Raw genomic sequence first — 57671 nt, 5'->3', positions numbered from 1 at the left:
ACAACATTACGCACACGACTTACGATAAGCAAATAGTAAGGATCTCAATTGAGACAGTCAACAGAAGATTTCACTAAGCGTAAGGCAATCAAACTGCCTGATGGTGGCAAGGAACCGATAGAGCGCATCATGGCGGCTTACGGTTACACTTCAAGACTAGCCCTGTGTAAGCACCTAGATGTGTCTCAAAGCACATTGGCAAACCGCGTATCTAGGGGGAATTTCCCCGCAGATTGGGTTTTAATCTGTTCCATGGAAACAGGTGCAACATTGGAATGGCTCATCTATGGTAAAGGGCCAGTGTACTCTGATAACACCTCCCCCCAAAACCTCATATTGGAACGAAAAACCATTTCGAATGGTAACTTCACTGATACTGATTGGGTCAGTATTGATGCCAGCATCATGCCAACCGACCTCACATCCCCATTTCTAGTTACATTTGAGAAGCAGCTGTATGTGGTGGATAGCTTTAACGGAAAAATTAATGATGGATTGTGGCTAATAGAATTCGATGGTTTTGTTAGTGTACGCGAACTATATCGAATCCCTTCGGAACGAGTTCGGGTTGAAAACGGAAAAGCATCATTTGAATGTCAAACAGATGAAATAAAAATTTTGGGACAAATTATCAGCAAAACAGAATTTTTCGACCGCTAAATTAAAATAGGCTGAATGGAAAACGCACTCAGTTTTTTATGCTTCGAGATATTTTGAGCACGAAAATATAATGCCACAGATAAAAGAATCAAATGGATACGCTCACTCCTCTGTTCAAGATGTTATGTTTCAAAACAGAGGCGGGAAAGAAGTCATTGACAGGATCATGTCAGCCTATGGTTTTAGTACAAAAACCTCTCTTTGTAGCCATCTTGGTGTAACTCAAAGCACAATGGCCAACAGATATGCCCGAGATACGTTCCCTGCTGATTGGGTAATCCTTTGCCATCTAGAAACAAATGCGTCGCTGATTTGGCTTAGTACTGGGGTTGGAAATGCTTTTGTTGGCTCAAGAGATGAAAGAATCACATCGATAAGGCAAATGAGCCTGATTAATGGGAAAATCACGTATCTATACGATATTTTTGTAGATAAAAGCACCCTTCCAAACGGTCTATCTAACCCGTATTTTGTCATCGCAGAACGGACATCTTACCTAGTTGATACCTACGAAGGTGAAATTGTTGACGGCTTCTGGTTAGTTGAAATTGATAGCTTAACCAGCATCAGAGAAATTTACCGGTTTCCCGGCGGACAGTTACGAATAGAGAACGGAAAAGCATCTTTTGAGTGCGCAGCGTCAGAGATAAAAGTTCTTGGTAAGATAATAAGCAAAACAGAGTTTATAGGATAAGGAGATCAGATATGAGTCAGTTCAGCGCGTTTAACTACTCGAAAAATAGAGACAAAGCCATTGCGAACCTGATTAACATCATAGAGGGAATGACTTGTGATGGAAAAGTCAGTGAAAAGGAAATGCTTTTCCTTGATACATGGCTTCTGGAGTCAGAAATACTCTCACAAAACTATTATGTAAATTGCATCAGAGAAAAAATTTCTGACATCCTGTCTGATGGGGTTGTGGAGCAATTCGAACTCAGTGAATTAAAAGAATTGCTACTCGAAATGCAACGAGGCCTGATGGATACACCGAACATAGACCTCTATTCGACTGATTCAGACAAGCATCTACTGGAAGGTCTATGTAAAGGAGTGGCCTCTGATTACCATCTGAGTGACAAGGAAATTAACTATCTTAACTGGTTCCTTTCCTCAAACATTGCCCTTAAGCGCAATTATCCCGGCAAGCACTTATATTCATTAGTTCAGGCAATCCTCAGTGATGGAGTTATAACGGAGGATGAGCGAACTTTACTATTACAAGAAATCACCGCGCTCACCGGTTCTAACATTTCAGAGGGTATCGTAGATGGATACTCTACAACATCACCAGTAGACATCATTGACATTGACGAATTTTATCCAGAAGACAGTAAAGTATGCCTCACTGGTAAGTTTCTATGTGGTTCACGCCGTCAATGTGAAGCAGACCTAATAAAACTCGGATGTAAAATATCTGATCGCGTTACACAAGATTTAGATTATCTAATTATTGGTGCGCTTAGCTCGAAAGATTGGAAATTTCAGAGCTTTGGACGAAAAATCGAACAAGCCATTGATTATAGGGACAATAAAGGCATACCTCTTAAAATCCTTAGCGAGGAGCATTGGCAAGAACTGATGCAAGCAATCGAACAAGGCTGAGTCATGGCTGTAAGTAAATTAAGCAATGGTAAGTGGCAAGCCCAAGTATTCCCGAATGGCAGAGATGGAAAACGCATCCGTCGGCAGTTTGCAACCAAAGCCGAAGCTATGGCTTTTGAACGATATGTCAAAGAGCAAGCGCAGGACAAACCATGGTTAGGCGAAAAGTCAGATAAACGCCGTCTGATAGATCTAGTTTACACATGGTTTAACGCCCACGGCATCACTTTGTCTGATGGTCTGAAACGCAAAACCACCATGGAGTTTGCCTGTGAAGCTATGGGCAACCCATTAGCAACTGAGTTTTCAGCAAAAATGTTTTCCGCTTATAGAGAGCAAAGACTATCCGGAAAAATCACCCGTTCAAACAGGGTCAAGACCGTTACACCACGAACAGTAAATCTTGAACTGGCCTATTTCAGAGCTGTTTTCAACGAGCTAAAACGCTTGGATGAATGGGCTGCCGCGAACCCATTAGAAAACGTACGCGAGTTTAAAATTGCTGAGTCTGAAATGTCTTATCTGACAACAGATGACATTCGTGCTTTATTGGCCGAATGCGAAAACAGCCGCTCTCCAGATTTGCTCTCTGTCGTAAAAATTTGTCTCGCTACTGGGGCGCGATGGGGAGAAGCCGAAAGCCTCAAAGGCAATCAGATTCGGGGCGGCAAGATTATTTTTGTCAAAACCAAAGGCAAGAAAAACAGGGCAGTTCCAGTTGTTGAATCACTACTCGACGAGCTACCTACCACACGACGGGCCAAGCCGCTATTTTCATCGTGCTACGCAGCATTCCGTTCCGCATTAAAACGCGCTGGCATTGAAACCCCTGCCGGACAACTCACACATGTGCTGCGCCATACGTTTGCATCTCACTTTATGATGAACGGCGGCAACATCTTGGTACTGCAAAGAATTCTCGGGCATACCGACATAAAAGTAACAATGCGCTATGCTCACTTTGCCCCCGATCACTTATCCGAAGCTAAGACTCTCAACCCGCTAGCGCACCTGTAAAAATTGGCAGCAAAGTGGCAGCACAACTAAACGCTATGCTGTAGTATTCAACTCTATTCCGCATTGGCGGGTGTTTATAAATCAGTAACTTACTGTTTTATAAGAATAAAAAATCGGACTCATAATCGCTTGGTCCCCCGTTCAAGCCGGGGTGGGGCCACCAAATCCAACAAAAAAGCCAGCAGATTGCTGGCTTTTTTGTTTTGTGCGTCTTGCCGTTAGCGCGTTAGCGACAACTGATTACTCCGCCGCCGCTGACGCATCCTGTGCGTGCAAACGGCTCAGGGTGCCACGCCACGTCAGCTGACGCTGCATACGGGTCATCCCCGGTTGCGGCTTCTCGGTACCGTCCAAGCTATCCAATACCAGCTTCAGCACTGTCTCCGCCACATCGCGGTGACGCTGCGACAGCGACATCACTTTACAGCCGAGAAAATCCAGCAACTCGTGGTCACCGAACGTGGCAATGGTCAGCGAAGGAGGGATCTTGCCAAAACGGGCAATAATCTCATCCAACACCCCCTGCAACAGGGCAAACGAAGTGGTAAACAGCGCATCTGGCAGCGGGTTCTCTTTCAGCCACGCCGCAAAACGGCTTGCCGCCGCTTCCCGCTCATAGCTAGCCGCATGCAAGAAGGTGACCTGACGCTTATCCCCTTCACAGGCCTGACGGAAGCCCTGCTCACGCAGCTGACTCACCGACAGCTCCGGCAATGCGCCGACATACACAATCGACTTCACGTCTGGCTGACTGAGCAGCTCATGGCACAACACTTCCGCATCGGCGCGGTCAGCACCGACCACGCTAATAAAGTGCTGCGGATCGAGCGCACGGTCGAGAGCGATGATCGGCAGATCGCGCCCGGCCCACTGCTGATAAAACTCATGTGTCGACGACAACGCAGTCGACACAATCAGTGCATCTACCTGACGCTGCAGCAAGTGACTGACGCAGCGCATTTCGTTTTCCGGTTTATCCTCGGAGCAGGCAATCAATAACTGATAGCCATGCTGACGCGCACGACGCTCCAGATGATTGGCGATACGGGTATAACTGGTGTTCTCCAAATCTGGGATCACCAGGCCAATAGAGCGAGTCCGACCGGCACGCAGACCCGCAGCAACGGCATTTGGCTGGTAGTTGTGCTCACGCACCACTGCCATCACCTTCTCGACCGTTTTATCGCTGACACGATACTGTTTTGCCTTGCCGTTAATGACATAACTTGCTGTAGTGCGTGACACGCCAGCCAGTCTGGCTATCTCATCCAGCTTCACTACCATCCCCTTCTGATGAGATCGATGAATAATCAAGATCTAACCGTATAACATAGGCCGGATGCAATACCTTTTTCCGGCGAGAAACTGCCTTAGATCATGCTTTATGGGTATCGTAATAACAGCGGTTCACACGGCAGAAAATTAATTATTCGTTGCTCACATTTTTTATGTAATTTTTTGATATACCCGCGCCCCCCTGCTATAAGACAGGGAAGTTATGCTTGTCGTACAAAGTAAAGCAGTATTTTATCACACAAGTATTGCTTTCAGGGGGGAAGAGTGTCAAGTCCAACAATTACGGATCAAATTTTTCAGGTCATCAAAAAAGATATTCTCTTAGGAATATTAAAGCCAGGTCAAAAACTGGTTGTCGCGGAATTAAAAGAACGTTATGGCGTCGGCGCTTCACCAATTCGTGAAGCCTTAATTAAATTATCGTGGAATAAATTCGTTTATATTGAGCCACAAAAAGGCTGCTGGGTAGCCCCAGTTTCGATTGCCGAATTGGAAGATATTCTGGATACCCGCTACACCCTCGAACGCATCCTACTGACCAAGTCCATCGAACAAGGGGATGAGGAGTGGGAGCTCAATGTAATCACCAGTCACCACAAACTGGCACGCATTGATGATCCGGCCAACCCGGACATCGACTATGATGAGTGGGAAGAGCGACACAACCACTTTCACCTTTCTTTGCTCTCCGGTTGTAACAGCCCCAAGATGCTGGAATTTATGGAGAATATATTGGAGCAGATGGCGCGTTATCGTCATATCTGGGTCAATATTCGTCTCGATTACGCTCAGCGCTATCACGACAATGGCGAACATGAAAAATTAATGCAGGCCGTACTGGATCGCAATATCCCTCTAGCGATTGAATTAACGGAACGACACTCACAGCGCGCACTCGAATTAATGAAAGAATCTATTCATTATTTGGAAAAAATAAACGCACTGGCCTAACAGAATAAATGAATAAAGGGGAATGATTTCCCCTTTATTGTTTGCGCTACCGCATAAAACGACAGCCAATGTTATGACAATACGTATTAATTATGTACTGACCGCTCACCGCGTGATATTCCTACCACCCCAGAACGCGCCACTTCCACAATATCGGTATGCTCTTTAACCGCCGCTAAAAAAGCATCCAGTTTGTCACTGGTTCCGGCTAATTGCACCGTATACAACGTACCGGTCACATCCACAATCTGGCCGCGGAAAATATCACTCATCCGTTTAAGCTCATCACGCACGCTCGCGGGCGCTTGCATTTTAACCAGCATCAACTCACGCTCGACATGTGCGCCCTGACTTAAGTCACTGACTTTCAACACATCGATCAGCTTGTGTAGCTGCTTTTCGATCTGCTCCAGCACGCTTTGATCGCCCGCGGTCACGATAGTGATCCGCGATAAGGTCGCATCCTCGGTCGGCGCGACGGTCAGAGTTTCAATGTTATAACCACGCTGAGAAAACAGCCCAACCACCCGTGACAACGCCCCGGACTCGTTCTCCAGTAATACAGACAAGATTCGGCGCATCAGGTTCTCTCCGTTTTACTTAACCACATTTCATCCATGGCACCGCCACGCACCTGCATCGGATAGACATGCTCGGTCTCATCCACGGTGATATCCACAAACACCAGACGATCTTTGATTGCCAGCGCCTGAGCCAGTTTGCTTTCCAGCTCATCAGGCGTGCGGATCGCAATCCCCACATGGCCATAGGCTTCGGCGATTTTGACAAAGTCCGGCAACGACTCCATATACGAGTGCGAATGACGACCGCTGTAGATCATGTCCTGCCACTGCTTCACCATACCTAAGAAGCGGTTATTCAAGTTGATGATCTTAACCGGCACGTCATATTGCAGCGCGGTGGACAGCTCCTGAATATTCATCTGAATACTGCCATCGCCGGTCACACACACCACTTGCTCTTCCGGCAGCGCCATCTTGACGCCAATCGCAGCGGGGAAGCCAAAGCCCATGGTGCCAAGGCCGCCGGAGTTGATCCAACGGCGCGGTTTGGCAAACGGGTAATACAGAGCGGCAAACATCTGGTGTTGACCAACGTCAGAAGCCACGTAGGCATCGCCGCCAGTCAGTTTATGCAGCGCAGCTATCACCGCCTGCGGCTTGATTTTTGGCCCACTGGTATCAAAGTTCAGACACTCACGAGCGCGCCACGTAGCAATCTGATGCCACCAGTCACTGCGCGCCTGCGCTTGCTGGGCGACCGCATCATCGCTCTCATCCAGCAACGCCAGCATTTTGTTCAGTACGTTGTCGGCACTACCGACGATCGGAATATCGGCACCGACCGTTTTCGAGATCGAGGTCGGATCGATATCGATGTGCAAGATGGTGGCCTGTGGGCAGTACTTGGTTAAATTGTTGGTGGTGCGATCGTCAAAGCGCACGCCGATACCAAAGATCAGATCCGCATGATGCATCGCCATATTGGCTTCGTAGGTACCGTGCATACCCAGCATCCCTAAACACTGCGGATCGTCGCCCGGAAACGCCCCCAGCCCCATCAAAGAGGTGGTGACCGGCAAGTTCAAACGCTTAGCCAACGCCGTCAATTGGGTGTGACAGTTGGCGCTGATCACCCCGCCACCGGCGTAGATCACTGGCTGACGAGCAGCCAGCAATGCCTGCAGCCCTTTTTTAATCTGCCCAGTATGCCCCTTAACGTTCGGGTGATAAGAGCGCAGCTCGACGCTCTGTGGATATTCATACGGCAACTTGTTGGCGGGGTTGAGAATGTCTTTCGGCAAATCCACCACCACCGGCCCCGGGCGGCCGGAGCTGGCCAGATAAAAGGCCTTTTTCATCACTACTGGGATATCTTCGGTGCGCTTGACCAGAAAACTGTGTTTAACCACCGGACGGGAGATCCCGACCATATCGCACTCTTGGAAGGCGTCATTACCAATCAGGCTGGTCGCCACCTGACCGGACAGCACGACCATCGGCACAGAATCCATATACGCAGTCGCAATACCGGTGATGGCATTGGTGGCACCGGGTCCGGACGTGACTAGCACTACCCCCACTTCGCCGGTGGCGCGGGCATAACCATCGGCCATGTGCACGGCAGCTTGCTCGTGCCGGACCAGCACGTGCTGGATCCCACCAAGGGTATGCAGTGCATCATAAATATCGAGCACCGCACCACCCGGATAGCCGAAAACATGTTTGATCCCCTGATCGTGCAATGCGCGCACGACCATTTCGGCCCCTGACAACATCTCCATACGTCTGCCTCCCGGTTGGATTTTTTGTGTCGTAAGTCCCTCTGACGAATGACTTGTCGCTGTATTCCCTGTTCCGCCTGATAACGAAGACGGATCCGTATCCACTTTAACGTTGATTTTGTAACAAAGTCCATCATCACAACCAATTAATCCAAAACAAAACGCTCACCAAGGCAATATTTACGATTAACAATTGCGATAAGAGTAATTAGCAGTGAAATACACTAACAAAGGTGAAAATTGCGGCAGGTTTAATGGGGGAAGGCGCAGAGAAAAGACAATCGAAAAACAGGCACAAAAAAACCACCGCGCGAAAGCGGTGGTTTTTAGTCAGCCGCGCGCCACTCATTCTTGAGTGCCGCCGACATAGGCAAATTAGCGACGTAATTTAAACGTGGTTTAGTCGTACATCGCCTCAATTTCACGCTCATAGCGCTGCGTGATGATCTTACGGCGCAACTTCAGCGTTGGTGTTAACTCACCGCGCTCCATCGTGAAGGCTTCTGGCAGCAGCGTAAAACGCTTCACTTGCTCAAAACGAGCCAGCTCTTTTTGCATCGCTTTCAGGCGCTGTTCAAACATCTCCATCACTTGACTATGGCGCAATAGCTCCATGCGATCTTGATACTTGATGTTGACGCTACGCGCGTAATCTTCCAGCGATTCAAAGCATGGCACGATCAGCGCCGACACGAACTTACGTGTATCGGCGATCACCGCGATCTGCTCGATGAAGCGATCTTGGCCCAAGGTGCCTTCGATCATCTGCGGCGCAATGTACTTGCCACCGGAGGTTTTCATCAAATCTTTGATGCGCTCGGTAATGAACAGGTTGCCCTGCGCATCCAGCTGACCGGCATCACCGGTTTTCAGCCAGCCGTCTTCGGTAAAGGTACGAGCGGTTTCTTCTGGCTTGTTGAAGTAACCACGCATCACAGTTGGACCGCGCACCTGAATCTCGTTTTCCTCACCAATGCGCACTTCAACGCCCGGCAACGGTGTACCAATTGAGCCAAAGCGGTATTCGTCATCTTCCCAGCACGAAACGGTGGCACAAGTTTCGGTCATGCCATAGCCGTACTTGATGTTGATGCCGATGGATTGGAAGAACAGGTTAATCTTGTCATCCAACTTGGCGCCAGAGGTTGGCATAAAGCGGGTACGACCGCCCAGAGCGCCGCGCAGTTTGCTCAGTACCAGCTTGTCCGCCATACGGAAACTGGCCGCCAGCAATGCCGACGGTTGACGATTTTCACGCTGACACCAGTAATGACGTTCACCGGTTTTCACCGCCCAGCGGAACATCAGACGACGCAGCAGCGGCGCTTTGGCCACTTTGTCTTGGATCGCGCTGAACACTTTCTCGTAAAAACGCGGTACGGCACACATCACGGTCGGCTTAACAGCGCCAATGGCGGCCTGCACTTTGTGCGGATCACGCAAGAACACGTTCACCGCGCCACGGTGCAGCACGTAGAAACACCACGCCCGCTCAAACACGTGTGACAGCGGCAGGAAGCTCATGGAGACATCCTCTTCGCTCAAGCTTAAACGCTCATCGTGCAAATGCAGCTGAGTCGCGATGCTGCGGTAATCCAGCATTACGCCTTTTGGCTCGCCGGTGGTACCGGAGGTGTAGATCAGGGTGAACAGATCGTCTAACGAACGCTCGGCCATCCGCTGCTCCAACACGCTGTCCCACTCTGGGCAGCCTTGCTGGCGGAAATCGGCCAGATGGCAGGCGATGCTGCAACCTTTAAGATCGACTTTCGGATCCAGCGCGATAATGTGCGCCAGTTGTGGACACAGCGCCTGCAGTTCGATGGCGGCATCCATTTGCGCCTGCTCGCCCACAAACAAAATTCGGATTTCAGCATCATCCAACACATAAGCCGTTTGGGCGGCAGTGTTGGTGGCATAAATAGGTACCGTGATTGCACGCAGGTGCAAGATGGCCATGTCAGTGATGGTCCACTCGGCCATGTTCTGGGAAAAAATTGCGACGCGCTCTTGCACGCCAACACCGAGGCTCAGTAACGCTCGGGCGGTGGCGCGCAGACGCTGATTGACATCCTGCCAGCAGATATCAACCCAGCTCTTGCCCTGCTGATCACGCATGGCAACCTTGGCTGGGTTACGGGTAATCTGATCCTGAATTCGCTCGATCAGGTGATAACCTTGCATTTTCCACCTTATTCAGTTCTTAGGATTTCAGCGTACAAGTGTACGCTTAGCTGACAACAAGTGTAACTGAACTTATCTGTGGAAGAAAAGGATTTAAACGTCTGTTTATGCCTTATCCCTCACAATATGAGGGATATGCAGGATAAGATTTTGTCATCCAGCTGATTTGTATGGCTTTTTAAGTAGAAGATAGCGGTGAAGTCATCACTGCCGACGAGTCTGGCAGCCAACTCTGTACGTTTTCCGCTACACCACATGGAAAGCGCACCGCTTGCCATAACTGCTGACTCAGTCGGGTGGGAAAATCCCAATGCCCTTCCGCCACCCAAGCGGCGACCGCCTGCGCGACATCGGGAAAGCACACCCGCCCTGCAGCGGGGCTGGCTAGCCAGCGCAGTAACGACGGCGTATTCAGTGTAAACAGACGCGTAGCCAAACCGAGTAATTCCAATGCCAGCACATTGCTTTGCTGCTCAAACTGACCGTATAGCGGCTTTAACAGCAACTTCTTTCCCAGCACCATCGCTTCCGACGGCAGCTCAAAGCCGGCATTGGCGATCACGCCGTAGCACGCCGTTAAGGCGCGGCGAAATCCATGTAAAGAAAGCGGGTTTAACTTGATGTTTTTTATTACAATTTCACTCTTTACCTCAGGGTGAAAACAGTCAAAGCCCGTCTGCGGACACTGCTGTAACCACGCGCTGATTTCGCTCAAGGATTCAAAAGGCAGATACACCAGAACGCGGCCATTGTCTGTCACCGTATCGGTACAGCGCGTGGCGATAATCGGCGGTAAAATGGGGTGATTGTAGTGAAACCAGTGCAGGCCGACACTATGCTGCACCGGAGCAAACTGCCGCATCAATAGGCGATTGAACGCGTTATCGCCTTCGGTGGGAATCGGCGCTAAAAAGGCGGCCTGATGGCTGACGCTCAAACTCGGCACCCCAGCACGGCGCGCAGCCCAAGCACTTACCGGTTCAAAATCACTGAGTACCGCATCGTAACTGCCGACATCCAGCGCACGAACATCGCGCATAAACTCGCGCAGCCGATTATGTTGCCAAGTCTGCAGCATATCCACGCGCCCGGCGCGGGTGATGAAACTGAGCCCTCGCCGCACCTGATACGTACCAAACACCTGCATATCAAAATAGGCGTCGGCAGCGCGCCCAGAGCACAACACATCCACCCGAATCCCCTGTGCGCGCAGCGCCGGCACCAACTCACGCGCCCGCGACAAATGCCCATTGCCGGTGCCCTGAATTCCATATAACAGTTTCATAACCACTCCAGCGCCAGTTTGGCGCAGCTCAAGCCGAGCAGTGCGCCGGCCACAATATCGGTCAGGTAATGCACGCCCAGTAACACCCGCGATAGCCCAATCAACGCTGCCCAGCACAAGGCCGGTAACAGCCACTGCGGGTAGTACGCCGCAATCAAACCGCAAACTAAAAAGGCGGCCGCAGTGTGACCGGAGGGCAAACTGTATTTATCGGAAGGGACAATAAAACAAGGCAAATCCAATGGCCGATGACGGCGAATGGCATTTTTCAGCAGCCAGTACAGCGGCAGCTCGATGGCAAATGCCAGCAGCAGCGCGGTAAAAAACGCCGTGCCATGCACGGGCTCCCAGCGCAGCAAAACCAGCGCCAACAGCAGATACCAAGGGCCATCGCCGGTACGGGAAATCAGGCGACACACCCGTGCAACCTGGTGATTAAAGCGGTGACACAGACAAAACGTGGAGAGCGCCAGATCCAACTGTTGCAGACGCCAGCGCGGCGACAAGCGTGACAAGGCCATATTCAGCTCCCGGATAATCAATGCGGCACCGCGCGCAATACGCAGTTTCAGCCTGTGTTCACCCTATAAAGTGGACATGACATTTGTTTGATGTTTTTGCAGCAGTTTAATTTCCGCTGCAGCAAACGGTTGACACGGATACAACATCTGAAGTATCACATAACACAAGCGATTAAATTTCCGCCGTTTGCATGCCCGTGCCAGCGTTACCCGAAACGATGTAACCTGAGCACGACAGCCACGGCCACGATATAGACCGAGATACGTTAATAATGATGAACATCCGCGCCCTGTTTCTAAACCTACTGCTACTCGCTGCCCACCAGCGCGGGTCCGCTCGAGGTTTGTCTTAACGTTACAGTGCCGCAAGTTCAGACATCCACCTCCAAGCCCGCGCCGTCTGCGCGGGCTTTTTTTTCCGCGTGACGACAGGGATTGAACGCAACTTAAGGAAGGAGAGCGCCACCATGAGCAATCAGGTGATCATATTCGATACCACGCTGCGCGACGGCGAGCAGGCTCTGCGAGCCAGCCTGAGCGTGAAAGAAAAACTGCAGATCGCCTATGCCCTTGAGCGCCTTGGGGTTGATGTGATGGAGGTCGGTTTTCCGGTCTCATCGCCAGGCGATTTTGAATCGGTGCAAACCATCGCTCGGCATATCAAGCACAGCCGCGTCTGCGCCTTGGCCCGCGCGGTAGACAAAGATATCGATGTCGCTGCCGAAGCCCTGAAAGTGGCTGAGGCCTTTCGTATCCACACCTTTATTGCCACTTCGACGCTGCATATCGAGTCGAAACTGCGCCGCAGTTTTGATGATGTGTTGGCGATGGCGGTGCACGCGGTAACCCGCGCGCGTCGCTATACCGATGATGTGGAGTTTTCCTGCGAAGACGCTGGCCGCACCCCGATTGATAATCTGTGCCGCGTAGTGGAAGCCGCAATTAAAGCCGGTGCTCGCACCATCAATATTCCTGACACGGTCGGCTACACCATCCCCAGCCAGTTTGGTGGCATCATCGACACTCTGTTTAATCGGGTGCCGAATATCGATCAAGCGGTGATTTCGGTGCACTGCCATAACGATCTGGGGCTGTCGGTGGCGAACTCGATTGCGGCGGTGCAAGCGGGCGCGCGCCAAATTGAATGTACCGTCAACGGCATTGGTGAGCGCGCCGGTAACTGCTCGCTGGAAGAGATCGCCATGATCATCCGCACCCGCGCCGATCTGCTGAATGTGCACACCAACATCCATCACCAAGATATCTACCGCACCAGTCAGCTGGTCAGTCAGCTGTGCAACATGCCGATTCAACCGAACAAAGCGATTGTCGGTGCCAATGCCTTCGCCCACTCCTCCGGTATTCACCAAGATGGCGTGCTGAAGAACAAATCGACCTACGAGATCATCACGCCAGAGTCGATTGGCCTGAACCAAAATCAACTGAACCTGACGTCCCGCTCCGGCCGCGCTGCGGTGAAACACCGCATGGATGCCATGGGCTACAGCGACGGAAGCTACGATCTGGACAGCTTGTACGCCGCGTTCTTGAAGCTAGCCGACAAAAAAGGTCAGGTGTTTGACTACGACTTGGAAGCCTTGGCCTTCATCAATATGCAGCAAGAAGACCCGGAGCATTTCCGCTTGGATTACCTGAGCGTGCAATCGGGCGGCAGCGTGATGGCCACCGCGTCGGTGCGTCTGCGCTGTGGTGAAGAGGCCGTGTCTGAGGCGGCCACCGGCAACGGGCCGGTGGATGCAGTGTATCAGTGCATCACCCGCCTGACCGGTTACGAAATCCAAATCGTCAATTATCAGCTGTCGGCCAAAGGCCAAGGCAAAGATGCCCTCGGACAAGTCGACATCGTGGCCGATTATCAAGGACGGCGCTTCCACGGCGTGGGTCTGGCCACCGATATCATTGAATCCTCGGCGCAAGCGTTGGTGCATGTGTTGAATGCCATCCACCGCGCCGGTCGGGTTTCAGAAGAAAAACAACGAATTCAGCAACGTAATATTGAGGCCTCACAACCATGACAGGGACTATGACTGAAACGAAAGGGAATTACCGGATCGCCGTTTTGCCAGGCGATGGGATTGGCCCCGAAGTGATGCAAGAAGCGCGTAAAGTACTGGCCGCAGTGGCGCAGCGCTTTGCGCTGCAATTTGAGCTGCAAGAATTCGATGTCGGCGGCATTGCCATTGATCGCCACGGCACGCCACTGCCAGCGGCCACCATCGCCGGTTGTGAAGCGGCACAGGCTATTTTGTTTGGCTCAGTAGGCGGCCCGAAGTGGGAGCACCTGCCACCGGCCGAGCAACCCGAGCGTGGCGCGCTGCTGCCGCTGCGTAAGCACTTCCAGCTGTTTTGTAACTTGCGCCCCGCTACTTTATACCGCGGTTTGGAAAGCTTTTGCCCGCTGCGTGCCGATATCTCTGCCCGCGGCTTTGACATCCTGTGTGTGCGCGAGCTGACCGGTGGCATTTATTTTGGCCAACCGAAAGGCCGTACTGGCAGCGGCGCACAAGAGCACGCTTTTGATACCGAAATTTACTACCGCCCCGAAATTGAGCGCATCGCTCGCATGGCCTTTGAAGCGGCGCGCGTCCGTCGCCATAAAGTGACCTCGGTGGATAAAGCCAACGTGCTGCAAAGCTCATTGCTGTGGCGCGAAGTGGTCTGCCAAGTGGTCCGCGAGTATCCAGATGTACAACTCGAACACATCTATATTGATAACGCCACGATGCAACTGATCAAAGCGCCGGATCAATTCGATGTACTGCTGTGCTCTAACTTGTTCGGCGACATTCTGTCGGACGAATGCGCCATGATTACCGGCTCCATGGGCATGCTGCCATCAGCCAGCCTCAACGCCAGCCGTTTTGGTCTGTATGAGCCCGCCGGTGGCTCGGCACCGGATATCGCCGGAAAAAATATTGCCAACCCGATTGCTCAAATCCTGTCGGCCGCCTTGATGCTGCGTTACAGCTTGGGCGAAGAAGCGGCGGCGCAAGCCATCGAGCACGCGGTGACCCAAACGTTGGCCAGTGGGATCCGCACCGCCGATCTAGCCGGTAACGGCCCTGCGGTGAGTACCGCTGAAATGGGTAGCTGCATTGCCGCTGCCATCACCAATGCCTAAGGAGTGCTGAGATGGCTAAAACCTTATACCAAAAACTGTATGACGCCCATGTCGTCCACGCCGCCGAAGGCGAAACGCCACTGTTGTACATTGACCGTCATCTGGTGCATGAAGTGACCTCGCCGCAAGCCTTCGATGGCCTGCGCGCAATGCAGCGTCCGGTACGCCAACCGAGCAAAACCTTCGCCACCATGGATCACAACGTCTCCACCCAGACGCGGGATATTGCCGCCTCTGGCGAGATGGCACGTATTCAGATGCAAGAGCTGGCGAAAAACTGCGCCGAATTTGGCATCACTCTGTACGATTTGGATCACCCGAATCAAGGGATCGTGCATGTGATGGGCCCGGAGCAAGGGCTGACCCTGCCGGGAATGACCATTGTGTGTGGCGACTCCCATACCGCCACCCACGGTGCGTTTGGCGCGCTGGCGTTCGGCATTGGCACCTCGGAAGTCGAGCATGTGTTGGCCACCCAAACCCTGAAGCAGGGCCGTGCCAAGACCATGAAAATCGAGGTGCAAGGCCACACCGCACCGGGGATCACGGCGAAAGATATCGTGCTGGCGATCATTGGCCGCATCGGTCATGCCGGCGGAACTGGTTATGTGGTGGAATTTTGTGGTGAGGCGATTCAAGCCCTGAGCATGGAAGGCCGCATGACGGTGTGCAACATGGCCATCGAGCTGGGCGCTAAAGCTGGCCTGATTGCGCCGGATGCCACTACCTTGGCCTATCTGCAAGGGCGTCCGTTTGCGCCGCAAGGCAGCGATTGGAACGCTGCCGTCGCGTACTGGAACACCCTGCACTCCGATGCCGATGCCCACTTTGATGCCATCATTACCTTGCAAGCGGCTGAGATTGCCCCACAAGTGACCTGGGGGACAAATCCGGGGCAAGTGATCGCTATCGACCAGCCGGTACCAACGCCAGAGAGTTTTGCCGATGCCAATGAGCGCAGCTCGGCGGAAAAAGCCCTGCGCTATATGGGATTGCAGGCCGGTGAAAAGCTGTCTGAGGTACGCATCGACAAAGTCTTTATCGGCTCGTGCACCAACTCGCGCATTGAAGATTTACGCGCCGCAGCCGCCATTGCCAAAGGGCGTAAAGTGGCCGACGGCGTGCAGGCGCTGGTCGTACCCGGCTCCGGCATTGTGAAAGCGCAAGCGGAAGCCGAAGGCTTAGATCAGATCTTTATCGATGCCGGTTTTGAGTGGCGTTTACCGGGCTGCTCAATGTGTCTGGCAATGAATAATGACCGACTGGCCGCCGGTGAGCGCTGCGCTTCCACCAGTAACCGTAACTTCGAAGGCCGACAAGGGCGCGGTGGCCGAACCCATTTGGTCAGCCCAGCGATGGCAGCCGCTGCAGCGGTGACCGGTCGCTTTGCCGATATTCGCACTTTGAACGAGTCACACTGAAGCGGAGAGTCAAGATGACAGGATTTACTCAACATTGCGGCTATGTGGCTCCGCTGGATACCGCCAATATCGATACCGATGCCATCATCCCTAAGCAATTTTTGCAAAAGGTCACCCGCGTCGGCTTTGGTCGCCACCTGTTCCATGATTGGCGTTTTCTGGATGATGCCGGCGAACAACCCAATCCTGACTTTGTGCTTAATCAAGCGGAGTTTGCCGATGCCACTATTTTGCTGACCCGCGAAAATTTCGGTTGCGGCTCCTCACGCGAGCATGCGCCGTGGGCGCTGGCCGACTACGGCTTTCAAGTGATCATCGCGCCGAGTTTTGCCGATATTTTCTATGGCAACGCCATCAACAATCAGCTGTTACCGGTGCGACTGCCGGAGGCCGCCATTGAGCAGTTGTTTGCCCTGCAGCGCGCCCATACCCGCTTGCAGCTGTGCGTGGACCTGGCCTCGCAAACGGTACGCGTCAGCGGCGCGGCCGAAGAGTTTAGTGTCCACTTTCCGATTGATCCGTTCCATCGCCACTGCTTATTAAATGGGTTGGACAGCATCGGGCTGACGTTGCAACATGCGGACGCGATCACACGTTATGAACAGGCTCAACCGGCGTTTTTACGCTAATGGATGATGGATGATGGATGATGGGTGAGTCAGGCCGAATAGTGGCAGATAGCCCATGCCCTGGATAATAAAAAAGGTAACCGCAGGGTTACCTTTTTTATCGCCATCATGAGCATTGAAATCATGCGGTATGCATAATCACCACGGCCGACGCAATCACGGCAATACCAGCCCAGCCAATTGGCTTTAATTTTTCTTTGAAGATCAGCCAACTACCAATGGCAGTACCCAGAATACCGATCGCGCCCCATGAAGCATAGGCGACCGCCAAATCCATCCCACGTACCGCTTCGGTCAGCAGAGTAAAGGCACTCATCACCAATACCAGCGACAACACGCCCCAGCGTTTACGCTTAAAGCCACGTGATTTATTCAGCGCCATATTGGCGGCCACATCCAGCAGCGCCGCCGCGAGTACAAATCCGATATGTACCATTATGCGCCCTCCTCTGCCTGCTCTGGATGACTCTCACCGGCATTCACCATCACGATCCCCGTAACGGCCAGCCCCAGACCTACCATCTCTTGCAGCGACAGGTCGTAGCCAAAATAAAAGACAGAGACCAGTGTAATCAGGGTGACACCGACACCTTCCCACAGCGCATAGGCAATGCCAATTGGGATGCGCTTAATGGCTTTAGACAGGAAGAAATACGACACCGAAATGCCCAGCCACATTGGGAGATAACTTGCTAATGAACCGTTTTCGATAATTTTGTTGATAGACGATGTTCCCGCCACTTCGGTCATGATGGCCAGTAGTAAAAACATCCACGCGAATAACATGATAGTACCCTTTGATTTCCTTAGCGCCTTACTCTCGTCACTGAGATGTTCCGGCACAGGAATTACTCTACCGGTGCCACCACGCAAATTCCAATCGCTCAGCGTCGATTTTTCCGACGCTAACATTTGACACATTATTTACATTCTCTACTATCAGCGGGAAGCTCCCGGAGACACATATGAAACTCTCGCAGTTAGAAATGTTTGTAGAAGCGGCAAATAGCGGTTCGATCACCGAAGCGGCGCGCCGTCTGAACAAAAGTCGTAGCACCGTCAGTACCGCCATCAGCGCGCTGGAAGACAGCTTGGGCGTCAGTCTTTTTGAACGCGGCTCCAACCTCACCGAGCTCACGGTGATCGGCGAACAAATTTTGGATGACAGCGAGCGCATCCTGCAGATTGCCTACATCATCGAACAAAAATGCCAGCACTACGCCTCGGGAGCAGAAGCGGTGCTGCGTATTGCTCGTGATGATGCGCTATCGGAAGTCTTTTGGCGGCGTCTGCTGGGGGATCTGAAACACACCTTCTCCGGTACCAGTGTCTCTTTGGTGTTGGCCTCTCCGCCGGAGCTACCGCAATTGGTGGAAGATGGCATTGTGGATGCAGCCTTTGGCCTGTTGACCGAAGAGCAAGAGAGTACCTCGCTCAAAATCGAGGTATTACACCCGCTGCGCACCATGATGGTGGTAGAAAAGCAGCACCCACTGGCACTGCTCAAGCGCGTGCAACACAGCGATCTGGAATCGCATACCCAAATCACCTTGTCGTATGCCGACCATGAATCGGTGAAAACCTTACTGCCAGTCAGTGGCGATCACATTGGTTTATCGTGCTTTGAGATGATGCGTGATGCGGTAATGGATAAGCTCGGCTGGGCGATTTTGCCCATCCCACTGATTAAAACGCAGCTACGCCAAGATCAGTTGCGGGTGCTAAAACACAAATTCAGCATGCAGTGGCGTGACTACGCGGCCTATGCCTCACCGGCCGCGTATCACGGTAAGGTACTCTCGTGGATCCAGCAAGAGATCCAAAAAGAGCTCGAATCATACGACTGACGAACCGGTTTTCGTTTGGTTACGCCGCCAGAAGAAAAAGTGCAGTAACGCCATGCCACCGTGACCGACCAAATAAGCTTCAATCAAACCGGTCAGTGCTTTATGCACGGATTTCAGATCCGGCGCCCACACGGAGCCAGTGCGCCACAGTAAAAACCATGTAAATCCAGAGCCGGCCACCAGCAAAATCGCGCCTAAGCCTAAGCCTTGAATACAAGGCGCTAAGCCACCCGCGGCGCTTTCGGGCAGTCGACGTTGCCATAAGGTGCGCAAATCTGCTTTCAGCTGAGAAACATCCCCCCACAAGTAGGGAAAGAAATAGCGCAAGCCGCGCGAAAACAGGCAATGTAAGGTCAGTAACAGCCCCAGCACTAACGCGGTACAGCCCATGCCGATGTGCATCCAAACAAACAGCGGAGCGACTACCCCTGCGCTAATCGCGCCTTCGGCGGTAAATTGCATCCCGTTGCTGTTGAGGATTTGCAGAATGACCAGCGCCGCCAGTGTCAGGTGCAAAACGCGCAGAAACCGATGCTGGTATTGCCCCAGATAGCGCCAAAAATCAGAAAATAGCCGCATGAGAGTTCATCCTTAATCCGGCCAGGCCGGTCTGTATTTCTTGTTTTGAATTGCTCGAAAACGCCGTGTCATCTATCCGTGATTATGACCTAATCCGTTCGAATTAGTCGCTAAGAAAAGTTGAGATCCTGACGAGCAAAGATGTTGCATGCTGTTAGCGTGATAAGCGCGAACAAATAAATAAGCGCAGACAACAAAACGCCGGGACGCACAAGCGTTCCGGCGTAATCGCGTTGATGAGCGATACAAGGTAGTCAGTCAAACGATGCCGATTACTCTTCCAGCATGCTACGCAGCATCCACGCCATTTTTTCATGGGCGCTGCAACGGTCATCCAGCAAAGAGCCGGTAGCCCCATCGTTCACTTCACCGGTCAGTGGATAAATCCCACGAATACGTTCGATCACTTGGCCGTGACCTTTGACCAAGAATTCCAGCATTTCGGCGTTGTTCATGCCGCTACGAGCCTCTGGCAAGGTGCTCATTTTGCTGTACACACTCAGTGAGCCGGGAGCTTCAAAGCCCAGTTCACGGATACGTTCAGCGATTTCATCCAGCGCATTCCAGATTTCGTTATATTGTTCTTCCAGCATCTGGTGCATTGGGCGGAAACGCATGCCTTTCACGTTCCAGTGGAAATAGTGGGTGGTCAGATACAGGCTGAAAGTATCGGCCAGCAGATGGGATAAGCTGTCAGCAATTTTTTCTCGGCTGGCATCGGGCAGTGAAATATCAACTTTCATAACCAATCTCCATGTTCAAATAACTTAACGGTAATGCCGTTCGTTGCTAATAAACATAGACCTGTTACGCATGTTTATCTGTCAGCAAATGCCGCCAATTGCCTCGTTGTGCAAGCAAATATGTCCTGCTATATGCACACATTTGCACCGTTAATAAAAAAAGTGCGGTTTATAGCGAGACTCGAGAAAACATGAAGAAAATCATATCGATTAGTACTTAATAAAAGCCCAACTATCTCGTGCGACAACCTCGTGCGACAGCGCGGTTGCGCCAATAAAAAGGCAGCCCGTAGGCTGCCTTAAACCGAAGTGACGATGGCTATACAGTCACGCTATAGAGTCACTCGATACTGGTCACTCGATACAATCACGCAATGCGATCAGGCCAGAACCTGCTGCAGCCACGGCCAACCTTGCTTTTTACGGCTCAGGGTGTTTTGCATCATCAGCACGCCGTTGTCGGCATGCGCATCCAGCTTGGCAGACCATTCGCCTTTGTACAGCAGACGGGTGGTCGCAGTGGTGATGTCAGTCAGCATTAGCGCGGCCAGTGCCAGACCTTCGTTATCACAACGCGCTTGCAGATCCGCATTCAGCGCATCCAGCATGCCGTCCACTTGCTCCAGTGTCGCCAACTCAATCTGACCAACAACCACGTCACGGCCGTTCAGTGGGTAGCCTTTCAGATCTTTTTCTACCAGCTCCGCCGCAGACAGACCTTCGATGTCAGTCTTAGCAATCAGCAGGTCTTTGATGAACAGATCCAGATCAGCGATATCAGCCAGTTTAGCCAACGCATACACCGCTTCTTTGTCTTTCTCGGTGCAAGTTGGTGACGCAAAGCCCACGGTGTCGCTGATAATGGCAGACATCATCAGGATCGCCAGCGGACGGGTGATCTCAGCCTGCTCCATACGGAACAGATTGAACAGGATGGTGTTGGTGCAGCCTACCGGCCAGATCCACGCTTCCAGCGGCTGCGCCGTGGTCACGTCGCCCAGACGGTGGTGGTCAACGATACCCAGAATTTCTGCCTGCGCCAGATCGTCCGGACCTTGCGCCAGATCGGAGTAGTCCACCAGCCACACTTGCTGACCGGCAACACCGGTGCACATCTCTGGCTGCTCAACCCCGGCACGCTCCAGAATAAAGCGGGTTTCGCGGTTGATATCACCCTGACGCACGGCTTTCGCCTGCAGGCCACGGGCTTTCAGCAGTTCAGCAGCTACCAGTGCAGAACAGATACTATCGCTATCAGGGTTTTTATGACCAACTACTTGAATCATCATCTTTCCTTTCAGTACGTCTGGCCTGCACTTAAAAGTCAGGCTCACAGCAAAAGTGCATCGGCTCGCCGGTTTTCGGATGCGTGATCGACAGCTCACGCGCGTGCAGTTGCAAACGCGGCGCCATCGCTAAGGCATCGGGATGCGCGTAGAAGCGATCGCCCAAGATAGGGTGTCCCAACGCCAGCATGTGCACCCGTAACTGGTGCGAGCGTCCGGTTACGGGGGTCAGTTTAACACGGCTCGCGCCATCCGGATCGCGACTGAGCACCTGATACAAGGTCAGCGCCCGCTTACCGGTTTCATGGCAGACTTTCTGTTTCGGCCGGTTCGGCCAGTCACAGATCAGCGGCAGGTCGATTTCGCCGTCATCTTGTGCCAGATGTCCCCACACGCGCGCCACATAGGCTTTTTTCGGCTCGCGCTCACGAAACTGGCGCTTAAGCTCGCGCTCGGCTTGCTTGGTCAGCGCCACCACCATCACGCCACTGGTGGCCATATCCAGCCGGTGCACCGATTCGGCCAACGGGAAGTCGGCCTGAATGCGCTGCATGATGCTATCGCGGTGCTCTTCGGCGCGCCCTTGCACCGACAGCAACCCACTCGGCTTATTCACCACCATGATGCTCGTGTCCTGATACAGGATCTGCAGCCACGGATCAGTCGGTGGGTTATAGGCCTCCAGCGGTGGCGCGCCACTTGGAATGGCCCGCTCTTCGGCGGTCGGCTTGCGCACTTTACGCGGCGCCGTATCGGTTGGTTTCACAGGCTCATTCCTCATAATGTGCTCCGCTCGCAGCACTTACTGATGCGTCACTACGACCACGCGCAGGGAATCCAGACGCCAGTTGGCTTCGTCCAGATGCTGCAGAACATGCTTACGACCCAGCTCCAGCATGCTGATTTCATCCTCACGGATGTTCGGGTTGACCGCTTTCAGGGCCAACATCCGATCCAGCTCGGCGGTCATCACGTCGTCCGCCAGCTTACGCGCGGCATCAATTTCCACCCGCGCCAGCTCATTAGCCTTCGGCTCGGCCATGGTCAGCATCGCGTGGATCTCTTTTTGCACTGCGTTCACCAGCTTACTGCCGGTATGACGGTTCACAGGGCTCAGCTGGCGGTTCAATGCTTCAAAACCAATCGATTTTGAGAGATCGTTACCACTGACATCCATCAGCAAACGCACCGGTGTTGGCGGCAGGAAGCGCGTCAGTTGCAGGTGCTTCGGCGCCTGCGCTTCCACCACATACACCAGCTCCAGCAGCAGTGTACCGGCTGGCAAGGCTTTATTTTTCAGCAGCGACATCGCCGTCATACCGGTATCACCGGACAGGATCAGATCGATACCGTTACGCAAAATCGGGTGTTCCCACGTCAGGAACTGCGCATCTTCACGCGACAACGCCACTTCACGATCGAAGGTCACCGTACAGCCATCGGATGGCAGACCCGGGAAGTCCGGCACCAGCATGTGACCGGTTGGCTCCAGCACCAAGGTATTCTCGCCGCGATCTTCTTGATGCACGCCGATAATATCGAACAGGTTCAGGGCAAAGCTCACCAGCTTGGTATCACCATCTTGCTCGGCAATTTCGCTGGCTAATGTCTGCGCTTCCTCGCCACCGTTGGAGTGCATCTCCAGCAGGCGATCGCGGCCGCTTTCCAGCTGCGCTTTGAGCTTATCGTGCATCGCGCGGCTATCGGCCAACAGCTCATCAAAGCCTTCTTGATTATCCGGCTCCGCCAAATACGGGATCAGGCGCTCGACAAACGCATCGTAAACCGGACGACCGGTCGGGCAGGTATGCTCGAACGCATCCAAACCTTCGTGGAACCAGCGCGACAGCAGAGCCTGCGAGGTGCCTTCCAAGCACGGCACATGGATCTGGATATCCTGACGCTGGCCGATACGATCCAGACGGCCAATACGCTGCTCCAGCAGATCTGGATTCATTGGCAAATCGAACATCACCAGATTGCTGGCGAACTGGAAGTTACGGCCTTCGGAGCCAATTTCCGAGCACAGCAGTACCTGCGCGCCCTCTTCCACCTGCGCAAAATAAGCCGAAGCCTTGTCGCGCTCGATGATAGACAAGCCTTCGTGGAAGACTGCCGCGCGAATCGCTTCACGCTCACGCAGCGCTTGCTCCAGATGCACGGCCGTTTGTGCCTTGGCACAGATCACCAGCACTTTGGCATCGCGGTTGTTCTTCAAGAAGGTCAGCAACCACTCCACGCGCGGGTCAAAGTTCCACCAAGTGGCATTTTCGCCTTCAAACGCTTGGTAGATTTGCTCTGGGTACAGCATCTGCTGGGCGCGATCATCCACCTTCGACGCGCCCATCAGGCGTGCCACACGGATCGCGGTTTGGTACTGGCTTGGCAGCGGTAACGTGATCTGGTTTAAGCTGCGCTGCGGGAAGCCTTTCACGCCCTGACGGGTGTTACGGAACAGCACGCGGCCAGTGCCGTGGCGATCCATCAGGTTATTGATCAGAGTTTGCCGCGCCAGCAGGCGCTCGGTTTCATCCACGTCGGCCGCGTTGATCACTTTCAGCAGCGGCTCCACATCCTGCTCACTGAGCAGTTCAGTCAGCAGATTTTGCGCTTCCACGCTCAGCGGCTTACCGGCGGTGATATCGGCAACCGCATCGGCCACCGGCTGGTATTGCTGTTGCTCGGCCACGAACTCTTCGTAATCGTGGAAACGATCAGGATCCAGCAAACGCAAGCGCGCAAAGTGGCTTTCTTGACCCAACTGCTCCGGGGTGGCGGTCAGCAGCAGCACGCCCGGGATATTTTCAGTCAGAGTTTCCACCACTTGATATTCGCGGCTTGGTTTATCTTCGCTCCACACCAGATGGTGGGCTTCGTCGACCACCAACAGATCCCATTCCGCTTCCGCCGCCTGTTCACAGCGCTGGCGCTTTTTACGAATGAAATCCAAGGAGCAGATCACCAGCTGTTCGGTCTCGAACGGGTTCTCCGCATCCAAACCGGCTTCGGCGCAGCGCTCTTCGTCAAACAGCGCAAAGCGCAGGTTAAAGCGACGCAGCATCTCCACCAGCCACTGGTGTTGCAAGGTTTCTGGCACGATCACCAGCACGCGCTGAGCACGGCCAGACAGCAGTTGCTGATGAATGATCATGCCCGCTTCAATGGTCTTACCCAAACCCACTTCATCGGCCAGCAATACGCGCGGCGCATAACGGCAACCCACTTCATGGGCGATGTACAGCTGGTGCGGGATCAGGCTGGCACGAGCGCCACGCAGACCGCGCAGCGGCGAGCGGAATTGTTCACGCTGATGGTTCAGCGCGCGATAACGCAGGGCAAAACGATCCATACGGTCGATTTGACCGGCAAACAGGCGATCCTGAGGTTTGCTGAAGGTCAGCTTGTTATCCAGCATCACTTCGCGCAGGCTGATGCCCTCTTCCTCAGTATCCAGACGGGTACCGACATAAGTCAGGACACCGTGTGCTTCCAGCACTTCATCGACACGCATCTGCCAACCTTCGTGGCTGGTGATGGTATCGCCTTGGTTGAACATGACGCGAGTCACCGGGGCGTCCACTCGTGAATAAACACGGTTTTCACCGGAAACAGGGAACAGAATGGTGATGGTACGGGCCTCAATAGCGACAACCGTACCTAGACCTAACTCACTCTCAGTATCACTGATCCAACGTTGACCAAGTGCAAAAGGCATAGTGCTGACTCAACTCTCTTCTTTGTTTGGCGTGGGTGCGGGAAAGGGCGTTATGGTAATTCAAGGTGTGTTCCTCGTCACGGATTTATCCGTCCCTCATCGCGTTAAATCTCTGTAGTTGTCACAAGCTTGTCATCAAGGATGCGTTTGATTGTAAAAGTGTTGCTACACTCGGATTAAGGCGCAACACCGGTGCCAACCAGGCACAGTTTTTACGCTTACAAGGAGGTCCGTATGGGCTCAACCGAACGAAAAATCTTCGTCCTCGATACCAACATCCTACTGCATGAACCTCAGTCCATCTTTTCCTTTCAAGAACACAATGTCATCGTGCCGATGACGGTCCTCGAAGAGCTCGACCGCATTAAGGATAGTAAACGCGACGTTTCACGCGAGGCGCGTATCGCTATCCGCATGCTCGAAAGTGTGTTTCTCGATGCCAGTGCCGAAGAGATTGCCGCGGGCGTTCCGCTCAGTAAACACGGGGCGCAAGCGTCCGGCACGCTGGCGATTTTCGCCGACTACCTGTTAGCCGAAGAGGTGCATGCCTTCCCCAGCAAAGAGGGCGATAACCGCATTCTGAACGCGGTGCTGTACTTGCAAAAATTGCATGCCCCTGTGCCCGTGGTGTTGGTCACCAAAGACATCAACATGCGCCTGCGCGCCAAAGGCGCTGGGGTGTTGCGGGTCGAAGATTATCGCACCGATCAGCTGATCGACGATGTGCGCTTCCTCACTAAAGGCTTTCGTCACCTCGACGGCGATTTTTGGAAAAAAGTGGAGGTATGCCAAACCCAGCACGAAGGGCGCGAAACCTACCATGCGGTAGATGCTGCGCTGATCCCCAAAACCCACATCAACGAATACCTGTTTGACGATACCGAAACCTTTGCCGGTCGCGTCAGTGCCATCGGCAGCGATCGCATCACGTTTCGCGATTTAGGACGGGAAAAACTGATGCACCGGCAAGCGTGGGGCGTACATCCGAAAAATATTTATCAAGCGATGGCGTTACACGCCTTGCTCGACCCGAGCATCGATCTGGTGATCCTCACCGGCCCGGCCGGTAGTGGGAAAACCTTGCTGGCGATGGCGGCGGCACTGGAGCAAGTGGTCGAGAAAAAGATGTACGACAAGATTATTGTCACCCGTAACACGCCGGATATCGGCGAGTCGATCGGCTATCTGCCGGGCACCGAAGAGGAAAAAATGCTGCCGTGGCTGGCGGCAATCACCGATACCTTGGAAGTGCTGCATAAAAACGACCACAACACCGAAGCGTCGATCAAATACATTCAGGACAAAGCCAACATCCAGTTTAAATCGATTAACTTCATGCGTGGCCGCTCGATTCAAAATGCCTTTGTGCTGCTGGACGAGTGCCAAAACTTAAGCGCCTCGCAGCTGAAAACCATCATTACTCGCTGCGGGGAAGGCACCAAAATTATCTGCTCCGGTAACTTGGCGCAAATCGACAGCCCTTACCTAACGCCAGTCACATCGGGGCTAACCTATATTGTGGAGCGCTTTAAAAACTTTGAGGGAAGCGTAAACCTGTATCTGAACGGGGTGGTACGTAGCCGGTTAGCCTCGTTCGCCGAGGAAAACCTGTAACCGCGTACTGACTTAAGATTCAAAACAAAAGACGTAAAACAAGGGCTGAGGCAATAAAGATTGAGACATCGTCATGATTGACGCTCCCTCAGCCCTTCTGCACAATCAGCCTCACTGGCCGGTCAGCTCGCCTTGCGGTTGACCGGCTGAACACTGTGCGTCTTGTACTCAGGTACGCAGACTCCACCAGTATCGCGATTTCGGCTTGCCGCCCCGTTTAAAGAGGTTCCGATGGAGGCATTACTTAACCATCTTCAGCTGTATGCCATGCACTATGCGCTCAGCGCTGCGTTCTTGGCGGCATTGATTGAATCCATTGCGCTCATCGGTCTGTTGGTGCCGAGCTCGGTCATCATGACCTCGATTGGTCTGCTGATTGGTCACGGCGAAGTGAATTTCTGGCTGGCATGGTTGGCCGCCACGTTAGGCTGCATGGTGGGCGATTGGGGCTCGTATCTGGCCGGCCACTATTTCCAAGCGCCGCTACGCAACTTTCGTCCGCTGCAGCGCTATCAAAGCACCATCAGCAAAATTGAATATGCGCTGCACCAGCACAGTATGCCGACCATTTTCTGGGGCCGGCATATCGGGCCGACACGCCCAATTGTGCCGCTGGCGGCAGGCATGCTGAACCTGCCACCGCGCAGTTTTGCCCTGCCGAATTTTTTGGCCTGTGCGACTTGGCCTCCGGTCTATCTGCTGCCGGGGATTTTAGCAGGGGTCGCGCTGGGGATCCCACAAGGACAGAGCGTCGGCCTGTTCCGCGTGCTGCTGCTGTTAAGCGCGGCGGGGATGTTCTTCAGTGTCTGGCTCGGCTGGCGCTGGCTGCGCCATGACCAACGCCCGGCGGACTGGTTTAGCAAGTACCTGACGTTACCGCGCCTGCGCTGGCTGACCATGGTCAGTCTGCTGATGGCGGTGGTCAGTACGCTGTGGCTGTTACAACAACCGCTGATGCCGCTGTACGCAGATCACCTGCGCGACGTGCTCAAACTCTGACGCACTGACCTTCTTAGCTCTCTTTAAAAACCGCCCAGCGTCTGCACCGATTGCCGCACTGGGCGTTTTTTTATCTTCTCGCGTTTGCGTCTTTCTTCCTGCCGTCAGCGCTCTCGCTACTCTCCGCGTCTCTGGCTTGCCGTTACGGCTTGACCGTAACACCCAAAATTCGCGCCTGTGGCGCCGCGCCACTGAGTAAATCGGCGGTCGGCCCGTCATAACAGATGCAACCATCGTCAATCAGCAAGGTACGCGGTGCGATACGGGCAGCATCATCCAAATTGTGCGACACCATCAGCAAGGTCAGATTCAAGCGCGCACACGCCTCTTCCACCAATGCCAGCATGTCACTGCGCAGCGCCGGATCGAGAGCGGAAAACGGTTCATCCAGCAGCAAAATAGGCGTATCACGCACCAAACAGCGCGCCAAGGCCACTCGCTGACGCTGACCGCCCGACAAGGTATCGGGCCGACGCGTCAGGTAATCGGCAAGCCCCACCGACTCCGCCACCGCCACCAGGCGCGCCTGCTGCTCGGCAGTCAAACGCAAGCCAGGATCTAACCCCAACCCGATGTTTTGCCCGACGGTCAGGTGCATAAATAAATTGTGCTCCTGAAACAGCATCGACACCGGCCGCTGCGCCACCGGCAAGGTGGTCGCCTCTTGGCCATTGAGCCACAACCGACCACTGTGCAGCGGACAAAATCCGGCAATTAAGTTGAGCAAGGTACTTTTCCCCGCCCCACTCGGGCCCAAAATGGCCACCCGCTCACCGGCTCGCACCTGCAAGTCAAAGCGCATCGGCTGATTTTGGTAAAGAAAAGTCACATCATCGAGATACAGCATGTTTCTCACGATCCTTAGCAACTGAGGTGTCAGTACGGCGACGTTGGCTAGCGTCAGACGGCGAGCCGGTTAGCGCAGCCGACGACGATGAAGGACGATGCTCAAACAGGCTAAATAAGCCAAAACAGAGCAGCAATAACAAGAGCGCCGTCACGCCACCATCTTGGCTGCGATAAGCGCCGATTTGCTGATACAGATACAGCGGTAAGGTGCGAAAATCTTCGCTGCCAAACAGTGCTATCACGCCAAAATCCCCCAGCGACAGCACGCAGGCAAAGGAAAACGCCAACGACAAAGGACGGCGCAGCGCCCGCCACTCGACCCAATAGCAACGACGCCAGCCGTGCATACCGAGCGATGCGCACAAACGATCGTACTGCGCCGCGCAGTCCAACACCGGCACGCTCAGCGTTTTTAGCACATACGGCAGCGCCATCATCGCGTTACACAGCACCACAATGGCAAACGGGTGAGCACGCAGCGCCGGATAAGGCTGCAGCAGTAAAAATAGCCCCGTGGCGAGCACCAATCCCGGCATCGCCAAAATGAGCATGCCACTGAGCTCCAGATAGCGTGCGCTACGCAGCCAGCCATCAAGACGCATCCGGCTGCTACTCCACGCAATCATCAAGCCCAACCCTAACGCCAACGCGCCGGCGCACAGAGCAATACTCAATGAGGTCAACGTGGCTTGCCACAACGCCGGCTGACTGACCACTGACCAAAACGCACGGCTAATTCCGCCCACCACCACCGCCAGTAATGGCGGTACCAGCAGCAAGATCGCCGCCGCGATCAACACGCCATCGGTTAGCCGACTGGCGAGATGGTCCGGCAGCCAACGCACGCCGTGGCCACGCCCCGCCGGCGCCGCCAGTGAACCGGCCAGCTTTTGGCTAGCCAGCACCAAGGCCAGACAAACGCCCATTTGCAGCAGTGCCAGCCATGCCGCCATCCCTAAATCAAAGTCATAGGTTAGCGCCTGATAGATAGCCACTTCCAGTGTCGAAGCTTTTGGCCCGCCACCGAGGGCTAACACCACGGCAAAACTGGCAAAACAGAGCATGAAAATCAAACTGGCCGCCGGCAGTAACTGACGGCGCACTTGTGGCCATTCCACCCAACGCCAACACTGACGCTGGTTCATGCCGAGCTGCGCGGCTATCTGGTATTGCTCTTGCGGAATAGACTCTAAACTTTGCAACAGCAACCGCGTGGCCAACGGCAAGTTGAAAAAGACATGCGCCAGTAAGATGCCCTGCAAGCCATACGGCGAAAAGCGGTACGCCAGCCCCAGAGCGCGGCACAGCTGCGCCAGCCACCCTTCTTGCCCGTAGACACTGATCAGGCCAAACACCGCCACCAGCACCGGCAACACCAGCGTCATCGAGCACAAACGCAGCAACAGGCGACGGCCAACAAACTGGCGACGCGCCAACGCGCGCGCCAAAAACAGTGCCGGTAGCACCGACAACAACGCCGACAGCGCCGCTTGCCAGAAGGTAAAACGTAAGAGGTGCCACACATACGGATCGTGCAACACCTCCAGCCCCGCTTGCTGCGGCGCTTGCCACAGCAAACTCAGCAGCGCCGCCGCCAGTACCAACAGTAATCCACCGGCGACAATCCCTGGCCAGCGACCGCGCGCCATCATCAGCGGCTTACCGCCATCTGCCACTCACGCACCCACGCCTTGCGATTTTGCTCGACTTGTTGCGGAGTAAACTCCAGCGTCTTGACCGGTTTTTCCACCTGCTCAAAGCCTTTCGGTAACGCCACATCCGTCACCGGCAGCATCCAGTTTCCGGTGGCCATCTGATCTTGGAACGCTGGGGTTAACATAAAGCGTAAGAACTCTTGCGCCAGCTGCGGCTGCTTGCTGGACGCCAGCTGACCGGCCACTTCCACTTGCAAATAGTGACCTTCGGCAAAGTTAGCGGCTTTATAGTCTGGATTGTTTTCGCTGATCAGGTGATACATCGGCGAGGTGGTGTAACTCAACACCATATCCGCCTCTCCTTTAAGAAACAGTCCGTAGGCTTCGCTCCAGCCTTTGGTCACGGTGACGGTCTTCCCCGCCAACTTCTGCCATGCCTCGGCCGCCTGATCGCCATACACCGATTTCATCCACAGCAACAGCCCCAGCCCCGGTGTACTGGTGCGCGGATCTTGATAAATCACCTTGATCGGCTGCTTGCTATCCACCAAGTCATGCAAGCTTTGCGGCGGGGTTTTCAAACGTTTTTGGTTATACACGAAAGCGAAGTAACCGTAGTCATACGGCAGGAAATGGGTATTGCTCCAACCGCCCGGTAGAGTGAGCTTGGTTTGCGGCGCAGGAAGCGGGGCGAACAGACCGGTTTTCTCGGCATCTGCTACCAAATTGTTATCCAACCCCAGCACCACATCGGCCGGACTGTTTTTACCTTCCATACGCACGCGATTTAAAATCGACACGCCATCATCCAGCGCCACGAATTTCAGCTCACAATCACCGCACTCAGCCTCAAAGGCTTTTTTGACCGCCGGGCCCGGGCCCCAATCAGAGGCAAACGAATCATAGGTATACACGGTGAGCGTGCGCTCAGCGGCTTGCACCAACGGCAAGCTACTTAACGCGCCCAGCGCCAGCAATGCGCCAACACCAAAACGCGAACGAACACAGCGAGAAAACAGCGAAACAGGGGTCACAGACACTTTGCGCTCCTTAACAACCTTGTGGGAGTCGGCAAAGGTTTTTGAGTGCTGTCGGAGGATGGCCGGCTTACCGCGTCTTTCACCTTGATGCGCGCCGGCGCCAAACAGCAGATCTCAAATCCCTCCGCCGGTATAAACCGGATCAGGTTCGACGGGTGTTATCTCAGCCTCGCGGCACCCCGTTGAGAACGGCGCTCATTGTACTCGCAATCGCCCCTTCAGTACTAGCCACACACCGAGCACAAGAGTGACAAACAGTGTGATTTGATTTCCAACTGCCAGCCACTGGTTTATGCTGCTATTGTTAACTGGTCGTACCAACAACGTTAATGAGGATGGCGAAATTATTCCTCTCCCCGACTCCGGCCGCACTGTTGTCACGTGCGCCCCTGATAACAAGGATTTTGCATGGATAGCCTGTTAATCACCCGGTCTGACGAAGGCGTGCTGTGTCTGACCTTCAATCGCCCAGAAAAGAAAAATGCCCTGACGCTGGAGATGTACCACGCACTGGAGCTGGCACTGCGTGATGCGGCGAGCGACAACCGCGTACGCAGTGTGGTGCTGCAAGGTAACGAGTGCTGCTTTACCGCCGGTAATGATCTGGCAGTCTTTCTCGAAAGTGGCAACCTAGATCACGAACATCCCGCCATTCGAATGCTACACACGCTAGCAGCCTTCCCAAAACCGGTGGTCGCGGCGGTGTGTGGTGTGGCCATCGGTATTGGTACTACGTTGCTATTGCATTGCGATCTGGTTTACGTCGCTGATGATGCGGTGCTGCAGCTGCCGTTTATCGATTTGGGGTTAGTTCCCGAGTTTGCATCGAGCTTACTGCTACCGCGTACGCTCGGCCATGTGCGCGCCTGTGAGTGGTTGCTGCTGGGCGATGCGTTTTCTGGCGCGCAAGCCGCGCACGCGGGACTCGCGAATCGCAGCTTACCGGCTAATGAGGTGTTGGCTTTTGCCCACACACAAGCAATACGGCTAGCACACAAGCCGCCGCACGCCTTACGTAACAGCAAAGCCTTGCTGAAAAACGAATTAAAGCAGGCGGTGCCCTTTACCATCGATCTGGAAGCGCGCGCGTTTTCGCAAGCACTGCACAGCGAAGAGAGCCGCCAACGGGTCAGCGCTAAGCTCAGTGCGATCAGCGCCAAGAAATAAAACGCGAAAGCAGGATAAATATCACCACAAAAAGCTGCTATTGGGCTACACAACCACATCTTTCGCTAGCCATTGCATTACTGAGCGGTAAAACCCTCGCCTAACTTACGGCGGTGGTTTTACCGCCCTTATCTAGGGCATCTATTGCGTCATTCTCGGCCTAATTGTCGACGTGATCAGCGCCACGCCTTTGCGACTGTGCGGGGAAACTTCCCCGCAGATCAACCGGTTAAAAATCGACTTACCGCTCAAAATCAGCATTGATTTTACAGATGTAATCGACTCGTTGTTCTATTTAGATAATGCTATCGCATGTTTTGCGCATTGTTTGGTGTTAAGGATACGCGATGCTCCCGCACGGAATGCTTCAGCAATGGATATTAGCCTACGATCAGCCCTCACTGCTGGATTCAGCATTGCCTGAACTGGCACTGGTCCTGAACGCCTCCCACTGCTGGTTATTTGTCGGACTGGAAGAGTCACAGCCACTGGCCAGTTGGCCTCAAGACGCCGATCATCAGGCGTTATTCAGTCATGCCGATTTGTTGCTGAAAAATCACGTCTTAGTGCAAAGCGGGATCTTGCACACCCTGAACAACCAGCCCAATCTGCATATCTGCCGTTTAAGCGGTAACAGCACGCAACCGCGCATTCTGGTATGGCAAACACCAGAGAATCCGAATCGCGATAGCGCACAAGCGACCGATCTTCCAACGACCGAACTGTCGACCACCGATCTGTCAACGCAAGTGGCGGTATTGCTGTTTTTTGGTCAACTACTGCAAAAACACCATGATGACAGCCAAGCGACCAGCGAACGTGGGCGACGCGATCTGCAAGAGGCCATGTTAGCTAATCAGCTCAATGACTTACGTAATCAAGTCAATACCATCCGTGAGCTACAGCAGTTGATGAGCGCCATGATGCTGTGTCGCGAACCGGAAGAGCTGTACAAGCTGGCAGTCGAGCAACTGCGTACTATTCTACCCGGCTGTCGCAGCGCCTTGATGCTGTACGATCCGGCCACCGGTCAAGTCCAAGGCACCTTCGGCACCGACAATGAAGGTAACACCGCCGATGAGCGGCACATCATCTACAACTATCACGATCAAACCAGCGAATTTAATCAAGCACTGCGCAGCCAAGATCAAGAATTGGTGATCAAAGACAACGCCCCGCTGTACACCCAGCACACCATCGTCGGCGTGGGGTGGAATGCGATGGTGATCTTGCGCGATGAGAACGGCCCGATCGCGTGGTTTGCGTTGGATAATTTACTGTCGCAGCGCCCACTCACCGCCGCCCAGCAAGTGCTGCTGATCACCTTCAGCCGCATGGTTTCCTCGGTGCTGGTGCAGATGCTGCGTGAAAAACAACTGCGCTTTTTACATGAAGGGCTGTTGGCGATGGCCGAAGCCGATAATCTGCTATTAGCCTGTAAAGTGGCGGTCGAGAAGATCAAAGCACTGGGCGTTGATCGGGCGGCGATCTTGCTGTGGGATCCGGAGCAGCAGATGCTGCGCGGCACGTACGGCTGCGACGAGATTGGTCAACTACGAAATGAACAGGCACTGACTATCGATCCGTACGCCGATCCGGTTATCGTGCCGATGCTGACCGAACAGGACTATTTTAAAGTCCGCCGTGACGCACCGCTATTTAACGACTTGCACTTAATTGGCATCGGCTGGCACTTGAGCGCAGGCCTGTGGCACTGTGGTCGTTTCTACGGCGCGATTTTTGCCGACAACCTGCTCAGTCGCCGCGTAATGACCAGCCACCAGCAAACTATTTTGCATCTGTTTTCGGCGGTAGTGGCCAGTTTGATGGCGCGCTTTCAAAGCGAGCAACAACTGCGTCAACTGAACTTATCGCTCGATAATCAGGTACAAACTCGCACGCAAGAGTTGAACGAAGCCAACCAACGTTTGTTGGAGCTGTCGTACCACGATCCGCTGACAGGGTTATTTAACCGACGTTACTTTGATCAAGTGATCAGTGAATGGATGGCACAAACACCGGCTCCAGGCTTGATCCTGATCGATATCGATGCCTTCAAAGCCTTTAATGACATCTATGGCCATCCAGCCGGTGATGAGTGCCTACGCGCCTTTGCCGATGCGCTGAAAGCCGCGGGGCGCGGCTGCGTGGTGTCACGCATGGGCGGCGAAGAGTTTTCGATCCTGATCCCCGCCGATCTGTTGCCGCAGCTAGACATCTTAATTGGCGAGTTGATGAACCTGACTGAGCAGATCTCGATTCCACATCGCGGTTCACCGTTTGGGATCCTCACGTTCTCCGCAGGCTATGCCAGTGGAGAAGGCAAAAACAGCACCGAACTGTATCGCAACGCCGATCAGGCACTGTACCAAGCCAAACAGCGCGGACGCCACTGTCTGGTACAAGCAGGCACTGCGCGCAGCGGACAAGCGAAACTGGCGCATACCCATCGGCCTGCCACCTTAACGGATAGCAACCCGCAGCAAGCGAATCAGCGGCAAAGCGCGGCGCTGACTGACGGGCAAGAAAATGCCCTCCCGCTGGCCAGTGGCACCTAACCGCACGCTCAGACCCTATCGGTACATGCGCTGAGCAAGACCTTACATGAGATCTGTGCTAGGCGCGCTGAACACAAACATTAATGTACACCGGTTGGTAAACTCCGCCGGAGAGAAAAGCCAGAGACAAAAAAAGCGGCGCTATTGCGCCGCTTTTTTATTAGCTGTGTTAGCGAAAACCGCGCTCGCGACGTAACAAGTCATACGCTGCTTGGATGTCCTGCGCCTTTTGCTTGGCCAACTCCATCATCTCCGGCGGTAAGCCTTTGGCCACCAATTTATCCGGGTGATGTTCATTCATCAACTTGCGATAAGCGCGCTTGATGGTTTGATTATCGGCATCGGCTGGCACTCCCAGCACTTTACACGCATCTTCCACCGTAGGACCCCGTGTTGCCGAGCGCGGTGACCAGCCTTCCTGATGCGATTGCTGATGACCGCGAAACTGAGTACTGCCCTCCAGCATCGACAGTAACTGCTCGAACTGATGACGCGAAAAACCCAGCTCTTCGGCAATCACATACAGCACTTCACGCTCACTCGGGTGCAAAGAGCCATCGGCAAACGCCGTTTGCAGCTGGATCTCCATAAACATCTGCAGCAAGTCAAAGCGACCAAAACAGGCGCGACGAAAATCGCGTAACGTCTGGCGTAAGGCAAAATCAGCCGACTTACCGGCACGAAACGCCTCTTGCGCGGCGCGACGCGCCTCACCGTGCAGATTCATTCGGTCCATCATGGCATTGGCCATGTGGATATCGGCTTCGGTCACCCGGCCCTTGGATTTGGTCAGATGCCCCATGGTAGAAAAGGTGGCCTGAAAAAACAGAGACTGTCGGGCCTGTTGATTACTGAAATAGCCCTGTAAATGGGATTGTGCCGCCAGTCTTTTGTCTACTTGATGGCCGATTAACAGGCCAAAAAACGCACCAATCGGTCCGCCGACCAGTACGCCCAGCACCACGCCCAGAAGTTTGCCCCACAATTGCATTCAAGCCCCTCTTAAACCCGTTATTCAGGCTGCGTAGCATCGCGCCCACGCATTATTTTTTCTGTTATTGCCAGCCAACAGGTTCCGCACGGGGCATACATCTGCGGCCGGAATCATACAAACAATCATATAAGTGCCGAGAAAGGCAATTTGCTTTATCATACTCTGCATTAAGCTCAATTGCTTGCGGGCAACGGTGCCCGCTCAGGTTGCAGGACCCACAATCTGGTATGAAAAAATTTTTCCCGACAATTCTGGCTTCCGCCATCAGTGCGATTCTGTTCAGTCCGCACAGTTATGCTGACCTGCGCAGCCAGTGTCTGGCCGGCGTGCCTCATTATACAAAGCCGCTGGTAAATGGCGATCCGAACAATTTACCGGTCACCATCTTATCTGACGATGCAGATGTCGATTATCCGAACCGTGCGCTGTATACCGGTAACGTCAACGTCGAACAAGGTAACCGTCAACTGACCGCGCATGAAGCGCAAGTGACGCAAAAGCTGGTCGATGGTAAACCGGTCAAACGTGAAATGACCGCCAGTGGTAATGTGCACTATTTTGACCCTACCATTACCCTCAAAGGTCCGCGTGCCTGGTCCGATCTGGACAGCAAAGATACCGACGTGGATGACGCTAATTACCAGTTGGTGGGCAAGCAAGGGCGCGGTACCGCACGTCAATTACAGCTGCGTGACAATAACCGCTACAGCATCATGAAAAGTGGCGTATTTACCACCTGTCTGCCGGATGATGACAGTTGGAGTATTGCCGCCACCACCATGGTGCAAGACCGCGATGAAGAAGTGGCGGAGTTGTGGAACGCGCGTTTTCGCGTCGCCGGCGTCCCGGTCTTCTACACGCCGTACTTGCAGATTCCGATTGGCAATAAGCGCCGCTCCGGTTTTCTGGTGCCGTCATTTGGCTCATCGACCAAATCAGGCTTCCAAGTGGAGCTTCCTTACTACTGGAATATCGCCCCTAACTACGACGCCACGATCACGCCGCGTTACATGACCAAACGTGGCACCGAGTGGATGACCGAGTTCCGCTACCTGACCACACCAGGTACTGGCACGCTGGCCTTTAACTATCTGCCCGATGACCCGCTGTATAACAATGAAGCGCGTTACCTGACCTACTGGAATCACAGTGGCGTCATGAATCAGGTATGGCGTTTTAACGTCGATTACACCAAGGTCAGTGACCCGCAGTACTTTAATGACCTCACCTCACCGTACGGTAATACCACCGACGGCTATGTCACGCAAAAAGCCAGTGTTGGCTATGCCGACCCGAACTGGATGGTGAACCTGTCTGCCACCCAGTTCCAGTTGTTTAATACCCAAGTCGCCAGTGCCTATCGTACTGCGCCGCAGCTGGATATTAACTATTACAATAACGATCTGATCAACGAGCAGCTCAACACGCATCTGTATGGTCAGGTTGCGCGGTTCGATAACGATAATCCGGCTATGCCAACTGCTACGCGGGTGCATTTTGAACCGACCGTGAGTTATCCCATCGCCAACCGCTGGGGGAGTCTGGAAGTGAGTGCCAAAGCTTATGCCACGCACTACCAGCAGGATATTCCGGTGCAATACCGCAACCAGATGGAAGAGTCGGTATCGCGCTTTATTCCACAAGGCAAAATTGACGGTAAAATGGTGTTTGAACGCGATACCAAGTGGCTGGATGCCTATACCCAGACCTTGGAGCCGCGCATTCAATACCTGTATCGTCCGTACCGCGACCAAAGCGGGATTGGTGCGCCGAACAGCCTAGGCTACGATTCCACCGCGCTGCAGATGGATTATTTAGGCATGTTCCGCGATCGCCGTTACAGCGGTCTGGATCGCATCGCCTCCGCCAATCAGGTAACCACCGGTCTGACAACCCGCTTCTTTGATTCATCCTTGAATGAACGCTTTAACTTTGCAGTCGGGCAAATTTTCTATTTGGAAACCCCGCAAGTAGCACCGATTAACGATGATGAAAAACAGCGAACTTCTGCCTGGGCCGCAGAGTCTAACACCGTATTCTCACAAAACTGGAGTGCCAAGGGCGGAATACAGTACGATGCGGAACTCAGCCAAGTGGCCTTGGGGAATGCCGTGCTGGAATATCGCAAAGATGCCGAACGACTGGTGCAACTGAACTATCGCTATGCTAGTCAGGAATACATCAACAATGCGCTGCCAAATCAAAACTACCCGACCGACCTGTCACAGGTTGGGGTCGTAGCAGCATGGCCGGTCACTGACCGCATCGGCGTGGTGGGTCAGTACTATTACGATACCAAACAGCAGCAACCGGCAACCCAACTGCTCGGTTTGCAATACAACACCTGCTGCTGGGCCGTTAACTTAACTTACGAGCGTAAAATCATCGGCTACGACGCCAGCGTTGGTGAAACCGGTGGCGGTATCTACGACAACGGAATCTCCTTTAATGTGGAAATCCGCGGTCTGGGCAATAACTACTCCACCGGCATCGGTAGCATGCTGGGAGACGGTATTTTGCCGTATCAACGCCCGTTTAACCTGAATAACTGATGGCCTCAGGTTCAGGCTTTCTTACTCAATTGCATACTTCAAAACGCAGGATGGATAGGCGAATGAAGAACTGGAAAACATGGCTTTCTCTGCTGGCAATCGTCAGTACCAATGCGGTTGCGGCTCCGCAGTCACTGGATCAAGTCGCCGCCATCGTCAATAACGGGGTGGTACTGCAAAGCGAAGTGAATAATTTGGTGCATTCAGTCAAGCTGAATGCCCAGCAAGCCGGTCAACAATTACCGGATGCCGAGGCTCTGCGCCATCAAGCACTGGATAAACTGATCCTGGATCAAATCCAGCTGCAACTGGCCACGAAAATGGGCATTACCGTCAGCGATGCCGATCTGGACAACGCGATCGCTGGCATTGCCGCGCAAAACAAGATGAGCCCAGCACAGCTGCAGCAAGCTTTGAAAGCGCAAGGCATCAACTATGCCGACTACCGCGAACAGATCCGTAAAGAGATGCTGGCAACCGAAGCGCGTAACTCACAGGTACGTAGCCGCATCAACATCCTGCCACAGGAAGTGGATAATCTGGCCAAGCAGATCAGCTCCCAAGCGCAAAAAGGCGAAGAGATTAATCTCAGCCATATTCAAATTGCGCTGCCAGAAAACCCAACCCAAGATGAAGTGGATGCCGCACGCCAGCGCGCCGAGCAGCTGGTCAAAGAGCTCAAGCAAGGCGCGGATTTCTCCAAACTGGCGATCGCTAACTCTTCCGGCCCACGGGCACTGGAAGGCGGTAATTTAGGTTGGGTGCGTCCACAAGCCATCCCGAGTATCTTTGCCGAGAAAGTGGCCGGCGCGCAGCGTGGTCAGGTGATAGGTCCGTTCCGCACCGGTGTGGGTTTTCACATCCTGAAGGTCAACGAGCTGCGCGGTAGCGAACAAAGTGTTAAAGCCACCGAAGTGCATGCGCGCCACATCCTGCTGAAAACGTCGGTAATGCAAGATGACGCGCAAGCGCGAGCTAAACTGCTGCAACTGCGTAACGATATTCTGAACAAGAAGATCGATTTTGCCGCCGCCGCGCGTGAATACTCACAAGACCCGGGCTCTGCGGCGCAAGGCGGCGATCTGGGTTGGACTACGCCGGACGTGTTCGTACCGCAGTTCCGTAACGAGCTGGACAGCCTGAAACCGGGCCAAATCAGCCAACCGTTCCAAAGTCCATTTGGCTGGCACATCGTGCAATTGCTGGATACCAAGCAGGTGGATCGCACCGATGCGGCGCTCAAAGATCGCGCTTACCGCATGTTGTTTAACATGAAGTTTGCCGAAGAGATGCCGGTGTGGCTGCAAGAGCAGCGCGCTGCTGCCTACGTTAAAATCGTCGACCCACAAGACGACGCCCATTAATCGTTGCCGTCACGGGCACCTTCGGGTGCCCGTGCTGTTTTTAGCGCCATATAGCACTAAGGTAGGATGTCATGACGCTGCCTGTATCACGTCTGGTTATCACACCCGGAGAGCCGGCCGGTGTCGGTCCGGATCTCATCATCAAATTAGCGCAGCAGGCATGGCCGGCGGAGCTGGTGGTCTGCGCCGATCCGGCGCTGCTGCAAGCGCGCGCCGCGACGCTGCAACTACCGCTGACCTTGTTGCCGTATCAACCGGAGCGCGCGCCACAAGCGCAAGCCGCTGGTACCCTGACTTTGTTACCGGTCAGCTTGTCCACGCCCGCCATTCCCGGTCAGCTCGATAGCGCCAACGCCCACTACGTGTTAGCGACACTGGCGCGCGCCGCTGACGGTTGTCAGCAGGGGGAGTTTGCCGCTATTATCACCGGTCCGGTACACAAGGGGATCATCAACGATGCTGGGATCCCATTCAGTGGCCATACCGAATTTTTTGCCGACCGCGCCGGCTGCCACAAAGTGGTGATGATGCTGGCGACCGAGCAAATGCGGGTCGCGCTGGCGACAACTCACCTGCCACTGCGTGAAGTGGCTGACGCCATTACCGCAGAGAGTCTGCGTGAAGTGATCACCATTTTGCATCACGATCTGCAGCAAAAATTTGCCCGTCCACAACCGCGTATTTACGTCTGTGGGCTAAACCCACATGCCGGTGAAAGCGGACATATGGGGCATGAGGAAATCGAGGTGATCGAACCTTTGCTCGCCCAATTGCGCAGTGAAGGGATGGATCTTATCGGCCCACTACCGGCCGATACCCTGTTTCAAGACAAATACCTGCGCGACGCCGATGCTGTACTGGCCATGTACCACGATCAGGGCCTGCCGGTGCTCAAATACCAAGGCTTTGGCCGCGCAGTCAATATTACGCTAGGGTTACCGTATATCCGCACGTCGGTGGATCACGGAACGGCACTGGATCTTGCCGCTACCCCATTTGCCGACGAGGGCAGCTTCCGGACTGCGCTAACCCTCGCCATTACTATGACGGATTCACAAACACAATGAATGACAGTGTTCACCTCGGGCACCGCGCCCGTAAACGCTTTGGTCAAAACTTCCTGAACGATGTGTTCGTTATCGACAGCATCGTCAGCGCGATTAACCCGCGTAAAGGCGAAGCGATGCTGGAAATCGGCCCAGGTCTGGCGGCGCTGACCGAGCCCGTCGCTCGCGATCTAGACCACATGACCGTAATCGAAATCGACCGCGATCTGGCCGAGCGTCTGCGTCATCACCCTCAGCTGAAAGACAAGCTGACCGTGCGTGAACAAGATGCTATGAGCGCCGATTTCTCGGCGATCTCCGCAGAGTTAGGACAAAAGCTGCGCGTGTTCGGTAACCTGCCGTACAACATCTCCACCCCGCTGATGTTCCACCTGTTCGACTACACTGACAGCATCAGTGACATGCACTTCATGCTGCAAAAAGAAGTGGTCAACCGTCTGGCCGCTGGCCCAGGCAGCAAAGCCTATGGCCGTCTGAGCGTAATGGCGCAATACTATTGTCAGGTGATCCCAGTACTGGAAGTGCCACCACACGCCTTTAAGCCTGCGCCAAAGGTTGACTCCGCCGTAGTACGTTTGGTGCCGCACGCGCAAAAGCCATTCCCAGTGAAAAACCTGCGCTGGCTGAGCCGTGTCACCACTGATGCGTTTAACCAGCGTCGTAAAACGCTGCGCAATGGCTTAAGTCACCTGTTTAGCGTTGAACAACTCGAAGCGCTGGGAATCGACCCGACTCTGCGCGCCGAGAACATCACGGTGGAGCAGTTCTGCCGGTTAGCCAACTGGCTGTCCGACAATCCGCCACAACCGGAGCAAAACCGCAACGCCGAGTAACCCTTGGCCTTGCACAAGGAGTCAGGTATGCAGGAGCCCACCGAACAGGCCCGTGTCGCAGTCAGTGTTGAAGTTCAACCTGCGTATGTGGAAGCCCAGTCCGCGCCCGAGTTGGCGCGTTTTGTGTTCACCTACACCGTCACCCTGCATAACCAAAGTGCGCTGACGCTGCAATTGCGCCGTCGTTATTGGTTGCTGACCGATGCTAACGGTCAGCAAACCGACATCGAAGGCGAAGGTGTGGTCGGCGAACAACCAGTACTGGCTCCGGGCTCTTGCTACCGCTACACCAGCGGCACTGTCTTGCCCACTCCGGTCGGCACCTTACAAGGCCACTACCTGATGAGTACCCCTGACGGGCAGACCTATCAGGTGCCGATTCCGGTGTTTCGACTGGCCATCCCTCATCTCATACAGTAAAGCGTTATGGCGACTTATGTTGTTGGCGACCTGCAAGGTTGCTTTGATGAACTGCAAGCCCTGCTTGAGCAGGTGCATTTTGATCCAGCCTGCGATCAACTGTGGCTGACCGGCGATCTGGTGGCGCGCGGCCCGCGTTCATTGGACTGTCTGCGTCTGGTGCGTGATTTAGGGCCTGCCGCGCGTACCGTGCTTGGTAACCATGATTTGCACTTACTGGCCATTGATGCGGGGATCGCCAGCGCCAAGGCGCGCGATTACTTGCAACCGGTACTCGATGCCCCCGATCGCAGCGAATTGATGCACTGGCTACGGCATCAGCCACTGCTGCTTACCCACCCCGAGTTTAGTTTTGTGATGGCTCATGCCGGGATTTCGCCACAGTGGGATCTGGCGACCGCGCAGCAGTGCGCCGCCGAAGTCGAGCATGCGCTGCAGCAAGACGACTACCCGACACTGCTACGCGCCATGTATGGCGATCAGCCCGATCGCTGGTCGGAATCCCTTCGCGGGATGGAGCGCCTGCGCTACAGCATCAACGCCCTGACCCGGATGCGCTATTGTCACCCTGATGGCCGGCTCGATATGCACTGTAAGTTGGCCCCAATGGAAGCGCCGGGCGAGTTACAACCTTGGTATCGCCTGCCGAATTCTTTGTTGGCTCGCCACCGCGTGGTGTTTGGCCATTGGGCGGCCTTGATTGGTGTCACCGAGCAACCGGCAGTGTATGCGCTGGATACCGGCTGTGTGTGGGGAAATTACCTGACCTTACTGCGCTGGGATGACCAACGTTACTTTACCCAGCCGGCGCTACGCGCCTACGGCAGTGGTCTGTAAACGGGTTTCTTAAGTTTATCGACTCACCCGCTACCACTTTGGGTGAGTCGAACTCACGCGTGAGCACTAAGCCTAAAACGTACGCTAAACGCTATGGCGAAGTTCTATGACCAAGAGCTATAACTAAGCACTTAGCCAACCAAGCGCTATGTCGGCTGACGCTCCCAGATAGTAAACGCGCAGCGATACGCATTAGCGCTATCGGCAGGGCGCTCCTCGCGAAACGTTTCGTGCCACTCTCCCGTCGCTTGCCAGTCAGGGAAGCGGGTATCGCCGTTCACCTTGGCATCTATCAGGGTGAGATACAGATGAGTAGCCAGTGGCAGAGCCAGCTGGTACACATGACCGCCGCCGATAATCATCACTTCCTCAACGCCGGCCACCAACGCCAGAGCCTGCTCCAGTGAGCTACACCACTCAACCCGTGGGTCATCCCCGCACTGGCGCGACAGCACGATATTGCGCCGTCCCGGCAGTGGTCGGCCAATCGAGGCAAAGGTATGACGGCCCATGATCACCGGTTTACCCAAGGTCTGCGCCTTAAACCAAGCAAAGTCAGCCGGCAGATGCCACGGCATCTGGTTATCCTGTCCGATGATCCGATCGTCGGCCATCGCCGCAATTAAACTGATTTTCATGGCTGTCTCCTGCCTCTGCGCCGCTATCAGCAACTGTTATCTGCACAGCTAGCGGTAATGCTGCTTAAAACCGGCACTATACCACTGGACGACGGCGGTAGAATAACAATCCCGGAACCGCCAAGCCGAGGGCCAACGCACCGACAATAAAGAATGTCTGCAGGAAGTGGGTCACCATTTGCGACATCAGCTCATGGGTATAGCCGCGGTGATTGATCTCCACCAGCGCCAGCATCGCCTTGTAGGCTTTGACTCCCGGCACCATCGGGATCACGGCCGCCACCGTAAACACTTTTGGGTGCGCCATATAGCGATGTGACCAATGCACCCCGATCATGCCAATCGTAGTCGACGCCAGCAGCGTGCTCCATTCGATAGGCCAGCCATAATGCAGCAGCAAAAAGCGCAGCCCATGCCCCAACGCGCCGAGCATCGCGCAGTAACGCAGCGCCCGTACTGGCACGTTAAACAGCAACGCAAATCCCACCGCCGGAATGGCGGCAAAAAACATATCCTGCAGTAACGCCGGTAATAAGGTCATGACCACCCCCGCACATCCCATAGCGCCATCGCCAGCACAATTCCCGCGCAGGTAGCAAAGGTCAGCAACGTCGCCATGGTCCAACGCGCCAGCCCCATGTTGACGTGCCCTTTCACCATATCGGACAGCGCATTAATCAGCGGAAAACCGGGCACCAGCAACAGCACACTGGACGCCATCGGCAATGACGGCAAATTGCCAATTTGATACGAGATCCCGAGTGAAGCAATTGAGCTGGCCACAAAGGCGGTGACACAAAAATTGACCAGCGGATTAAAGTGGCGATGCGCCAGCTCTTGGCGCACCAACATGGCAATGGCACTGGCCACAAACGTCAGGGCAAACACCGCCGCATCACCACCGGATAAATGCGAGAAGCTAGCGCACGATAACCCCACCATCAGCACCACTAAGCCACGTGGATAACGGAGCGGTTTGATCTTATCCAATCGTTTGCGTACATCGCCAATTGACAGCAAACCGCGTTCAGCCATGATCATGGTGTGCTGCACCGCAGTAACCACCTGCATGTTGATCCCGCGATCCACGTTGCGCCGCGTGGTGGTGATACAGCGTTGTCGGCTCAAGGTCGACAGCACAATAGCATTAGCCGAAATCGAAATTTCCACACTGTCAGCCCCGAGCGCCAATCCTAAGCGCTCCGACACTTGCTCGACCAGCGTACTCTCCGCGCCGTGCTGCAACAGCATCAGGGCGCTTTGAATGCATAAACGGGTCACTTCCCGCTGCGCCGGCTCGTTCAGATCTCCTTGTTGCATCTGCTTTCTCGCTTCACCACACATAATGTGACATTAAAACCGTTTTCATGACAAAAAAGGCTGATTTTACGCAAGAAAAAAGCCGCTTTCTGCGAACAGAAGCGGCTTCTTTACTATGCCGATACGATGGCGATGCATAAGTAAGGCAATACTTACCTCAAACGATTACGGCTTGTAGATGATCTCTACGTCGTACTCGTCTTCATCCCAGTCATCATCGTCGAGATCGTCATCATCATCTGAACCTTCCCAGACTTCGTCCAGTTGCTCACGGTGATAATCATCCCACTTGAACTTCACATCTTCGGTGCCCGCTGGCGCTTGCTGCTCGCTTTCCTTTGGCAGGCTTTCGATCAGCTGCATGATGTCCCAGCACAGTGGCGTCACGTTCTTACCGATGGCCGCAGAGATGGTGTAGTAATCGCCTTCCCACTCCAGATCGGCAACGATCTTCGCGATCCGCTCGTTGGCTTCTTCTTCGCTCATCAGATCGACTTTGTTAAACACCAGCCAACGCGGTTTCGCAGCCAGCATTTCACTGTACTGCTCCAGCTCCGACACGATGATCCGCGCGTTCTCTGCCGGATCAGAGCCATCGACTGGATTAATATCGATGATGTGCAGCAGCACACGACAACGCTCCAAGTGCTTGAGGAAACGGATCCCCAAACCGGCACCGTCTGCCGCACCTTCAATCAGGCCTGGAATATCGGCCACCACGAAGCTGCGCTCGCTGTCCATCCGCACCACACCGAGGCTTGGCACCAAGGTGGTAAACGGATAGTCCGCTACTTTTGGACGCGCTGCGGATACCGCACGGATAAAGGTCGATTTACCGGCGTTCGGCATCCCCAACATCCCCACGTCAGCCAGCAGCATCAGCTCTAAACGCAGTTCACGTTTTTCACCCGGTGTACCCGGCGTTTTTTGATACGGGGTACGGTTCACCGAGGATTTAAAACGGGTGTTACCCAAGCCATGGAAACCGCCCTTGGCCACCAGCATCTTTTGGCCGTGCTGGGTCAAGTCACCTAAGGTTTCTCCGGTCTCTTCATCCACCGCGCGCGTACCCACTGGTACCTTCAGGGTGATATCCTGACCACGCTTACCGGTACAGTTACTGCCACGGCCATTCTCGCCGCGCTCAGCACGGAAACTGCGCTCAAAACGGTAATCAATCAGGGTATTGAGGTTCTCGTCCGCCAGCAGATATACGTCACCGCCGTCACCGCCGTCACCGCCGTCCGGGCCACCTTTTGGAATATATTTTTCACGGCGGAAACTGGCACAGCCATTACCGCCGTCACCAGCTTCGACGCGGATCACCGCTTCATCGACAAACTTCATGAACGTCTCCGAGCAAAATGCCCACCGGCTCAGTCACTTTCCGTGGCCACGGGCTTCACAGCGCGCGGTGGCAACAAACGATGGCCGATGGCAGAAAACATGGCGCCGGCAACCACCACCAACGCACCAATATAGCCAAGCAGGTTAAGCGGCGCCGCAGTGAACAGGGCCGGATAACTCACGCTTAACAGATCTAAAAACAGTATGGTAAACAGTGGCGCCAACGTCACGATAGCACTCACTTTTGCCGCTTCCCAGCGCGCCATGGCCTCGGCAAACGCGCCATAGCCCACCAGCGTATTCAGGCAGCAAAACAGCAGCATGCCCCATTGGCGCATATCCATCGCCGCCGCTTGTTGCGGCTGCGCCATCGGCGTAAATAACAAGGCCGATAAGGTGTAGAGCACCAGCAAAATCTGCGGGGAAGATAACCGACGCAGTAACAGCTTTTGCGCTACGCCATAGGCTACCCAGACCACCGCCGCAGCCACCGCCAGCAACACCCCAAGGGTATAGCTGCTTAAGCTGGTAAACAGCTCATACAGGCGCTCATTGAAAAACAGCAGCATGCCGCCCAGTAACAGTAACAGTCCAATGCCCTGATGGCGTTGCAGTGGCTCTTTTAAAATCCACACACTGGCCAGCAACAGCAACACCGGTGCCAGCTGGATCACCACCTGCACCACGGCCGGACTTAAATATTGTAGGGCAGAATTAAATAACAGGAAGTTACCCGCTAAACCCAGCGTAGCAACAAGAAGCAGGGCGCGATAATTACGCCAGAGTAGCACCGGAGAAGGCAATCCCCGCCGCCATGCCAGCCACAGACCCAGCCCCAGCGTTGCGCTGACAAACCGGAACCAGACAATGGTGTAAGGATCCAACACCTCTAGCGCCTGTTTCATCGCTATCGGCAATGCACCCCAGAATACTGCCGTCAGCAAAGCTAATAAACATCCTATTGTGGCCTGCTGTCGCAACATCCAACCTCCCGATGGCTGATATAAAAAAGCCCCGCAACTGCGCGGGGCTCTTCCTGTGAACCGGTAAAGGTCAGTAATTACTCAGCAACGATGCTTACGTATTTACGGTTGTTAGGACCTTTAACTTCGAATTTCACTTTACCGTCTGCAGTTGCAAACAGGGTGTGGTCTTTACCACAGCCAACGTTTACACCAGCGTGGAACTTGGTACCGCGCTGACGAACGATGATGTTACCTGCCAGAACAGATTCACCACCGAAACGCTTAACACCCAGACGTTTGCTTTCGGAATCGCGGCCGTTACGAGTGGAACCGCCAGCTTTTTTGTGTGCCATTTATCCGTTCTCCTAAACTTACGCGCTGATAGCAGTGATTTTGATTTCAGTGAACCACTGACGGTGGCCCTGCTGCTTACGGCTGTGCTTACGACGACGGAACTTAACGATCTTAACTTTATCGCCACGACCGTGAGTTACCACTTCAGCCTTAACCACACCGCCTGCAACGAAAGGTGCACCGATCTTGATATCTTCGCCGTTAGCGATCATCAGCACATCTTTGAACTCAACTGCTTCGCCAGTTGCTACGTCCAGCTTCTCCAGGCGAACGGTTTGGCCTTCGCTCACTCGGTGCTGCTTACCACCACTTTGGAAAACCGCGTACATATAAAACTCCGCTCTTTTCGGCACCGCAGGCTCCATTAAAATCAGCCAATCAGGGTGCGCAATAAAACTATTCAATAGGGCGCGAATTCTACGCAAAAAGCCGCTCGATGACAAGAGCTCTTCTGGCAATATCGGAGAAAAATTCTCCAACTTGCCCTTACGCGTTTCCGTCCCACGTTTTTGAGGTACAATCCATACCGACAGGGTTTTATTATGGACTGCGCTTCCCCCATGATACCAAAATTAGAAGACTGACGGACTATGACGCTTGAAGAGATTCGCGCCCTGAGCGATGCCGACATGGCAGAAGTGAATGCGGCGATTTTGCAACAACTCAATTCCGATGTGGCGCTGATCAATCAACTGGGCTACTACATCATCAGTGGCGGGGGAAAACGGATCCGGCCAATGATTGCGGTGCTAGCCGCACGGGCGCTCGATTATCAAGGTCATGGTCATATTACCGTGGCTGCGCTGATTGAATTTATCCACACCGCTACCTTGCTGCACGATGACGTGGTGGATGAGTCTGATCTGCGCCGTGGCAAAGCCACCGCCAATGCGGCGTTCGGTAATGCCGCCAGCGTATTGGTGGGGGATTTTATCTACACCCGCGCATTCCAGATGATGACCAGCCTCGATTCGATGCGCATTTTGCAGCTGATGGCTTCGGCCACCAACGTGATTGCCGAAGGGGAAGTGCAGCAGCTGATGAACTGCAATGACCCGGACATCAGCGAAGATAATTACATGCAGGTGATTTACAGCAAAACCGCCCGCCTGTTTGAAGCCGCCGCGCAGTCTTCGGCTATTTTAGCGGGTGCCAGCGAGCAGCAAGAGTTGGCGATGCAAGATTATGGTCGTTACCTCGGCACGGCTTTCCAGCTGATTGACGATCTGCTCGATTACAGCGCTGGAAACGAGCTAGGAAAGAATTTGGGCGACGATCTCAACGAAGGCAAGCCTACCCTGCCGCTGCTGCATGCGATGCACAATGGCACGCCTGAGCAAGCCGCGATGATCCGCAAAGCGATCGAAGAAGGGAACGGACGCGATCTGTTGGATCCGGTCTTAGCCGCCATGCAAGCCTGTGGATCGTTGGCCTACACCCAGCAGCGCGCCGAAGAAGAAGCCGACAAAGCGATCCAAGCCCTGTCTTGCATCCCGGACTCACCTTATCGCGAAGCATTAATTGGCTTGGCGCATCTGGCGGTGCACCGTAACCATTAATGGGATCTACGGATAACGGTAGCCCTGGTGGCATTCGCACACTGAGTGATGCCGCCATCAATACCGTCCCATAAATGCTGTCCTTGACTCGGCCAGCGCGCCGAGAAGCCAATAAAAAATTCCCACAAAAAAAGCCACGCTCTGCGTGGCTTTTTTATCGGTGGTCAAAATTTGCTACTTGCGCCAAACGAAGGCGTCAAACGCAAGCCGCAAGCCAAAGCGCGCTGCGCTTACTGGCCGTTAACGAATTTCTCACCCAGCACAATCTCTTCACGCAGGGTTGGCAGCATGCTTTCCAGCGCCTGCTGTTCAAACGCGCTCAGTTTGCCCACTGGCAGGTACTCTTCAATACCGTTGACGCCCAGCAGTACCGGTTGAGCGAAGAAACGGGCATATTGGCCATCACCTTCAACATAGGTGCATTCCACCACGTTCTTCTCGCCCTGCATTGCACGCAGCAAAGACAGGCCAAAACGCGCCGCCGCTTGCCCCATCGACAAAGTCGCGGAGCCGCCACCGGCTTTAGCTTCCACCACTTCGGTACCGGCGTTTTGGATCCGCTTAGTCAGCGCCGCGATCTCAGCGTCAGTAAAAGTGATCCCATCAAGTTGTGACAGCAGAGGCAGGATGCTCAGACCGGAGTGACCGCCAACCACGGAAACATTCAGTTCTTCTGGCTGCTTGCCTTTCAGCTCAGCTACAAAGGTATTGGAGCGGATCACATCCAGCGTTGAAATACCAAACAGCTTGCGTTTGTCGTACACGCCGGCTTTTTTCAGCACTTCTGCCGCAATGGCAACCGTGGTGTTCACCGGATTGGTGATGATCCCAATGCAGGCTTTCGGGCAAACGTGGGCAATTTTCTCCACCAAATTGCGCACGATCCCCGCATTCACATTAAACAGATCGGAGCGATCCATGCCTGGCTTACGCGCCACACCGGCAGAGATCAGCACGATATCTGCCCCTTCCAGCGCAGCAGAAGGATCTTCGCCGCTAAAGCCTTTGATCTTCACGGCAGTCGGAATATGACTCAAATCCACCGCCACACCCGGAGTCACTGGGGCGATGTCATATAAGGAGAGATCTGAACCAGCGGGAAGCTGGACTTTTAACAGTAAAGCCAGTGCCTGGCCGATGCCACCTGCAGCACCTAAAACCGCAACTTTCATCCTTTAATGCTCCTTTATAAAATCCTATTGTGTTGGGTATCAGACAAACAGACACTAATCCAACAACTCCAGAAACACAAATTAGTAACACACAGATTGAGAGTTCGCGCACCCTGCGGGCCATTGCCCATTAATGGTGCAGATATTTTTTCTGAAGGGCCTGCAAAGTCCCGTCGGCGCGCAGCGCATCGAGGGCATTATCCAGCGCTAACTTTAGACGATAGTTCTGTTTAGACAGCGCAATGCCAAGCCCTTGACCAAAATACTCCGGCGAGGTGTAAGGCTCGCCCAGCACTTGCCAACGCCCTTTCGGATGCTGACTAAGCCAGTTCAAGGCGACCGCCTGATCGGTAAACACCGCATCAATGTTGCCTGCTTGTAAGTCACCGAACGCCTCTTCATAGCTAGCATACGGCAGTGGCGTCACGTCAGCACCTAAACGGCCATCCACCACAAAGTTCATCAAGGTGGTGCCGGTCTGCACGCCGACTAAATTCTCTTTACTGATGGTGTCACCGGTAATGACATCTCGGTTAACCAGCAGCACTGCGGAGTTGGCCAGATAGGGCTGGGTAAAGCTCATCAGTTGCAGACGGCTATCATTAATATCTAGCGCCGCAATCGCAGCATCATAGGCACCGAGGCGCAAACCGGATAGAATAGTGTTGAATGGCTGCTCCACAAATTCACAGCGTCGCATCAAGCGATCGCACAACGCCTGTGCTAGGGCGATATCAAACCCGTCTAGCTGCCCCTGATTATTGTGGTATTCAAACGGGGGATAAGTCGGTTCGGTGGCAAAGCGCAAAGGCGCAGAAACCGTGACACTTTCCGCCTGCACCATAAAACAGGTGAGAAAACCGGCTATGAAACTAATTGAAACAAGAAAACGGCGCATTTTTCATCCTCAACCGGCTATCCGTGTTGTTTGTGTATTGAAAAAAAGTGAATTTTTATGCAATATGAGCGCTGTTTTTTTGCATTTGGGAGCCCATAATGCGTAGCTCAGACAAACAAGAGCAACTTATCCGCGCGTTCAAAGCCCTGCTGAAAGAAGAGAAATTCAGCTCACAAGGTGAGATAGTCCAAGCATTATCAGACTTAGGTTTTCGTAATATCAACCAGTCTAAAGTCTCACGGATGCTCACCAAATTCGGCGCCGTACGGACACGCAATGCCAAAATGGAGATGGTTTACTGTCTGCCGGTAGAACTTGGCGTCCCAACCACCTCCAGTCCGCTGAAAAATCTGGTGCTGGACATCGACTACAACAGCGCACTGATTGTGATCCACACCAGCCCAGGTGCTGCGCAGCTGATTGCGCGCATGCTGGACTCGCTCGGCAAAGCCGAGGGTATTTTAGGCACGATTGCCGGTGATGACACGATCTTTATCACACCAACTCGGGATACCCCGATTGAAGATCTGTTTGCTGCGGTGCTGGATCTGTTCGAACAGCACGCCGCCTGATCCCCGCGCGACGGGCCAATAGCTTGATCAAAGCCGCATTGCGGCTTTTTTTTCGTGCTGCATCCGCCGAGCGGTGCGCTTTTTTTGTATAGTAAACAAAAAACTGCGCACAAGGATTTCGCGATGTTCCAGCGTATTTTAGTCCCGATCGATCTGAATGAATGTGATGTGATTGACCGTACCATGCAGATGGCGGTCGAACAGGTTCGCCTGTCCGGTGGAGAGCTGCATCTGGTGCATGTCTTGCCGGTGATCCATGTCGCGATTGTCTCGAACTTTTTCCCGCCGGATGCCACCGCGCGCATGCGTGAAAGCAGTGAGCAACGCTTACAACAGCTGCAAGCGCAGTATGTGCCAAGCGATATCCGCTGCCATCGCCATGTGGCCGAAGGCAAAACCTACGAAGCGATTATTGATGTGGCCGTAGCGCAAGGTTGCGATCTGATCATGATGCCAAGCCAAGAGCGCTCGCAGTTAGACCGCGTGATGCTCGGCTCGGTGGCCGAAAAAGTGGTGGCCTACTCACCGGTGCACGTGCTGGTGATTAAGCCAGACAGCGATAGCGAGTAAACTCGCTACCTAAGACAAAGAAACCCACAAAAAGGCCGCCCGACGATGGTTATCATCGGGCGGCCTGATTTTAGCGCTTATCGCGTCATACCGAGCATGAGAGCGTTAAAGTGGCTCTTAATTACGCCAGTAGGCTGGCGACATCAGTACCAAGAACGGGAAGATTTCCAGTCGGCCAAACAACATGGCCAGCATCATCACGTACTTAGACGGCTCTTTCAGGCCACTGAAGTTCGAGCCCGAAGCGCCATAACCAATCCCCATGTTGTTGATACACCCGGCAGTAGAGCCAATCGCGGTATCCAGCGTCTCGCCAAAGGTGGTCAGCAAGAAGATAAAAATCATCGTCATCATCACGTACAAGAAGAAAAAGCCCAACACCGCCAGACCTTGTCGGTCATGGATCGGCTTACCGGACATCTTCAGTGATACCACCGAACGCGGATGAATCAGCAGCTTAACCTCTTTCACGCTCTGCGCGATCAGCACCAAAATCCGCAGCGCCTTAATACCCCCACAAGTTGACCCGACACAGCCACCAAAGAAGCTGGCGCCAATCAGCAAGAAGGTGACATCCACCGGCCAATCTGGGTATCCGGCAGTACCGAGGCCGTTATCGGTCATCACCGACATGGACTGGAAAAAGCCGTGATAAAACGCTGGCCATAATTCAAAGGTGCCCGAGCGATACAAGCCCCATACGGTATATGCAATCACGCAGGCACAGACCAGAATAAATAAACGAAACTCGGCATTGCGGCTGATGACTTTTAAATTACGGCGTTGGAAGGCAATAAAGTAGAGGGCAAAGTTGATACCGGCCAGAATAGAGAACACCCCAGCCACCAGCTCGACGCCGGCACTGTTAAAATAGGCCACGCTTTCCGTGTAGGTGGAAAATCCGCCCAGCGAAATGGTGGCAAACGCATGGCAAATGGCGTCAAACCACCCCATTCCCACCGCTTTAAAGCTGGCAATGCAGGCGAGCGTCAGTGCGCAGTACACCACCCACAAGCTTTTGGCGGTATCCACGATGCGCGGCGTCATCTTCTCATCTTTCATCGGCCCCGGCATTTCGGTTTGCGCCAACATGCCGCCGACCCCGATAAATGGCAGTACGGCGATGGCCAATACGATGATCCCCAAACCGCCGAAGAAATTGAGCTGCGCCCGATAATAGAGCAAGCTTTTCGGCGCATTGGTGACGTCACTGAGAATGGTCGCACCGGTGGTGGTGATCCCTGAAATACTCTCAAACAGCGCATCGGTAATGCTGATGTTGATACTTTTTAGCATCACCATCGGCAACATACTGAATAGCGAGAACACCACCCAGAAGATCAATACCACCAGGTATCCATCTTTGGTGCCGAGCTGCGATTTATTATTTTTGGTCAGGTAATAGGTGACCAAACTGAGCAATAAAGAGATCACGAAGGATTTAAAATAGGCGGCAGATTCGCCATCGCCTTCGTAAATAGCGACAAAGATGGGAATAATAAAAGTGACAGAATAAAGGGCTAACAGATAACTGTTAATCTTTAGAATTGCCTTGAATTTACCGGAGGTAATCATACCAGCGCCCTGAACTGAATGGGGTAAACACAGGCAATACGCTGACTTCCCGAACCATACAACATGGCGCAGTGATCCTTAACTGTGTTGACGTTTTATCTTATGAATGATCCTACCGCACAAAGTGCTAATCGCCAATAATGCCTGTCAGCGGCGCATCAACTGACAGGCATTACAGACTGTTTTATCGTAAGCGGTTCTGTCAGCCAACCCCAAACTCGAATCAGCCGACCGACGCTGCTGAGCAGCAAATTAATGCGCTAACTGCGCCAATGCGTGCAGCAGCTTGTCATGGATCCCGCCAAAGCTGCCATTACTCATCACCAGAATATGATCGCCTGGGCGCACCACGCGCATGATCTGCGTGACCAATGCATCCACATCCCCAGCCCAGTGAGCTGGCTGTACACAGGCTTCTGCCACTTCAGTCACCAGCCACGGGATATTGGTCGGCTGCAACAAGAACACTTCATCGGCGCGCACCAGTGATGGGGCTAAATCTTGCTTTTGCACCCCGAGCTTCATGGTGTTTGAGCGCGGCTCCAGCACCGCCAGAATGCGCGGCGTGCCGCCCACTTTGGCGCGCAGCGCCGACAAGGTGGCCTCAATGGCAGTCGGGTGATGCGCAAAGTCGTCATACACGGTCACACCATTGACCTCACCACGTACTTCGAGGCGACGTCGGGCGTTGATGAATTGGCTCAGCGCGGCACAGGCATGTGACGGCTCAACGCCAACATGGCGCGCAGCAGCCAAGGCCATCAGGCCGTTATGCATGTTGTGCTCGCCGACCAAGCCCCAATGCACTTCGCCGACATAGTTGCCATCCAGATGCACGCTGTATTGCGATGCATCGTGGCACAGTTTCTCAGCATGCCAATGGCCGTCATCGCCGACGGTTTCTTGCTCGCTCCAGCAGCCCATCTGCAGCACCGCTTTCAGATTATGATCGTGCTGCGGGGTGATGATCTTGCCGTTACCCGGCACGATGCGTACCAGATGGTGGAATTGTTTTTGGATCGCTTTGAGATCGTCAAAGATGTCCGCGTGATCAAATTCCAAGTTATTTAAGATCAAGGTGCGCGGGCTGTAGTGGACAAACTTGGAGCGCTTGTCGAAAAAGGCGCTGTCATACTCATCGGCTTCAATAACGAAGAATGGGCTGTTACCCAAACGCGCCGACACACCAAAGTTGCCCGGGACGCCGCCAATCAAAAAGCCAGGTTCGTAACCGCACGACTCCAAAATCCACGCCAGCATACCGGCGGTGGTGGTCTTGCCGTGGGTACCGGCCACCGCCAATACCCAACGCTCACCCAGCAGGTGATCGTGCAGCCACTGTGGACCGGAGGTGTACGGCAGGTTGTTATTCAGCACGTACTCCACACACGGATTGCCACGCGACATGGCATTGCCGATCACCACGCAATCTGGGCGTGGCTCGAGCTGCGCCGGATCGTAACCTTCGATAATCTCAATGCCCTGCTCTTGCAGCAACGTGCTCATCGGTGGATAAACATTGGCATCTGAACCGGTCACCCGGTGTCCCTGTGCCCGTGCCAGCAGCGCCAGCCCGCCCATAAACGTCCCGCAGATACCTAATATATGAATATGCATAACCCATCGGTCCTACAAAAATGCGAATACCGGCATTCTACTCTGACCGGCTGACGAGAGGAAATCCTCAACAAAACAGGACAATTGTCCCGATTGCCGCTAAAATTGTGAACAAGTACGCAAACGTTTGGTTTGCGACTGGTCCCAACCCTACATAACTAAAATATCAGGAAGATAACAATGAAAACACTTGGCGAATTTATCGTCGAGAAACAGCAGGACTTCCCACACGCGACTGGGGAGCTCACCTCGCTGCTGGCGGCCATCAAACTGGCGGCCAAAATCATCCACCGCGACATCAATAAAGCCGGCTTGGTCGATATTCTCGGTGCCAACGGCCTGAGCAACATTCAGGGCGAAAGCCAGATGAAGCTCGATCTGTACGCCAACGAAAAGCTCAAAGCGGCATTGCAAGCCCGTGGTGAAGTGGCCGGGATCGCCTCCGAAGAAGAGGATGACATCGTGGTATTCGACGGCGATCGCGGTCGTAACGCCAAGTATGTGGTGCTGATGGATCCGCTCGACGGCTCCTCCAACATCGATGTCAACGTGTCGGTCGGTACCATTTTCTCGATTTACCGCCGCATCACGCCGATTGGCACTCCGGTGACCCGCGAAGACTTCCTGCAGCCAGGTAATTGCCAAGTCGCGGCCGGCTATGTGGTTTACGGCTCATCCACCATGTTGGTGTACACCACCGGCTGTGGCGTGCATGGCTTTACCTACGATCCGAGCCTCGGGGTCTTTTGCCTATCCCACGAAAGTATCCGTATCCCGCACACCGGCACCATTTACTCGATCAACGAAGGTAACTACATCAAGTTCCCACTCGGGGTGAAAAAGTACATTAAGTACTGCCAAGACCACGATGCGCCGACTAAGCGCCCGTATACCTCGCGCTATATCGGTTCACTGGTTGCGGATTTCCACCGCAATATGCTCAAAGGCGGGATCTACATCTACCCAAGCACCGCTAACAGCCCGAAAGGGAAATTACGCCTGCTGTATGAGTGCAACCCAATGGCCTTTTTGGCGGAGCAAGCCGGTGGCCGCGCCAGTGATGGCGAGCGGCGGATTTTGGATATCGTGCCCTCTGAGCTGCACCAGCGCTGCCCGTTCTTCGTCGGCTCACACGCCATGATGGACGATGCCGAGCGCTTTATGCGCGATTTCCCCGATGCGCCGGCGCCACTCTAAATAAAATGCATAACCTGTTAGGACCGGTCACCGCCTAACTCGTGTCCCCGATGCATTCCCCCGCAACAGGCTGCGCACGCAGCCTGTTTTGCCTCTGTCTATTTTAACCGGCCTCGCTATAATATTTTCGCTAACGATAACATTTTACAGCAAGGAATTTGACATGAGCTTAAGCAACGTGCCTGCCGGTAAGAGCCTGCCGGATGACATCTATGTAATCATCGAAATCCCGGCCAATGCCGATCCGATCAAATACGAAGTGGATAAAGAGTCCGGCGCGCTGTTTGTCGACCGTTTTATGTCCACCCCGATGTTCTACCCATGCAACTACGGTTATGTGAACCATACCCTGTCGCTGGATGGCGATCCAGTGGATGTGCTGGTGCCAACCCCGTATCCATTGCAGCCAGGCTCCGTGATCCGCTGCCGCCCCGTTGGCGTGCTGAAGATGACTGACGAGTCAGGTGCCGATGCCAAAGTCGTGGCGGTGCCACACAGCAAGCTAACCAAGCAGTACGATCACATTCAGGATGTGAACGATCTGCCTGAATTACTGCGTGCGCAGATCACTCACTTCTTCGAGCGCTACAAAGAGCTGGAAGCCGGTAAATGGGTGAAAGTGGAAGGCTGGGAAGGCGTGGACGCAGCCAAAGCAGAAATCCAAGAATCTTTCGCGCGCGCGCAAAAATAAGTCTTTCGCACGTGAGCTAAAAACAAAAACACCGCCAGTAGGCGGTGTTTTTTTATATTGG

Annotated in this window: 52 protein-coding genes, 1 pseudogene and 1 riboswitch; of the genes and pseudogenes, 25 read left to right on the top strand and 28 right to left on the bottom strand. The window is 53.9% G+C overall.

What is annotated here, in order from left to right; genetic code table 11:
- Positions 1–48: 48 nt before the first annotated feature.
- The 4 genes from L975_RS01365 (at position 49) to L975_RS01350 (ending at position 3282) form a co-directional block, all read left to right on the top strand.
- Positions 49–660: a phage repressor protein CI gene (locus L975_RS01365; protein WP_047706757.1), complete on the top strand. Its 612-nt coding sequence runs from the start codon at positions 49–51 to the stop codon at positions 658–660.
- Positions 661–784: 124 nt separating this feature from the next.
- Positions 785–1354, top strand: a complete 570-nt coding sequence (locus L975_RS01360; protein WP_052181186.1) for a phage repressor protein CI — start codon at positions 785–787, stop codon at positions 1352–1354.
- 11 nt (positions 1355–1365) lie between these two features.
- Positions 1366–2265, top strand: a complete 900-nt coding sequence (locus L975_RS01355; protein ID WP_047706756.1) for a BRCT domain-containing protein — start codon at positions 1366–1368, stop codon at positions 2263–2265.
- A gap of 3 nt (positions 2266–2268) precedes the next feature.
- Complete coding sequence (locus tag L975_RS01350; protein WP_047706754.1) at positions 2269–3282, top strand: tyrosine-type recombinase/integrase; 1014 nt, start codon at positions 2269–2271, stop codon at positions 3280–3282.
- Positions 3283–3522: 240 nt separating this feature from the next.
- Here the strand turns inward: L975_RS01350 and cra are convergent, their stop codons facing one another.
- Positions 3523–4560 (bottom strand): catabolite repressor/activator, encoded by a 1038-nt coding sequence (gene cra / locus L975_RS01345; protein WP_036770611.1) that lies wholly within the window; start codon positions 4558–4560, stop codon positions 3523–3525.
- A 282-nt stretch (positions 4561–4842) separates the two neighbouring features.
- Between cra and L975_RS01340 the strand changes: the two genes are divergently transcribed.
- Positions 4843–5529 (top strand): GntR family transcriptional regulator, encoded by a 687-nt coding sequence (locus tag L975_RS01340; protein ID WP_010864680.1) that lies wholly within the window; start codon positions 4843–4845, stop codon positions 5527–5529.
- 86 nt (positions 5530–5615) lie between these two features.
- Here the strand turns inward: L975_RS01340 and ilvN are convergent, their stop codons facing one another.
- From ilvN to L975_RS01315, 5 genes are all read right to left on the bottom strand, one after another.
- Positions 5616–6110: an acetolactate synthase small subunit gene (gene ilvN / locus L975_RS01335; protein ID WP_010864681.1), complete on the bottom strand. Its 495-nt coding sequence runs from the start codon at positions 6108–6110 to the stop codon at positions 5616–5618.
- Positions 6110–7834 (bottom strand): acetolactate synthase 3 large subunit, encoded by a 1725-nt coding sequence (gene ilvI / locus L975_RS01330; protein WP_047706752.1) that lies wholly within the window; start codon positions 7832–7834, stop codon positions 6110–6112. Before ilvI ends, ilvN begins: the two co-directional genes overlap by 1 nt.
- A 399-nt stretch (positions 7835–8233) precedes the next feature.
- Entirely contained in the window at positions 8234–10018 is a 1785-nt protein-coding gene (locus tag L975_RS01325; protein WP_010864683.1) for a long-chain fatty acid--CoA ligase, read from the bottom strand.
- A gap of 178 nt (positions 10019–10196) precedes the next feature.
- Entirely contained in the window at positions 10197–11303 is a 1107-nt protein-coding gene (locus L975_RS01320; protein ID WP_047706750.1) for an MJ1255/VC2487 family glycosyltransferase, read from the bottom strand.
- On the bottom strand, positions 11300–11824 hold the full coding sequence (locus tag L975_RS01315) for a phosphatase PAP2 family protein (protein ID WP_047706748.1): 525 nt from the start codon (positions 11822–11824) through the stop codon (positions 11300–11302). Before L975_RS01315 ends, L975_RS01320 begins: the two co-directional genes overlap by 4 nt.
- Before the next feature lie 467 nt (positions 11825–12291).
- On the opposite strand from L975_RS01315, the gene leuA reads away from it, so the two are divergent.
- From leuA to leuD, 4 genes are read left to right on the top strand one after another with little or no spacing between them, the layout of a single operon-like run.
- The gene (leuA, locus tag L975_RS01310; RefSeq protein WP_047706747.1) at positions 12292–13860 is read left to right on the top strand and encodes a 2-isopropylmalate synthase; all 1569 of its coding nucleotides are present in this window, start codon (positions 12292–12294) and stop codon (positions 13858–13860) included.
- 8 nt (positions 13861–13868) lie between these two features.
- Entirely contained in the window at positions 13869–14966 is a 1098-nt protein-coding gene (gene leuB, locus L975_RS01305; protein WP_047706745.1) for a 3-isopropylmalate dehydrogenase, read from the top strand.
- An 11-nt stretch (positions 14967–14977) separates the two neighbouring features.
- Complete coding sequence (leuC, locus tag L975_RS01300) at positions 14978–16387, top strand: 3-isopropylmalate dehydratase large subunit (RefSeq protein ID WP_039045773.1); 1410 nt, start codon at positions 14978–14980, stop codon at positions 16385–16387.
- A 14-nt stretch (positions 16388–16401) separates the two neighbouring features.
- Positions 16402–17016: a 3-isopropylmalate dehydratase small subunit gene (gene leuD, locus L975_RS01295; RefSeq protein ID WP_047706743.1), complete on the top strand. Its 615-nt coding sequence runs from the start codon at positions 16402–16404 to the stop codon at positions 17014–17016.
- Between the two features lie 121 nt (positions 17017–17137).
- Here the strand turns inward: leuD and L975_RS01290 are convergent, their stop codons facing one another.
- Both L975_RS01290 and L975_RS01285 read right to left on the bottom strand, forming a co-directional pair.
- Positions 17138–17452, bottom strand: a complete 315-nt coding sequence (locus L975_RS01290; protein WP_010864690.1) for an SMR family transporter — start codon at positions 17450–17452, stop codon at positions 17138–17140.
- Entirely contained in the window at positions 17452–17937 is a 486-nt protein-coding gene (locus tag L975_RS01285) for an SMR family transporter (RefSeq protein WP_230400759.1), read from the bottom strand. Before L975_RS01285 ends, L975_RS01290 begins: the two co-directional genes overlap by 1 nt.
- Positions 17938–17981: 44 nt before the next feature.
- Between L975_RS01285 and L975_RS01280 the strand changes: the two genes are divergently transcribed.
- Positions 17982–18863 (top strand): LysR family transcriptional regulator, encoded by an 882-nt coding sequence (locus L975_RS01280; RefSeq protein ID WP_010864692.1) that lies wholly within the window; start codon positions 17982–17984, stop codon positions 18861–18863.
- Here the strand turns inward: L975_RS01280 and L975_RS01275 are convergent.
- From L975_RS01275 to rapA, 5 genes are all read right to left on the bottom strand, one after another.
- Complete coding sequence (locus tag L975_RS01275; protein ID WP_047706742.1) at positions 18852–19442, bottom strand: cytochrome b/b6 domain-containing protein; 591 nt, start codon at positions 19440–19442, stop codon at positions 18852–18854. The two genes, L975_RS01280 and L975_RS01275, sit on opposite strands and share 12 nt — an antisense overlap.
- Before the next feature lie 272 nt (positions 19443–19714).
- Complete coding sequence (locus tag L975_RS01270; RefSeq protein WP_010864694.1) at positions 19715–20185, bottom strand: Dps family protein; 471 nt, start codon at positions 20183–20185, stop codon at positions 19715–19717.
- A gap of 380 nt (positions 20186–20565) precedes the next feature.
- Positions 20566–21474: a manganese-dependent inorganic pyrophosphatase gene (locus tag L975_RS01265; protein WP_207541846.1), complete on the bottom strand. Its 909-nt coding sequence runs from the start codon at positions 21472–21474 to the stop codon at positions 20566–20568.
- A 28-nt stretch (positions 21475–21502) separates the two neighbouring features.
- On the bottom strand, positions 21503–22252 hold the full coding sequence (gene rluA, locus L975_RS01260) for a bifunctional tRNA pseudouridine(32) synthase/23S rRNA pseudouridine(746) synthase RluA (protein ID WP_072032996.1): 750 nt from the start codon (positions 22250–22252) through the stop codon (positions 21503–21505).
- 21 nt (positions 22253–22273) lie between these two features.
- Entirely contained in the window at positions 22274–25186 is a 2913-nt protein-coding gene (rapA, locus tag L975_RS01255; protein ID WP_047706740.1) for an RNA polymerase-associated protein RapA, read from the bottom strand.
- Positions 25187–25420: 234 nt separating this feature from the next.
- Here rapA and L975_RS01250 point away from each other — a divergent pair, with 234 nt between their 5' ends.
- Together L975_RS01250 and L975_RS01245 are read left to right on the top strand one after the other, a co-directional pair.
- Positions 25421–26800 carry a PhoH family protein gene (locus L975_RS01250; RefSeq protein WP_047706738.1) on the top strand — a complete coding sequence of 460 codons (1380 nt, stop codon included), beginning with the start codon at positions 25421–25423 and terminating at the stop codon, positions 26798–26800.
- A gap of 231 nt (positions 26801–27031) precedes the next feature.
- On the top strand, positions 27032–27799 hold the full coding sequence (locus L975_RS01245; RefSeq protein WP_047706737.1) for a DedA family protein: 768 nt from the start codon (positions 27032–27034) through the stop codon (positions 27797–27799).
- Between the two features lie 142 nt (positions 27800–27941).
- Here L975_RS01245 and thiQ read toward each other — a convergent pair whose 3' ends face one another.
- The 3 genes and pseudogenes from thiQ to thiB all read right to left on the bottom strand — a co-directional run bounded on the left by thiQ (position 27942) and on the right by thiB (position 31280).
- On the bottom strand, positions 27942–28646 hold the full coding sequence (thiQ, locus tag L975_RS01240) for a thiamine ABC transporter ATP-binding protein ThiQ (protein WP_047706736.1): 705 nt from the start codon (positions 28644–28646) through the stop codon (positions 27942–27944).
- Between the two features lie 73 nt (positions 28647–28719).
- Positions 28720–30324: pseudogene (thiP, locus tag L975_RS01235) on the bottom strand (thiamine/thiamine pyrophosphate ABC transporter permease); the annotation flags it as partial.
- Positions 30300–31280 (bottom strand): thiamine ABC transporter substrate binding subunit, encoded by a 981-nt coding sequence (gene thiB / locus L975_RS01230; protein ID WP_047706842.1) that lies wholly within the window; start codon positions 31278–31280, stop codon positions 30300–30302. The pseudogene thiP and the gene thiB, both read right to left, overlap by 25 nt.
- A 164-nt stretch (positions 31281–31444) precedes the next feature.
- Positions 31445–31535, bottom strand: a riboswitch (TPP riboswitch).
- A 216-nt stretch (positions 31536–31751) separates the two neighbouring features.
- On the opposite strand from thiB, the gene L975_RS01225 reads away from it, so the two are divergent.
- Positions 31752–32510 (top strand): enoyl-CoA hydratase-related protein, encoded by a 759-nt coding sequence (locus tag L975_RS01225; protein WP_047706735.1) that lies wholly within the window; start codon positions 31752–31754, stop codon positions 32508–32510.
- Positions 32511–32857: 347 nt separating this feature from the next.
- Positions 32858–35068, top strand: a complete 2211-nt coding sequence (locus L975_RS01220; protein ID WP_047706733.1) for a GGDEF domain-containing protein — start codon at positions 32858–32860, stop codon at positions 35066–35068.
- A gap of 169 nt (positions 35069–35237) precedes the next feature.
- On the opposite strand, the gene djlA is transcribed toward L975_RS01220, so the two are convergent.
- On the bottom strand, positions 35238–36059 hold the full coding sequence (gene djlA / locus L975_RS01215) for a co-chaperone DjlA (protein ID WP_010864707.1): 822 nt from the start codon (positions 36057–36059) through the stop codon (positions 35238–35240).
- 230 nt (positions 36060–36289) lie between these two features.
- Here djlA and lptD point away from each other — a divergent pair, with 230 nt between their 5' ends.
- The 6 genes from lptD (at position 36290) to apaH (ending at position 43135) form a co-directional block, all read left to right on the top strand.
- Complete coding sequence (gene lptD, locus L975_RS01210; RefSeq protein ID WP_047706731.1) at positions 36290–38614, top strand: LPS assembly protein LptD; 2325 nt, start codon at positions 36290–36292, stop codon at positions 38612–38614.
- Positions 38615–38676: 62 nt separating this feature from the next.
- Positions 38677–39978: a peptidylprolyl isomerase SurA gene (surA, locus tag L975_RS01205; RefSeq protein WP_039045763.1), complete on the top strand. Its 1302-nt coding sequence runs from the start codon at positions 38677–38679 to the stop codon at positions 39976–39978.
- Positions 39979–40049: 71 nt separating this feature from the next.
- Positions 40050–41045, top strand: a complete 996-nt coding sequence (pdxA, locus tag L975_RS01200; RefSeq protein WP_047706729.1) for a 4-hydroxythreonine-4-phosphate dehydrogenase PdxA — start codon at positions 40050–40052, stop codon at positions 41043–41045.
- Complete coding sequence (gene rsmA / locus L975_RS01195; protein WP_010864711.1) at positions 41042–41878, top strand: 16S rRNA (adenine(1518)-N(6)/adenine(1519)-N(6))-dimethyltransferase RsmA; 837 nt, start codon at positions 41042–41044, stop codon at positions 41876–41878. Before pdxA ends, rsmA begins: the two co-directional genes overlap by 4 nt.
- 27 nt (positions 41879–41905) lie before the next feature.
- Complete coding sequence (gene apaG / locus L975_RS01190) at positions 41906–42298, top strand: Co2+/Mg2+ efflux protein ApaG (RefSeq protein ID WP_047706728.1); 393 nt, start codon at positions 41906–41908, stop codon at positions 42296–42298.
- A 6-nt stretch (positions 42299–42304) separates the two neighbouring features.
- Positions 42305–43135 (top strand): bis(5'-nucleosyl)-tetraphosphatase (symmetrical) ApaH, encoded by an 831-nt coding sequence (apaH, locus tag L975_RS01185; protein WP_047706726.1) that lies wholly within the window; start codon positions 42305–42307, stop codon positions 43133–43135.
- Positions 43136–43281: 146 nt separating this feature from the next.
- Here apaH and folA read toward each other — a convergent pair whose 3' ends face one another.
- From folA to rplU, 7 genes are all read right to left on the bottom strand, one after another.
- A complete protein-coding gene (folA, locus tag L975_RS01180; RefSeq protein ID WP_047706724.1) occupies positions 43282–43773 on the bottom strand; it encodes a type 3 dihydrofolate reductase in 492 nt (163 codons plus the stop codon).
- Positions 43774–43849: 76 nt separating this feature from the next.
- Positions 43850–44314 carry a threonine/serine exporter family protein gene (locus tag L975_RS01175; protein WP_036770028.1) on the bottom strand — a complete coding sequence of 155 codons (465 nt, stop codon included), beginning with the start codon at positions 44312–44314 and terminating at the stop codon, positions 43850–43852.
- Positions 44311–45093: a threonine/serine exporter ThrE family protein gene (locus L975_RS01170; protein WP_010864716.1), complete on the bottom strand. Its 783-nt coding sequence runs from the start codon at positions 45091–45093 to the stop codon at positions 44311–44313. The genes L975_RS01175 and L975_RS01170 overlap by 4 nt, the downstream gene beginning before the upstream one ends.
- Before the next feature lie 165 nt (positions 45094–45258).
- Positions 45259–46440, bottom strand: a complete 1182-nt coding sequence (gene cgtA / locus L975_RS01165) for an Obg family GTPase CgtA (RefSeq protein ID WP_047706722.1) — start codon at positions 46438–46440, stop codon at positions 45259–45261.
- Positions 46441–46469: 29 nt separating this feature from the next.
- Entirely contained in the window at positions 46470–47423 is a 954-nt protein-coding gene (locus tag L975_RS01160; RefSeq protein ID WP_039045759.1) for a DMT family transporter, read from the bottom strand.
- A 77-nt stretch (positions 47424–47500) separates the two neighbouring features.
- Positions 47501–47758: a 50S ribosomal protein L27 gene (gene rpmA, locus L975_RS01155; RefSeq protein WP_010864719.1), complete on the bottom strand. Its 258-nt coding sequence runs from the start codon at positions 47756–47758 to the stop codon at positions 47501–47503.
- Positions 47759–47776: 18 nt separating this feature from the next.
- Complete coding sequence (rplU, locus tag L975_RS01150; protein ID WP_010864720.1) at positions 47777–48088, bottom strand: 50S ribosomal protein L21; 312 nt, start codon at positions 48086–48088, stop codon at positions 47777–47779.
- Between the two features lie 261 nt (positions 48089–48349).
- Here rplU and ispB point away from each other — a divergent pair, with 261 nt between their 5' ends.
- Complete coding sequence (ispB, locus tag L975_RS01145) at positions 48350–49318, top strand: octaprenyl diphosphate synthase (protein ID WP_010864721.1); 969 nt, start codon at positions 48350–48352, stop codon at positions 49316–49318.
- A gap of 230 nt (positions 49319–49548) precedes the next feature.
- On the opposite strand, the gene mdh is transcribed toward ispB, so the two are convergent.
- Complete coding sequence (mdh, locus tag L975_RS01140) at positions 49549–50490, bottom strand: malate dehydrogenase (protein WP_047706720.1); 942 nt, start codon at positions 50488–50490, stop codon at positions 49549–49551.
- A gap of 130 nt (positions 50491–50620) precedes the next feature.
- Positions 50621–51388, bottom strand: coding sequence for a transporter substrate-binding domain-containing protein (locus tag L975_RS01135; protein ID WP_047706719.1), 768 nt, complete (start codon positions 51386–51388; stop codon positions 50621–50623).
- Positions 51389–51486: 98 nt separating this feature from the next.
- Here L975_RS01135 and argR point away from each other — a divergent pair, with 98 nt between their 5' ends.
- Together argR and L975_RS01125 are read left to right on the top strand one after the other, a co-directional pair.
- Complete coding sequence (argR, locus tag L975_RS01130; protein ID WP_010864724.1) at positions 51487–51960, top strand: transcriptional regulator ArgR; 474 nt, start codon at positions 51487–51489, stop codon at positions 51958–51960.
- Between the two features lie 123 nt (positions 51961–52083).
- Positions 52084–52530, top strand: a complete 447-nt coding sequence (locus L975_RS01125) for a universal stress protein (protein WP_010864725.1) — start codon at positions 52084–52086, stop codon at positions 52528–52530.
- A gap of 117 nt (positions 52531–52647) precedes the next feature.
- On the opposite strand, the gene L975_RS01120 is transcribed toward L975_RS01125, so the two are convergent.
- Both L975_RS01120 and mpl read right to left on the bottom strand, forming a co-directional pair.
- Positions 52648–54105 (bottom strand): TrkH family potassium uptake protein, encoded by a 1458-nt coding sequence (locus L975_RS01120; RefSeq protein WP_010864726.1) that lies wholly within the window; start codon positions 54103–54105, stop codon positions 52648–52650.
- A 252-nt stretch (positions 54106–54357) separates the two neighbouring features.
- Complete coding sequence (gene mpl / locus L975_RS01115; protein ID WP_010864727.1) at positions 54358–55722, bottom strand: UDP-N-acetylmuramate:L-alanyl-gamma-D-glutamyl-meso-diaminopimelate ligase; 1365 nt, start codon at positions 55720–55722, stop codon at positions 54358–54360.
- Between the two features lie 180 nt (positions 55723–55902).
- Between mpl and fbp the strand changes: the two genes are divergently transcribed.
- Both fbp and ppa read left to right on the top strand, forming a co-directional pair.
- Positions 55903–56919 carry a class 1 fructose-bisphosphatase gene (gene fbp / locus L975_RS01110; protein ID WP_010864728.1) on the top strand — a complete coding sequence of 339 codons (1017 nt, stop codon included), beginning with the start codon at positions 55903–55905 and terminating at the stop codon, positions 56917–56919.
- A gap of 163 nt (positions 56920–57082) precedes the next feature.
- Positions 57083–57610: an inorganic diphosphatase gene (ppa, locus tag L975_RS01105; protein ID WP_010864729.1), complete on the top strand. Its 528-nt coding sequence runs from the start codon at positions 57083–57085 to the stop codon at positions 57608–57610.
- Positions 57611–57671 lie beyond the last annotated feature (61 nt).

It is taken from the genome of Plesiomonas sp. ZOR0011, from assembly GCF_000800945.1.
Taxonomy (GTDB): domain Bacteria; phylum Pseudomonadota; class Gammaproteobacteria; order Enterobacterales; family CAMTGL01; genus Plesiomonas; species Plesiomonas shigelloides.
The sequence above is the reverse complement of the archived record's forward strand: the minus strand, read 5'-3'. Positions and strand labels throughout refer to the sequence as shown.

Excerpts from the sequence above, each read along its gene's own strand:
- rluA (WP_072032996.1), bottom strand. The coding sequence starts at position 22,252 with ATGAGGAATGAGCCTGTGAAACCAACCGATACGGCGCCGCGTAAAGTG.
- L975_RS01225 (WP_047706735.1), top strand. The coding sequence starts at position 31,752 with ATGGATAGCCTGTTAATCACCCGGTCTGACGAAGGCGTGCTGTGTCTG.
- surA (WP_039045763.1), top strand. The coding sequence starts at position 38,677 with ATGAAGAACTGGAAAACATGGCTTTCTCTGCTGGCAATCGTCAGTACC.
- ppa (WP_010864729.1), top strand. The coding sequence starts at position 57,083 with ATGAGCTTAAGCAACGTGCCTGCCGGTAAGAGCCTGCCGGATGACATC.
- leuA (WP_047706747.1), top strand. The coding sequence starts at position 12,292 with ATGAGCAATCAGGTGATCATATTCGATACCACGCTGCGCGACGGCGAG.
- folA (WP_047706724.1), bottom strand. The coding sequence starts at position 43,773 with ATGAAAATCAGTTTAATTGCGGCGATGGCCGACGATCGGATCATCGGA.
- fbp (WP_010864728.1), top strand. The coding sequence starts at position 55,903 with ATGAAAACACTTGGCGAATTTATCGTCGAGAAACAGCAGGACTTCCCA.
- L975_RS01350 (WP_047706754.1), top strand. The coding sequence starts at position 2,269 with ATGGCTGTAAGTAAATTAAGCAATGGTAAGTGGCAAGCCCAAGTATTC.
- rsmA (WP_010864711.1), top strand. The coding sequence starts at position 41,042 with ATGAATGACAGTGTTCACCTCGGGCACCGCGCCCGTAAACGCTTTGGT.
- pdxA (WP_047706729.1), top strand. The coding sequence starts at position 40,050 with ATGACGCTGCCTGTATCACGTCTGGTTATCACACCCGGAGAGCCGGCC.
- rpmA (WP_010864719.1), bottom strand. The coding sequence starts at position 47,758 with ATGGCACACAAAAAAGCTGGCGGTTCCACTCGTAACGGCCGCGATTCC.
- L975_RS01325 (WP_010864683.1), bottom strand. The coding sequence starts at position 10,018 with ATGCAAGGTTATCACCTGATCGAGCGAATTCAGGATCAGATTACCCGT.
- thiQ (WP_047706736.1), bottom strand. The coding sequence starts at position 28,646 with ATGCTGTATCTCGATGATGTGACTTTTCTTTACCAAAATCAGCCGATG.
- mpl (WP_010864727.1), bottom strand. The coding sequence starts at position 55,722 with ATGCATATTCATATATTAGGTATCTGCGGGACGTTTATGGGCGGGCTG.
- L975_RS01270 (WP_010864694.1), bottom strand. The coding sequence starts at position 20,185 with ATGAAAGTTGATATTTCACTGCCCGATGCCAGCCGAGAAAAAATTGCT.
- L975_RS01265 (WP_207541846.1), bottom strand. The coding sequence starts at position 21,474 with ATGATGATTCAAGTAGTTGGTCATAAAAACCCTGATAGCGATAGTATC.
- L975_RS01360 (WP_052181186.1), top strand. The coding sequence starts at position 785 with ATGTTTCAAAACAGAGGCGGGAAAGAAGTCATTGACAGGATCATGTCA.
- L975_RS01245 (WP_047706737.1), top strand. The coding sequence starts at position 27,032 with ATGGAGGCATTACTTAACCATCTTCAGCTGTATGCCATGCACTATGCG.
- lptD (WP_047706731.1), top strand. The coding sequence starts at position 36,290 with ATGAAAAAATTTTTCCCGACAATTCTGGCTTCCGCCATCAGTGCGATT.
- L975_RS01170 (WP_010864716.1), bottom strand. The coding sequence starts at position 45,093 with ATGCAACAAGGAGATCTGAACGAGCCGGCGCAGCGGGAAGTGACCCGT.
- L975_RS01320 (WP_047706750.1), bottom strand. The coding sequence starts at position 11,303 with ATGAAACTGTTATATGGAATTCAGGGCACCGGCAATGGGCATTTGTCG.
- apaH (WP_047706726.1), top strand. The coding sequence starts at position 42,305 with ATGGCGACTTATGTTGTTGGCGACCTGCAAGGTTGCTTTGATGAACTG.
- L975_RS01355 (WP_047706756.1), top strand. The coding sequence starts at position 1,366 with ATGAGTCAGTTCAGCGCGTTTAACTACTCGAAAAATAGAGACAAAGCC.
- cgtA (WP_047706722.1), bottom strand. The coding sequence starts at position 46,440 with ATGAAGTTTGTCGATGAAGCGGTGATCCGCGTCGAAGCTGGTGACGGC.
- L975_RS01285 (WP_230400759.1), bottom strand. The coding sequence starts at position 17,937 with ATGTGTCAAATGTTAGCGTCGGAAAAATCGACGCTGAGCGATTGGAAT.
- L975_RS01175 (WP_036770028.1), bottom strand. The coding sequence starts at position 44,314 with ATGACCTTATTACCGGCGTTACTGCAGGATATGTTTTTTGCCGCCATT.
- L975_RS01280 (WP_010864692.1), top strand. The coding sequence starts at position 17,982 with ATGAAACTCTCGCAGTTAGAAATGTTTGTAGAAGCGGCAAATAGCGGT.
- L975_RS01315 (WP_047706748.1), bottom strand. The coding sequence starts at position 11,824 with ATGGCCTTGTCACGCTTGTCGCCGCGCTGGCGTCTGCAACAGTTGGAT.
- L975_RS01120 (WP_010864726.1), bottom strand. The coding sequence starts at position 54,105 with ATGATTACCTCCGGTAAATTCAAGGCAATTCTAAAGATTAACAGTTAT.
- L975_RS01160 (WP_039045759.1), bottom strand. The coding sequence starts at position 47,423 with ATGTTGCGACAGCAGGCCACAATAGGATGTTTATTAGCTTTGCTGACG.
- leuC (WP_039045773.1), top strand. The coding sequence starts at position 14,978 with ATGGCTAAAACCTTATACCAAAAACTGTATGACGCCCATGTCGTCCAC.
- djlA (WP_010864707.1), bottom strand. The coding sequence starts at position 36,059 with ATGCAATTGTGGGGCAAACTTCTGGGCGTGGTGCTGGGCGTACTGGTC.
- leuD (WP_047706743.1), top strand. The coding sequence starts at position 16,402 with ATGACAGGATTTACTCAACATTGCGGCTATGTGGCTCCGCTGGATACC.
- ilvI (WP_047706752.1), bottom strand. The coding sequence starts at position 7,834 with ATGGAGATGTTGTCAGGGGCCGAAATGGTCGTGCGCGCATTGCACGAT.
- L975_RS01250 (WP_047706738.1), top strand. The coding sequence starts at position 25,421 with ATGGGCTCAACCGAACGAAAAATCTTCGTCCTCGATACCAACATCCTA.
- mdh (WP_047706720.1), bottom strand. The coding sequence starts at position 50,490 with ATGAAAGTTGCGGTTTTAGGTGCTGCAGGTGGCATCGGCCAGGCACTG.
- L975_RS01275 (WP_047706742.1), bottom strand. The coding sequence starts at position 19,442 with ATGCGGCTATTTTCTGATTTTTGGCGCTATCTGGGGCAATACCAGCAT.
- rapA (WP_047706740.1), bottom strand. The coding sequence starts at position 25,186 with ATGCCTTTTGCACTTGGTCAACGTTGGATCAGTGATACTGAGAGTGAG.
- L975_RS01290 (WP_010864690.1), bottom strand. The coding sequence starts at position 17,452 with ATGGTACATATCGGATTTGTACTCGCGGCGGCGCTGCTGGATGTGGCC.
- argR (WP_010864724.1), top strand. The coding sequence starts at position 51,487 with ATGCGTAGCTCAGACAAACAAGAGCAACTTATCCGCGCGTTCAAAGCC.
- L975_RS01135 (WP_047706719.1), bottom strand. The coding sequence starts at position 51,388 with ATGCGCCGTTTTCTTGTTTCAATTAGTTTCATAGCCGGTTTTCTCACC.
- apaG (WP_047706728.1), top strand. The coding sequence starts at position 41,906 with ATGCAGGAGCCCACCGAACAGGCCCGTGTCGCAGTCAGTGTTGAAGTT.
- L975_RS01220 (WP_047706733.1), top strand. The coding sequence starts at position 32,858 with ATGCTCCCGCACGGAATGCTTCAGCAATGGATATTAGCCTACGATCAG.
- rplU (WP_010864720.1), bottom strand. The coding sequence starts at position 48,088 with ATGTACGCGGTTTTCCAAAGTGGTGGTAAGCAGCACCGAGTGAGCGAA.
- leuB (WP_047706745.1), top strand. The coding sequence starts at position 13,869 with ATGACTGAAACGAAAGGGAATTACCGGATCGCCGTTTTGCCAGGCGAT.
- ispB (WP_010864721.1), top strand. The coding sequence starts at position 48,350 with ATGACGCTTGAAGAGATTCGCGCCCTGAGCGATGCCGACATGGCAGAA.
- L975_RS01125 (WP_010864725.1), top strand. The coding sequence starts at position 52,084 with ATGTTCCAGCGTATTTTAGTCCCGATCGATCTGAATGAATGTGATGTG.
- ilvN (WP_010864681.1), bottom strand. The coding sequence starts at position 6,110 with ATGCGCCGAATCTTGTCTGTATTACTGGAGAACGAGTCCGGGGCGTTG.